58 protein-coding genes, 4 tRNA genes and 1 pseudogene (2 of these 63 only partly in view) are annotated in these 55,440 nt (G+C 47.1%); 34 read left to right on the top strand and 29 right to left on the bottom strand.

Annotated features, from left to right (window positions below; translation table 11 throughout):
* The 3 genes from GZ78_RS01745 to pth form a co-directional block, all read left to right on the top strand.
* A protein-coding gene (locus GZ78_RS01745) for a ribose-phosphate pyrophosphokinase (protein WP_034832278.1) crosses the window boundary here: on the top strand, positions 1–260 show its end. It extends 682 nt beyond the left edge of the window; the window shows 260 of its 942 coding nt (coding positions 683–942); the start codon falls outside the window, past its left edge; its stop codon occupies positions 258–260.
* 210 nt (positions 261–470) lie between these two features.
* Positions 471–1,100: a 50S ribosomal protein L25/general stress protein Ctc gene (locus tag GZ78_RS01740; RefSeq protein WP_034832275.1), complete on the top strand. Its 630-nt coding sequence runs from the start codon at positions 471–473 to the stop codon at positions 1,098–1,100.
* A 37-nt stretch (positions 1,101–1,137) separates the two neighbouring features.
* Positions 1,138–1,731, top strand: coding sequence for an aminoacyl-tRNA hydrolase (gene pth, locus GZ78_RS01735; RefSeq protein WP_034833978.1), 594 nt, complete (start codon positions 1,138–1,140; stop codon positions 1,729–1,731).
* 537 nt (positions 1,732–2,268) lie between these two features.
* Here the strand turns inward: pth and GZ78_RS01730 are convergent.
* The 7 genes from GZ78_RS01730 to GZ78_RS01700 all read right to left on the bottom strand — a co-directional run bounded on the left by GZ78_RS01730 (position 2,269) and on the right by GZ78_RS01700 (position 8,111).
* The gene (locus GZ78_RS01730) at positions 2,269–3,273 is read right to left on the bottom strand and encodes a D-alanine--D-alanine ligase family protein (protein WP_051785721.1); all 1,005 of its coding nucleotides are present in this window, start codon (positions 3,271–3,273) and stop codon (positions 2,269–2,271) included.
* 84 nt (positions 3,274–3,357) lie between these two features.
* Entirely contained in the window at positions 3,358–4,086 is a 729-nt protein-coding gene (locus tag GZ78_RS01725; protein WP_051785720.1) for a glycosyltransferase, read from the bottom strand.
* Between the two features lie 2 nt (positions 4,087–4,088).
* A complete protein-coding gene (locus GZ78_RS01720) occupies positions 4,089–4,949 on the bottom strand; it encodes an MTAP family purine nucleoside phosphorylase (RefSeq protein ID WP_034832272.1) in 861 nt (286 codons plus the stop codon).
* A 27-nt stretch (positions 4,950–4,976) separates the two neighbouring features.
* Positions 4,977–5,414 carry an arsenate reductase ArsC gene (locus GZ78_RS01715; protein WP_034832269.1) on the bottom strand — a complete coding sequence of 146 codons (438 nt, stop codon included), beginning with the start codon at positions 5,412–5,414 and terminating at the stop codon, positions 4,977–4,979.
* 27 nt (positions 5,415–5,441) lie between these two features.
* A complete protein-coding gene (locus GZ78_RS01710; RefSeq protein WP_034832266.1) occupies positions 5,442–6,371 on the bottom strand; it encodes a radical SAM protein in 930 nt (309 codons plus the stop codon).
* The gene (locus tag GZ78_RS01705) at positions 6,362–7,414 is read right to left on the bottom strand and encodes a methyltransferase domain-containing protein (protein WP_034832264.1); all 1,053 of its coding nucleotides are present in this window, start codon (positions 7,412–7,414) and stop codon (positions 6,362–6,364) included. Before GZ78_RS01705 ends, GZ78_RS01710 begins: the two co-directional genes overlap by 10 nt.
* Positions 7,407–8,111: a TIGR04282 family arsenosugar biosynthesis glycosyltransferase gene (locus GZ78_RS01700; protein ID WP_051785719.1), complete on the bottom strand. Its 705-nt coding sequence runs from the start codon at positions 8,109–8,111 to the stop codon at positions 7,407–7,409. The genes GZ78_RS01705 and GZ78_RS01700 overlap by 8 nt, the downstream gene beginning before the upstream one ends.
* A 315-nt stretch (positions 8,112–8,426) precedes the next feature.
* Here GZ78_RS01700 and ychF point away from each other — a divergent pair, with 315 nt between their 5' ends.
* A complete protein-coding gene (gene ychF, locus GZ78_RS01695; RefSeq protein ID WP_034832261.1) occupies positions 8,427–9,518 on the top strand; it encodes a redox-regulated ATPase YchF in 1,092 nt (363 codons plus the stop codon).
* Positions 9,519–9,558: 40 nt separating this feature from the next.
* Here ychF and GZ78_RS01690 read toward each other — a convergent pair whose 3' ends face one another.
* Positions 9,559–9,819 (bottom strand): hypothetical protein, encoded by a 261-nt coding sequence (locus tag GZ78_RS01690; RefSeq protein ID WP_034832258.1) that lies wholly within the window; start codon positions 9,817–9,819, stop codon positions 9,559–9,561.
* Positions 9,820–10,407: 588 nt separating this feature from the next.
* On the opposite strand from GZ78_RS01690, the gene GZ78_RS01685 reads away from it, so the two are divergent.
* The 8 genes from GZ78_RS01685 (at position 10,408) to GZ78_RS01650 (ending at position 14,950) form a co-directional block, all read left to right on the top strand.
* A tRNA-Met gene (locus GZ78_RS01685) sits at positions 10,408–10,484 on the top strand.
* 75 nt (positions 10,485–10,559) lie between these two features.
* Positions 10,560–10,634: transfer RNA gene (locus tag GZ78_RS01680), tRNA-Gln, on the top strand.
* Positions 10,635–10,710: 76 nt separating this feature from the next.
* Positions 10,711–10,787, top strand: a tRNA-Met gene (locus GZ78_RS01675).
* 22 nt (positions 10,788–10,809) lie between these two features.
* Positions 10,810–10,884: transfer RNA gene (locus GZ78_RS01670), tRNA-Gln, on the top strand.
* Between the two features lie 487 nt (positions 10,885–11,371).
* Positions 11,372–12,142, top strand: coding sequence for a TSUP family transporter (locus GZ78_RS01665; RefSeq protein WP_034833974.1), 771 nt, complete (start codon positions 11,372–11,374; stop codon positions 12,140–12,142).
* 117 nt (positions 12,143–12,259) lie between these two features.
* Complete coding sequence (gene cls / locus GZ78_RS01660; RefSeq protein ID WP_034832257.1) at positions 12,260–13,726, top strand: cardiolipin synthase; 1,467 nt, start codon at positions 12,260–12,262, stop codon at positions 13,724–13,726.
* A gap of 135 nt (positions 13,727–13,861) precedes the next feature.
* Positions 13,862–14,548 carry a spondin domain-containing protein gene (locus GZ78_RS01655; protein WP_034832255.1) on the top strand — a complete coding sequence of 229 codons (687 nt, stop codon included), beginning with the start codon at positions 13,862–13,864 and terminating at the stop codon, positions 14,546–14,548.
* A gap of 108 nt (positions 14,549–14,656) precedes the next feature.
* Positions 14,657–14,950, top strand: coding sequence for a hypothetical protein (locus tag GZ78_RS01650; RefSeq protein ID WP_152558491.1), 294 nt, complete (start codon positions 14,657–14,659; stop codon positions 14,948–14,950).
* Between the two features lie 51 nt (positions 14,951–15,001).
* On the opposite strand, the gene GZ78_RS01645 is transcribed toward GZ78_RS01650, so the two are convergent.
* The 4 genes from GZ78_RS01645 to GZ78_RS01630 are packed head-to-tail and all read right to left on the bottom strand — an operon-like array spanning position 15,002 to position 18,161.
* Positions 15,002–15,538 (bottom strand): DUF3299 domain-containing protein, encoded by a 537-nt coding sequence (locus tag GZ78_RS01645; protein ID WP_051785718.1) that lies wholly within the window; start codon positions 15,536–15,538, stop codon positions 15,002–15,004.
* A gap of 13 nt (positions 15,539–15,551) precedes the next feature.
* On the bottom strand, positions 15,552–16,814 hold the full coding sequence (locus GZ78_RS01640; RefSeq protein ID WP_034832252.1) for an ABC transporter permease: 1,263 nt from the start codon (positions 16,812–16,814) through the stop codon (positions 15,552–15,554).
* On the bottom strand, positions 16,814–17,563 hold the full coding sequence (locus GZ78_RS01635) for an ABC transporter ATP-binding protein (RefSeq protein WP_034832249.1): 750 nt from the start codon (positions 17,561–17,563) through the stop codon (positions 16,814–16,816). The genes GZ78_RS01640 and GZ78_RS01635 overlap by 1 nt, the downstream gene beginning before the upstream one ends.
* 1 nt (position 17,564) lies before the next feature.
* Positions 17,565–18,161 (bottom strand): DUF2796 domain-containing protein, encoded by a 597-nt coding sequence (locus GZ78_RS01630; RefSeq protein ID WP_034832246.1) that lies wholly within the window; start codon positions 18,159–18,161, stop codon positions 17,565–17,567.
* A 213-nt stretch (positions 18,162–18,374) separates the two neighbouring features.
* On the opposite strand from GZ78_RS01630, the gene GZ78_RS30565 reads away from it, so the two are divergent.
* The 3 genes from GZ78_RS30565 (at position 18,375) to GZ78_RS01615 (ending at position 20,108) form a co-directional block, all read left to right on the top strand.
* Positions 18,375–18,506, top strand: coding sequence for a hypothetical protein (locus tag GZ78_RS30565; RefSeq protein ID WP_269078728.1), 132 nt, complete (start codon positions 18,375–18,377; stop codon positions 18,504–18,506).
* Positions 18,507–18,820: 314 nt separating this feature from the next.
* Entirely contained in the window at positions 18,821–19,300 is a 480-nt protein-coding gene (locus tag GZ78_RS01620) for a cupin domain-containing protein (RefSeq protein ID WP_051785717.1), read from the top strand.
* A 10-nt stretch (positions 19,301–19,310) separates the two neighbouring features.
* Positions 19,311–20,108: an alpha/beta fold hydrolase gene (locus tag GZ78_RS01615; RefSeq protein WP_034832242.1), complete on the top strand. Its 798-nt coding sequence runs from the start codon at positions 19,311–19,313 to the stop codon at positions 20,106–20,108.
* 157 nt (positions 20,109–20,265) lie between these two features.
* Here the strand turns inward: GZ78_RS01615 and GZ78_RS01610 are convergent, their stop codons facing one another.
* The 4 genes from GZ78_RS01610 to GZ78_RS01595 form a co-directional block, all read right to left on the bottom strand.
* On the bottom strand, positions 20,266–21,162 hold the full coding sequence (locus GZ78_RS01610) for a hypothetical protein (RefSeq protein ID WP_034832240.1): 897 nt from the start codon (positions 21,160–21,162) through the stop codon (positions 20,266–20,268).
* Complete coding sequence (locus GZ78_RS01605) at positions 21,159–21,932, bottom strand: glycoside hydrolase family 25 protein (RefSeq protein WP_051785716.1); 774 nt, start codon at positions 21,930–21,932, stop codon at positions 21,159–21,161. The genes GZ78_RS01610 and GZ78_RS01605 overlap by 4 nt, the downstream gene beginning before the upstream one ends.
* Positions 21,933–22,035: 103 nt before the next feature.
* Complete coding sequence (locus GZ78_RS01600; protein WP_034832239.1) at positions 22,036–22,539, bottom strand: cytochrome b/b6 domain-containing protein; 504 nt, start codon at positions 22,537–22,539, stop codon at positions 22,036–22,038.
* The gene (locus GZ78_RS01595) at positions 22,523–22,918 is read right to left on the bottom strand and encodes a cytochrome b562 (protein ID WP_034832237.1); all 396 of its coding nucleotides are present in this window, start codon (positions 22,916–22,918) and stop codon (positions 22,523–22,525) included. Before GZ78_RS01595 ends, GZ78_RS01600 begins: the two co-directional genes overlap by 17 nt.
* A gap of 289 nt (positions 22,919–23,207) precedes the next feature.
* Between GZ78_RS01595 and GZ78_RS01590 the strand changes: the two genes are divergently transcribed.
* The 4 genes from GZ78_RS01590 to GZ78_RS01575 all read left to right on the top strand — a co-directional run bounded on the left by GZ78_RS01590 (position 23,208) and on the right by GZ78_RS01575 (position 26,516).
* The gene (locus tag GZ78_RS01590; RefSeq protein ID WP_034832236.1) at positions 23,208–23,786 is read left to right on the top strand and encodes a hypothetical protein; all 579 of its coding nucleotides are present in this window, start codon (positions 23,208–23,210) and stop codon (positions 23,784–23,786) included.
* Positions 23,787–24,140: 354 nt separating this feature from the next.
* On the top strand, positions 24,141–24,764 hold the full coding sequence (locus GZ78_RS01585) for a hypothetical protein (protein ID WP_034832234.1): 624 nt from the start codon (positions 24,141–24,143) through the stop codon (positions 24,762–24,764).
* A 60-nt stretch (positions 24,765–24,824) separates the two neighbouring features.
* Complete coding sequence (locus GZ78_RS01580; RefSeq protein ID WP_034832233.1) at positions 24,825–25,937, top strand: hypothetical protein; 1,113 nt, start codon at positions 24,825–24,827, stop codon at positions 25,935–25,937.
* Between the two features lie 210 nt (positions 25,938–26,147).
* Positions 26,148–26,516, top strand: coding sequence for an MmcQ/YjbR family DNA-binding protein (locus tag GZ78_RS01575; protein ID WP_034832231.1), 369 nt, complete (start codon positions 26,148–26,150; stop codon positions 26,514–26,516).
* Here GZ78_RS01575 and GZ78_RS28045 read toward each other — a convergent pair.
* Together GZ78_RS28045 and GZ78_RS30860 are read right to left on the bottom strand one after the other, a co-directional pair.
* Positions 26,504–26,953 (bottom strand): LysR substrate-binding domain-containing protein, encoded by a 450-nt coding sequence (locus GZ78_RS28045; protein WP_269078747.1) that lies wholly within the window; start codon positions 26,951–26,953, stop codon positions 26,504–26,506. The two genes, GZ78_RS01575 and GZ78_RS28045, sit on opposite strands and share 13 nt — an antisense overlap.
* Positions 26,943–27,167, bottom strand: a complete 225-nt coding sequence (locus GZ78_RS30860; RefSeq protein WP_407919757.1) for a LysR family transcriptional regulator — start codon at positions 27,165–27,167, stop codon at positions 26,943–26,945. Before GZ78_RS30860 ends, GZ78_RS28045 begins: the two co-directional genes overlap by 11 nt.
* A 97-nt stretch (positions 27,168–27,264) precedes the next feature.
* Here GZ78_RS30860 and GZ78_RS01560 point away from each other — a divergent pair, with 97 nt between their 5' ends.
* The gene (locus tag GZ78_RS01560) at positions 27,265–28,338 is read left to right on the top strand and encodes an alkene reductase (protein WP_034832225.1); all 1,074 of its coding nucleotides are present in this window, start codon (positions 27,265–27,267) and stop codon (positions 28,336–28,338) included.
* Here GZ78_RS01560 and GZ78_RS29285 read toward each other — a convergent pair.
* Positions 28,327–28,485 carry a hypothetical protein gene (locus GZ78_RS29285; protein WP_161787284.1) on the bottom strand — a complete coding sequence of 53 codons (159 nt, stop codon included), beginning with the start codon at positions 28,483–28,485 and terminating at the stop codon, positions 28,327–28,329. The two genes, GZ78_RS01560 and GZ78_RS29285, sit on opposite strands and share 12 nt — an antisense overlap.
* Before the next feature lie 12 nt (positions 28,486–28,497).
* Between GZ78_RS29285 and GZ78_RS01555 the strand changes: the two genes are divergently transcribed.
* A complete protein-coding gene (locus GZ78_RS01555) occupies positions 28,498–28,860 on the top strand; it encodes a DUF523 domain-containing protein (RefSeq protein WP_051785715.1) in 363 nt (120 codons plus the stop codon).
* Positions 28,861–28,868: 8 nt separating this feature from the next.
* Here the strand turns inward: GZ78_RS01555 and fabV are convergent, their stop codons facing one another.
* From fabV to GZ78_RS01535, 4 genes are all read right to left on the bottom strand, one after another.
* Positions 28,869–30,020 carry an enoyl-ACP reductase FabV gene (gene fabV / locus GZ78_RS01550; RefSeq protein WP_034832222.1) on the bottom strand — a complete coding sequence of 384 codons (1,152 nt, stop codon included), beginning with the start codon at positions 30,018–30,020 and terminating at the stop codon, positions 28,869–28,871.
* Between the two features lie 297 nt (positions 30,021–30,317).
* Complete coding sequence (locus GZ78_RS01545) at positions 30,318–31,853, bottom strand: alkaline phosphatase (RefSeq protein ID WP_034832220.1); 1,536 nt, start codon at positions 31,851–31,853, stop codon at positions 30,318–30,320.
* Between the two features lie 204 nt (positions 31,854–32,057).
* Positions 32,058–32,504, bottom strand: a complete 447-nt coding sequence (locus GZ78_RS01540; protein ID WP_034832218.1) for a rhodanese-like domain-containing protein — start codon at positions 32,502–32,504, stop codon at positions 32,058–32,060.
* 59 nt (positions 32,505–32,563) lie between these two features.
* Positions 32,564–32,854 (bottom strand): PA4642 family protein, encoded by a 291-nt coding sequence (locus GZ78_RS01535; RefSeq protein WP_034832216.1) that lies wholly within the window; start codon positions 32,852–32,854, stop codon positions 32,564–32,566.
* A gap of 170 nt (positions 32,855–33,024) precedes the next feature.
* Between GZ78_RS01535 and GZ78_RS01530 the strand changes: the two genes are divergently transcribed.
* A complete protein-coding gene (locus GZ78_RS01530; RefSeq protein WP_034832215.1) occupies positions 33,025–34,326 on the top strand; it encodes an amino acid permease in 1,302 nt (433 codons plus the stop codon).
* Between the two features lie 102 nt (positions 34,327–34,428).
* The gene (locus tag GZ78_RS01525) at positions 34,429–35,874 is read left to right on the top strand and encodes a hypothetical protein (protein WP_034832213.1); all 1,446 of its coding nucleotides are present in this window, start codon (positions 34,429–34,431) and stop codon (positions 35,872–35,874) included.
* A 42-nt stretch (positions 35,875–35,916) separates the two neighbouring features.
* On the opposite strand, the gene GZ78_RS01520 is transcribed toward GZ78_RS01525, so the two are convergent.
* The gene (locus GZ78_RS01520) at positions 35,917–36,474 is read right to left on the bottom strand and encodes a hypoxanthine-guanine phosphoribosyltransferase (protein WP_034833968.1); all 558 of its coding nucleotides are present in this window, start codon (positions 36,472–36,474) and stop codon (positions 35,917–35,919) included.
* Between the two features lie 301 nt (positions 36,475–36,775).
* On the opposite strand from GZ78_RS01520, the gene upp reads away from it, so the two are divergent.
* The 3 genes from upp to GZ78_RS01510 all read left to right on the top strand — a co-directional run bounded on the left by upp (position 36,776) and on the right by GZ78_RS01510 (position 39,003).
* Positions 36,776–37,402: a uracil phosphoribosyltransferase gene (gene upp / locus GZ78_RS01515; protein WP_034832211.1), complete on the top strand. Its 627-nt coding sequence runs from the start codon at positions 36,776–36,778 to the stop codon at positions 37,400–37,402.
* Positions 37,403–37,556: 154 nt separating this feature from the next.
* Positions 37,557–37,733: a hypothetical protein gene (locus tag GZ78_RS29280; protein ID WP_161787283.1), complete on the top strand. Its 177-nt coding sequence runs from the start codon at positions 37,557–37,559 to the stop codon at positions 37,731–37,733.
* Positions 37,734–37,743: 10 nt separating this feature from the next.
* Complete coding sequence (locus GZ78_RS01510; protein WP_034832209.1) at positions 37,744–39,003, top strand: uracil-xanthine permease family protein; 1,260 nt, start codon at positions 37,744–37,746, stop codon at positions 39,001–39,003.
* Positions 39,004–39,318: 315 nt separating this feature from the next.
* Here the strand turns inward: GZ78_RS01510 and GZ78_RS01505 are convergent, their stop codons facing one another.
* On the bottom strand, positions 39,319–39,693 hold the full coding sequence (locus tag GZ78_RS01505) for an STAS domain-containing protein (RefSeq protein WP_034832208.1): 375 nt from the start codon (positions 39,691–39,693) through the stop codon (positions 39,319–39,321).
* A 183-nt stretch (positions 39,694–39,876) separates the two neighbouring features.
* Here GZ78_RS01505 and GZ78_RS01500 point away from each other — a divergent pair.
* Positions 39,877–41,373: pseudogene (locus tag GZ78_RS01500) on the top strand (aldehyde dehydrogenase).
* Positions 41,374–41,590: 217 nt separating this feature from the next.
* The gene (locus GZ78_RS01495) at positions 41,591–42,277 is read left to right on the top strand and encodes a Crp/Fnr family transcriptional regulator (RefSeq protein WP_034832205.1); all 687 of its coding nucleotides are present in this window, start codon (positions 41,591–41,593) and stop codon (positions 42,275–42,277) included.
* A gap of 239 nt (positions 42,278–42,516) precedes the next feature.
* Here GZ78_RS01495 and GZ78_RS01490 read toward each other — a convergent pair whose 3' ends face one another.
* Both GZ78_RS01490 and GZ78_RS01485 read right to left on the bottom strand, forming a co-directional pair.
* Positions 42,517–43,770: an ISL3 family transposase gene (locus GZ78_RS01490; protein WP_034832203.1), complete on the bottom strand. Its 1,254-nt coding sequence runs from the start codon at positions 43,768–43,770 to the stop codon at positions 42,517–42,519.
* Positions 43,771–44,166: 396 nt separating this feature from the next.
* The gene (locus GZ78_RS01485; protein ID WP_034832201.1) at positions 44,167–45,777 is read right to left on the bottom strand and encodes an AbgT family transporter; all 1,611 of its coding nucleotides are present in this window, start codon (positions 45,775–45,777) and stop codon (positions 44,167–44,169) included.
* Between the two features lie 662 nt (positions 45,778–46,439).
* On the opposite strand from GZ78_RS01485, the gene eno reads away from it, so the two are divergent.
* From eno to GZ78_RS01465, 6 genes are all read left to right on the top strand, one after another.
* Positions 46,440–47,735, top strand: coding sequence for a phosphopyruvate hydratase (gene eno / locus GZ78_RS01480; protein ID WP_034832199.1), 1,296 nt, complete (start codon positions 46,440–46,442; stop codon positions 47,733–47,735).
* A 182-nt stretch (positions 47,736–47,917) separates the two neighbouring features.
* Positions 47,918–49,309: a hypothetical protein gene (locus GZ78_RS01475; protein WP_034832197.1), complete on the top strand. Its 1,392-nt coding sequence runs from the start codon at positions 47,918–47,920 to the stop codon at positions 49,307–49,309.
* 165 nt (positions 49,310–49,474) lie between these two features.
* A complete protein-coding gene (locus tag GZ78_RS01470) occupies positions 49,475–50,527 on the top strand; it encodes an endonuclease/exonuclease/phosphatase family protein (protein ID WP_034832195.1) in 1,053 nt (350 codons plus the stop codon).
* Between the two features lie 270 nt (positions 50,528–50,797).
* Entirely contained in the window at positions 50,798–50,980 is a 183-nt protein-coding gene (locus GZ78_RS28685) for a hypothetical protein (RefSeq protein ID WP_152558490.1), read from the top strand.
* Between the two features lie 422 nt (positions 50,981–51,402).
* A complete protein-coding gene (locus tag GZ78_RS29275) occupies positions 51,403–51,543 on the top strand; it encodes a hypothetical protein (protein WP_161787282.1) in 141 nt (46 codons plus the stop codon).
* A gap of 63 nt (positions 51,544–51,606) precedes the next feature.
* On the top strand, positions 51,607–53,121 hold the full coding sequence (locus tag GZ78_RS01465; RefSeq protein WP_034832194.1) for an IS1182 family transposase: 1,515 nt from the start codon (positions 51,607–51,609) through the stop codon (positions 53,119–53,121).
* A gap of 208 nt (positions 53,122–53,329) precedes the next feature.
* Here the strand turns inward: GZ78_RS01465 and gatB are convergent, their stop codons facing one another.
* Both gatB and gatA read right to left on the bottom strand, forming a co-directional pair.
* Positions 53,330–54,793, bottom strand: a complete 1,464-nt coding sequence (gene gatB, locus GZ78_RS01460; protein ID WP_269078746.1) for an Asp-tRNA(Asn)/Glu-tRNA(Gln) amidotransferase subunit GatB — start codon at positions 54,791–54,793, stop codon at positions 53,330–53,332.
* Between the two features lies 1 nt (position 54,794).
* Positions 54,795–55,440: the 3' end of an Asp-tRNA(Asn)/Glu-tRNA(Gln) amidotransferase subunit GatA gene (gene gatA, locus GZ78_RS01455; RefSeq protein WP_034832190.1), read on the bottom strand. Its footprint extends 803 nt past the window's final position; the window shows 646 of its 1,449 coding nt (coding positions 804–1,449); its start codon lies beyond the right edge, outside the window — the gene reads right to left on this strand; its stop codon occupies positions 54,795–54,797.

The raw sequence follows: 55,440 nt of genomic DNA, 5'->3' as shown, positions 1-55,440 counted from the left end.
TTTGCGCTGCAGCTGCTGCACTGAAGGCCAAGGGCGCTACCAAAGTGATTGCTTATTGTACTCACCCCATTCTTTCTGGCCGTGCTCTGGAGAATGTGTCTAACTCCGAGCTGGATGAGCTGGTAGTTACCAATACTATTCCGCTGAGCCCTGCGGCTCAGGCTCTGGGCCGTATTCGTCAGCTGGATATGTCTCCTCTGCTGGCTGAGTCAGTACGCAGAATCAGTAACGCTGAATCCATCAGCGCTATGTTTCAGTAAACAGTTCGCCTGATCTATCAAAGGGCGTAGCCATAGCGGCTGCGCCCTTTCTGTTCCTGCCGTTTCTGGTTGTTTGTTAAGCGCAGTATTTGCCGTAAAAATGAAGCTTTTGTTTTGCAATTGACTTCATTGCCGGTATGATATGGCGCCTTTATTAAAGCCCCGGTATCTGGTCGCAAGATACCGGGGATATTCCTTTGGAGAAAGAAAATGTCTGAAGCTATCGCTCTGAGCGCTGTTGCACGTAAAGACGTAGGGAAAGGTGCGAGCCGCCGCCTGCGTCGTGCAGAACTGATCCCTGCCGTAATCTACGGTGGTGAGCAGGAGCCTGCTCAAATCACTCTGGAATCTCGTGCTATTCGTAAAGCACTGGAATCCGAGTCTTTTTACTCCCAGATCATTACTCTGGACGTAGAAGGTGCTGCCCAGCAGGTTATCCTGAAGGATATTCAGCGTCATCCGGCAAAAGAGTTTGCTATGCACCTGGATTTCCTGCGTGTTGACGCTACTCATGCTGTAACTACTCACATCCCACTGCACTTCCTGAACGAAGAAAGCTGTGTGGGTGTGAAAGCAGGTGGCGCAATCACTCATGCTCGTGTAGAAGTAGAAGTTAAGTGTCTGCCTGCTGACCTGCCTGAGTTCATCGAAGTAGACATGGCTAATGTTGATCTGGGTGGTCACATCCACCTGACCGACCTGACTATGCCTAAGGGTGTTGAACTGGTTGCTCTGCTTCAGGGCGAAGGTCACGACCTGGACGTAGCGTCTGTACAGACTGTACGTGGTGCTAAGGAAGACGAAGCTGAAGAAGCTTCTGAAGAAGGCGGCGAAGAGTAATAAGCTCTTAGCGCAGCTTATAGCTGTGGAGGATATTATGGCGAAGGATCACTCGATTAAGCTGGTTGTCGGACTCGGTAACCCTGGAGCTCAATACGATGATACTCGCCATAATGCCGGCTTCTGGTATGTGGAGCAGCTCGCCCGGGCTTATGGCGCAAGCCTTCAGCCTGAGAAGAAATTCTTTGGTCTGGCTGCTCGCATTACCATCGATGGACAGGATGTCCGTCTGCTAAACCCGACTACATTCATGAATCGAAGTGGTCAGGCAGTAGGTGCTATCAGTACCTTCTTCAAAATTCCCCCCCAATCCATTTTGGTTGTTCACGATGAGCTGGACCTGCCTGCAGGTGTTGGTCGCCTGAAGCAAGGCGGTGGTCACGGTGGGCATAACGGTCTTCGGGATATTATTTCAGCATTAGGCAATAATAAGGACTTTCTGCGTTTGCGACTGGGTATTGGTCACCCGGGCGACAGCAAGGAAGTGGTCAATTATGTGCTGAACAAGCCTTCTGTAGCGGATCGTCAGAAGATTGATTCAGTGATCGACGAAGCTATTCGTATCTCTCCAGAAGCCTTTAATGGCGCTCGTGCCAAGGCGGTTCAGGAGCTCCACACCTTTAAACCCTGAATCATGCCGGAACTTTCGTGAGTCCTGAAGAACGGTCAAGGAAGCTTTCATAAGGAAAAATATGGATTACGTCTCGACGCCTTATAATACAAATACAGGCTCGATTTCACTCTTCTTAAATGATGAAAGTTTGAAACGCGTAGTTTCATCCAGATCAAGCGCCAGCTACGCTATTTAGCCGTCATTGCAGCGAAGATCCTTCTGATATAGATAAGATTCCCCCCCTTTCGTTATTCAATAGATGATTTTATCCGAGGCTATTCAATTGCTTGAGCCCTACCTGCAATCATTAAGTGATGTTTGGCTGCTTTTTCTAAATATGAAATTCAGATCATTGACGATAGAGCAAAACGCCTTTATTACACTCCTCCACTAATAAGTGGAGAGAGAGTGTATTTTTATCGCAAAAAATCGCGCTAGTGCAGTCATGTATTAATTACAGTACACACCTCGTTCATCCTGAGCCTGTCGAAGGATGCGGTTGATGCACTTCAACAGGCTCAGCACGAACGGCACGTATAGCAATGCTTGACTGTGCTAGAGCGGTTGGTGGATATCCAGCTTGGGGATCGGCCAGTATTCCCTGCCATTACGCATATTCTCTCCCCGTTTTAAAGCTTGATCCACCAGTTTGCAAATCAGGGCATCAAAGGGGATTCCTGCGTGTCTCGCTCCGTCTGGAAATAAACTGGTTGGAGTCATTCCGGGTAAGTTATTGAGTTCTGCGAAAACAGGCTCACCTGTTTCAGGCACAATAAAGTCAGAACGGCTGAGGTCTTGACAGCCCAGGGTCTGGTGAGCTTTAAGTGCTATTTCCTGCACTTTTCGATACTGTTCGTCAGAGATTCTGGCAGGAATAACGTGGTCGCTCAGACCCGGTGTATAACGGTGGACATAGTCATACCAGGCGCCATCTGGCGTGGTGATTTCGGTGACGGGCAAAACCTGATAATCATCCATGTGTAAAACGCCGGCGGTGATTTCCCTACCAGTAATGAACTCTTCAACCAACAGTTTATCGTCCATTTGCAGGCCGGTTTTCAGTTTGCCCATCAGGTCTTCGTAACCCATGGCAAACTGTACGCCAATGCCGGAACCTTGTCCCGAGGGCTTAATGATGACTTTATGTCCCAGGGTTTCTATGCAGTCGAGGGCGGCGTCTTCATGGCTTTCGTTACGATAGACGACCCTGTCTTTTGCCATGGTTATCCCTGAGGGCTGCAGCAAACGCTTGGTCACCACTTTATCCAGAGAGCAGGCGCTGGCCAGAGCGCCAGAGCCTACGTAGGGGACGCCCATAATATCGAGTAATCCCTGCAGGCGGCCATCTTCGCCATAGGGGCCGTGGGCTACAGGAAAGGCAACATCAACCTGGTGAGCTATGAGTTGTTCTCCAAGCGTTGCGTCCAGTTCCAGATGGACAACATTTCCATAATGCTCTTCCAGGCAGGGGGTAATGCGGCTTGCAGAAAGTCTGGAGACATCGGCTTCAGGGGACAGGCCGCCGCAAATAACGGCAATGGTTTTACTTTTGTCGGGCATTCGGCTACTGGCTTCAGTTTGCACTATGATCAGACAAGCCTAGTACATAGGCAGGATCTGACCAGTGGAGGTAATAGGAGCTGTTTAGACCCTGTTTCTATTCAGTTTTATCCTGAGCCATTTAAAAAATTCTGGTGCTGCCTGCTTGAGCCAGAGGTGCTGGTATTTCAGGGTCAGATTTAGCCAGCCTGCATCATGGTACTTTCTTGCGCTGGTGCCCAGCCTGGTGCCACAGGTGTGCAGGTGGATTTTGTTTTGCCGGGCTTTCCAGACGAATACGTGGTCCTCACCGTATAGCGATTGGGTGGGATAACCTTTCAAGTCGAGAAACTGTGTTCTGCTGATGCAAAATCCTTGATCTCCGTATGGGCATCCGAGAACATCGGAGCGGAATCGGGCTCCCCACTCGTTAATGGATAGCCAAAGAGTTTCTTTGTCATGAAACCAGAGATTGAAATAGAACAATCGTTCTGGATATTGATCAATGGCATTCAGTAAGCTCTGAACATTTTCTCTGTTCAGTATTGTGTCTGCATGCAGAAACCAGACGTAATCTCCTGTGGCTCTCTCTGCTCCTGTATTGAGCTGATAGGCGCGTCCTTGTTCAGTGGTACACCAAGTCCACTCGAGGTGAATCAAAGAAGCTGGAAGTTCATCCAGTTTGGCTGGGCGCTGCTCGTCCTGATAGCCAACAAGGATAACTTCGCTGCCGGCAGGAAGAGGGTTCAATTGGTCAAGAAGGAGTGGCCACTCGGGTTCACTGGGGCCGAGTGGCACAACGATTGACAGGAGAGGGTCACATAAGCTGGACATGGTTAATTTTGAAGGACTTCCAGCAATGCTTTCTGCTCTTGACTCAGGTTGTTCTCAGAAGAGAGTACCGCTGATTTCAAGGCATTCCTGCAGTTGCATTGAGTGTTGTCGTGAGGTGTCTCTTCCTGCTGTTTCAGATACTGCCCTAAAAGCGCTTTGGACAATGCCAGGCTTCTGTCGTATCTGGCAATGATCTGCTCAACGGTGGCATGAGCTGAAGGATCTTCCTTCCAGCAGTCGTAGTCAGTAGCAATCGCGATGGTTGTATAACAAAGCTGAGCTTCTCGGGCGAGAAAGGCTTCAGGTACATTGGTCATGCCCACAACATCGCACTGAGCAGCATTTTTCAGGAACAGGCTTTCTGCCCGACTGCCTAGCCTGGGTCCATCGACACAGGCATAGGTTTTCTCCTGATGTAAGCTAATGTCAGCAGAATTGGCGGCATTAATAAGTTGTTTTGCCTGATGATCACAGCTTGGCAGAGCGGTGGAAACATGAGCGACCAGACCCTGACCAAAAAAGCTTTTTTCTCGATGTCCTTTTACGAAATCGAAGTACTGACTGACCAGAGATAACTCTCCTGGCGCAATTTCCTCTTGCAGGCTGCCTACCGCAGAAAGGCCTATCATCCGGGTAGCGCCCAGACTTTTTAACGCCCAGATATTGGCTCGGTAATTGATTTCATGGGGCAGAAGTTCATGGCCGCTCCCGTGTCGGGGTAAAAACAACAGCTTCTGTTGATTGAAGAGACCTGTCGTTATTGGACCTGAGTGAGGGCCAAAGGGCGTTTCAATCGTCTGCTCATCTAATACTTCAAGTCCATCCAGGCTATAAATGCCTGTTCCACCAATCACTGCCAGCATTGGATTTCCTTATAATTGTTCTTCTGATTAATTAGACATCTGTTGGATCTGACTGGGAAGCTGATTCACCCAGACTCTGATCTCGTCCCTTACACGACGATAGATTGCTAATGATTCTTCTTCTGTTTTTACCGACTCAGCCAGTCGGGGAGGGTCATCAAAACGTTTGAGGATGATCTGCCCCTGTTCGGGTGTTGGACAGGTTTTATGGGCGTGATCACACACGGTAATAATAAAATCGAACTGTTTCTGATCCAGGTCATTTAGAGTTTGTGACTGCTGCCGGCTGATATCGATACCGGCTTCCTGCATCACCTTGACCGCTGAAGGATTCAGTCCATGGGCTTCAATACCGGCTGAGAAGGTTTCATAGTCTGAAGGCAATATGTGTCTGGCCCAGCCTTCCGCCATCTGGCTGCGACAGGAGTTGCCCGTGCAAAGAAACAGTATCCGGGTGGTATCCATCAAAAATTCCTTTTATCAAACGGATGATTACAGCTCGCTGCATGAAGAGCCAAAAGCAAAACAGCTGTAGCAGCGGTGGTGTTTCATGCTGATGCTTTTATTCAGGCTCGTTCGTAAATTACTGCCCAGGTTGTACTCGGTATCGTCATCCACCAGTGTGCAGGCATAAACCTGCATTTCCCCATTCTGTTTGACCATCATTTTGGAAAAAGCACACATGAATTGACGACGACTCTCTTCTGTCTGGTAGCGGGTCATGCAATCTGTGCTGACATGGGGAACATCCGGTAAAGAACCGGGTGGCAGAAAGTCGGGAAAGGCCACCTGTTTTAAATTGACGGGCAAACCATTCAGTTCAAACAGATCCCTGAAGGCCTGTTCAATCATTGCCGTGTTTTCGTCCTTCTCCATATGTCTTGCAACGGAGATGTTAAAGCCCTTTTCATGCAGTAGTTTCAGTCCGGAAAGTGCGGTAGCAAAACTGTCCTCACCACGTCCTGCATCATGCTGTTCAGCGTTTGGATGATCCAGGCTGACTCTCAGGGAAATGGGGTATGGGTTATTGCTCAACTGAGCCAGCTCATCCAGCCTTTTGATCATGGGCGTTGTGCCATTGGTCAAAACCAGGCAGGGACGATGTTGGGAGGCGTAATCCAGAATCCGGATAATGTCTTTAATGACAAAAGGTTCGCCACCTGTAAACGAGAACTGTTCTACATCGAGTTCAAGGGCTTCATCAATGTAGGGTTTTATTTCGTTAAGACTGGGGGCGTCCAGCCTTTTGCTGGCCGGACTCGAACCTTCCAGGCAAAAGCTGCAGGAAAGATTGCAGCGGGTTCCAGTGTGAAACCAGAGCTCTTTTAGTTGGTGGGGCTTGATGTAGCCTCTGGGGCTGCCATCTGGCGTTAAGTGCCAGTCCTGGCTTTTGTTACTCTCAGGCGCTCCTGTCAGCAGCATGATCCATCACTTCCTGTGTTTTTATCGGTGGAAGAAGAGAAGGGGAGTGCGGTTCCGCAGCCATCAAAAATGCCGTAATGGGTGCTGAAATCCCCAATAAACTCAAAATGTTCCCGGAATCTCGTATCGTGCAGCATTCTCCAGGTGTTACCGCAAACCGGGAAAACCTTGCCTTTGGTGATGGGATGGTGCCCATCCAGATTGAATGTGCTGGGATGGTGATCAATCGTGCCTTTATAGATGACAGCCTGCCCATAATCTTCGCAATGACTTTCCAGCTCTGGCAGTTTAAACAGTCGATAAGTGGCAGAGAAAAACTGAATGTCGCCGACTTTGGCTTCTATCTCACTGTTGTTGATAGTGATGGGTTTGTCTTCTACCAGTCTGGGGTCGGTGAAACCGGCTTTTTTAGCCAGATTTAAAAAATCATTCCAGTAAAGGGCTCCACTCAGACATTCCCCGTACAGTACAGGGTCATCGACCAGTTCGGCGGGAATACGGCGATCGGAATAGACGTCAGAGAAATAAAATTCGCCACCTGGTTTCAGCAGGCGCCAGGCTTCTCTCAATACCGCTTCTTTGTCCGGAGAAAGGTTGATCACGCAGTTAGAAATGATCATGTCAAAGCTGTTTTCTTCAAGATCCAGTTGATCCAGCTTTTCGATATAGCCTTTATGGAATTCGGTATTGGCGTTTGAATAGCCGAACTTTTCCCGGTGATATTCTACATGTCGGTTGGCTATGGCGAGCTGTTCGTCCGTCATATCGACGCCTACAACATAACCTTCTTCTCCTACCATTTGTGCCAGGGCATAGCAGTCTCGACCCGACCCCGAACCAAGGTCGAGTATTCTGGCGCCTTGCAGTTGTTCGGGGTAGACCAGCCCGCAGCCGTAGTAATGGCTCAGAACCTCATCATGAATGTTGGAGAGGGTACTTTTCAGGTAGCGTGGCATGGCTGTATCTGTGCAGCAGGCATTGGTCTGGAGATCATCGCTGCCCTGAAGAGTCTTGCCGTAGTAATCCTGTACCGCTTCATGCATGAGAGGTTATTCCTTGTTTGAAAACAGTTTTAATATGTTTTGTCAGTGCTATACGGGCAGGTCTGTCGTCACTGTTCAGTTCTGGAAGCGCCCCAAGCAAATCTTTCAGGTGATCAACATCCTGACCAGAAGGGGCATATCCAACGGATAAATGGGATTGACGACAGAGGTCAGTCAGTGACGCTCCCAGAGAATCAGTGCTCCATGGCAGTTTTGAAAGGTCAGGCCAGGGAGTTCGGTTAGCCATGACGGTGACGCCGCCATCACGGGCCTTGCTAAATACTGTGTCGTATGTCTGGAGTTTTTGTGCTGTGTCTGAGAGCTGTTTGAAACTGAGGGTGGGGGAGTCACTGCCTATATAGATGAGGTTTTCTTTTCCCCGAAGTCTCAGTTCATTGTCGATGTGGTTCAGACGCTCACCGAGGTTGCCTGAGCCCTGGGGGACTACCAGGCAGTTTCTGTGTTTCAGAAGCTGACTCGCCCATTGATCGTCTTCTGGGTGGGCGGGCGCGATGGCAATCTTGCCTGGCCAATCTGAAAGGTCTTCCAGAGCACAAGACAGCAGTAATTGAGCCACAGCTAATGCTTGCTCGGCGCCTATGTCGGCAGCAAGGCGCTGTTTGCCTTGATGTAAGGCGGGTTTTTTGCAAACTAACACCAGAGTTGTGTTGGTCGTGTGGCTAAGTCCTTGGCCCATGGTTTTTCTTTTTTTTATTTGACTGATATAAGTGGGTGAAAGAGATTCAGGCCCACTATTGCATACTTATACTGCTGAAATCGTTATTTGGATTCATACGCTGGTTATTTTTTCATCTTTTCCGTTCTGGCAAAATCTTTTTCTCAAACTTATGTGTCTGATTGTCTAGGAGGCAACATGTGGTCTGTTATCCTGATGTTGTGGTTAGGGTCGGTATAAACCCGGGGAGAGCAGTCGGGCATAATGCTGGTGTCAACACAGGTCGGGCTTTATAATCCCCCCCAAATTTTCTTGAATTTCCCCTGGTAACTTTTTATGGGCTTTAAATGTGGCATCGTTGGTTTGCCCAACGTCGGTAAGTCAACACTGTTCAATGCTTTGACCAAGGCAGGGATTGATGCAGAAAACTTCCCTTTCTGTACTATCGAACCAAATTCGGGTGTGGTGGCGATGCCTGATCCCCGTCTGAACAAGCTGGCTGATATCGTCAAGCCTGAGCGTGTATTGCCCACTACTATGGAATTTGTCGATATTGCAGGTCTGGTAGAAGGTGCTTCCAAGGGTGAAGGGCTGGGTAACAAGTTCCTGGCCAATATTCGTGAAACGGATGCCATCGCCCACGTGGTGCGTTGCTTTGAAAACGACAATGTGATCCATGTCGCTAACAAGATTGATCCTGAAGCAGATATCGGCATTATCAATATTGAGCTGGCATTGGCTGATCTGGAAAGCTGTGAAAAACAGTTACAGCGTGTTGCCCGGGTGGCTAAAAGTGGTGATAAGGAAGCCAAAGCTCAAAAAGCGTTGTTGGAGAAAATTGTTCCTCATCTGGAAGAAGGTCATCCGGTTCGTTCTCTGGAACTGAATGATGAAGAGCAGAAGCTGGCTAAAACACTTCATCTGTTGACGACCAAGCCGACTATGTACATCGCTAATGTCGATGAAGATGGTTTTGAAGATAACCCCTATCTGGACGTTGTCCGTGGCATTGCCGAAAGTGAAGGCTCTATCGTCGTTACTGTCTGCAATAAGCTGGAAGCTGAAATCGCTGAGCTGGAAGATGAAGAGCGCGATGAGTTTCTGGCAGACCTGGGTATGGAAGAGCCGGGCCTGGATCGTGTTATTCGTGGTGGTTATGAACTTCTGGGGCTGCAGACTTACTTCACTGCTGGCGTCAAAGAGGTTCGTGCCTGGACCGTGAAAATCGGTGCAACGGCTCCTCAGGCTGCAGGCGTGATTCACACTGACTTTGAACGTGGCTTTATTCGTGCAGAAGTAACCGCTTACGACGAGTTTGTTCAGTACAACGGTGAGCAGGGTGCCAAGGAAGCGGGTCGTCTGAGAGTGGAAGGTAAAGAATACATCGTTAAAGATGGCGATGTTATGCACTTCCGTTTCAACGTCTGATTCCAGAAGGCTGCCTGAATCCATCAGGCAGCCACTTCATTTACCGGGCTGCGACTTCAGCCTGTTGATATCTGTTAAGCAGTTGCATAACTTTAAACTCTTCTGCCACTCTGAGTTGTTCTCCCTTGGTACTGATTAATTCTTCTGCAGATTCTCGGATGCTGCGTTTTGCTGCCGCGTAACCTTTAAGAGCGCGTCCCTGTCTGCCATAAGTCCATTCAAATGTGAACTTTTCAGTGCTGATCTGAGTTTCTTTCAGATTAATACTTGTATCACTGTCGGTTATCTGTCCGGTTAACAAGCGGACAATGGGCTCTACAGTGTCATACGCCGCTGATGGTGCTTCAGCGATTGCTGTACCAGCGTCATAGGGCGGTGGTGGATCAATGACTGCAGCAACCTCAGAAGAGCTGTGAGGGTAGGGGGCCTTCAGGCTATATACCCATCGCCTTTCAAGATGCTACGTTGTTGCCAGCGTTCGCTCACCCTGATCACCTACTACTAACCCATTCATGCTGATCTGCAGAAGCGCTCGATGCTGATAGAAGCATGAGCGGCAATAAAGAGGCGCTCTTTTTTAAGGGGTGATGTTCAAACGTCATTTTTTTCTCCGTGAAATTCTTGAATCTGGACATTGGATTAATGCCGGGCCATTAAGTTCTGGAGAAGGTCATTGAATCATTGTAGACATTGGTCTTATCTATCAGGGGTTGATGAATGAAGTAACAACCAGCGGTGTGAAAGCGAAAAGACTTTTAATCCGTAGTTTGATGTCTGTCTCTGCAGAAATACGAAACAGGGCCAGGGGTTTTCTGAAAGTTCCTAAAAAAGCCGCCTAAACAGTTGACAGAGCAGCGTTAAATCCTGAAAATGCGCACCATCTTTCGGCGGCTAGGTAGCTCAGTTGGTTAGAGCACAGCACTCATAATGCTGGGGTCGGCAGTTCGAATCTGCCCCTAGCTACCATGTTTAATGTCAATCAGCCAATTGACACAATGCAGTAACATGGTAATGTCGAAAACGTCTCAAAGAGACAGCAGCTGGGGTGTCGCCAAGCGGTAAGGCATCAGGTTTTGATCCTGACATGCGGGGGTTCGAATCCCTCCACCCCAGCCATTTTCTGTCACTTCTTAATGATTTAAACCGGTTGACAATGACTGGATAAATCAACAGAATGACGAACCAAATTGATGGCTAGGTAGCTCAGTTGGTTAGAGCACAGCACTCATAATGCTGGGGTCGGCAGTTCGAATCTGCCCCTAGCTACCATCATATATCGTAAAAAAGAGTTTGGGGTGTCGCCAAGCGGTAAGGCATCAGGTTTTGATCCTGACATGCGGGGGTTCGAATCCCTCCACCCCAGCCATTATTAAAAAGCCCGACTGATTTCAGTTGGGCTTTTTTTTATTTCAATACTATTGAAAATAACAATCCTTTCTTTTTCCGGATGATGCCTGACTTGTTTTGATCAAGAAGGTTTGATTTATCCAGGTCCACTGATATCCACCGAAGAGATAATTTAATCTAAAGTTTCGTCTGTTGAAATTGCGGATGGTCAACGACCCGAAACATTAAGATAATTCCCTCGTTGTGCAGAGGCGAACCCAAAAAATACCGTTCAGTTATCAAAGAGATTCATAGTGATCACTTTCTAAAAGTGATTGTTGTGACTTTGAGGGTTTAACGTGACAATGATTTTATGAGGGCTTATTGCTGCTGATTATTTCATTGGAGAAAGTGGATCAGGGTTACTTATTTGTCTTCAAACCTGCGCATATATGGATAGATGAGTTGGGGTAACCCATAGTCTACTGACCTGAAACTCCAGTTATCTGAGGTTTGTTTTGGATTTTGTGCTCACCCTTGATTGGGCTATTTTGCTGTTTTTTGTGGCGGCTTTGGCTGGCTTTGTCGACTCTATTGCCGGAGGCGGTGGCTTAATAACAGTGCCTGCCCTTTTGGCGGTGGGGCTTTCGCCGGCACAGGCTTTGGCGACCAATAAGCTACAGGGGACAGGGGGTACTTTCTCTGCCAGTGTTTATTTTGTCCGCAGGGGCCTGGTAAATCTCAAGGAAATGCGCTTTGCCATCATAATGACCTTTTTTGGGAGTGCCGTCGGTACTGTTCTGGTTCAAATGATGGATGCTTCGGTATTGAAGCAAATCATTCCTTTTCTGTTATTGGGTATTGCCGCTTATTTTATTCTTTCTCCCAGTGCCCGAAATGAGAAGGCTACGACTGCCCGAATGAGTCTGGCGGCTTTTGCTGGCACAGCCGCTTTGGGCGTGGGCTTTTATGATGGTTTCTTTGGCCCTGGCACAGGGTCCTTCTTCGCCATTGCTTTTGTCAGCCTCCTCGGTTACTCCCTGACTAAGGCAACGGCGCACACCAAAGTTCTGAACTGTACCAGCAATGTAGCTTCTCTGTTGTTCTTCATACTGGGTGGGCAGGTCGTATGGGCTGTAGGTGGGATCATGCTGATTGGTCAGTTTTTAGGTGCCCGGCTCGGTTCCAGAATGGTCGTAAAGCGTGGGCAACAGATCATTCGTCCCATGATTGTCGTTATTTCTCTGGTTATGACCGGCAAGCTCATGTGGGATGAGTACTCTTACCTGTTGTTTTAATCGTTTTTCTGCGCTTTCCCCTGTTTAGCGTTATTATTCATTATCCGTAGCCATGGGTGGTCAGTCTTACTGCCCCATGGCTGATTTAATCAAGAATAACGTCACTCAAGTGTTTGAATGGACAGCAGTTGGCTCAGTGCATTGTTCGGGGGGGTCTATCTTGCCCTGATCATCGCCTTTGGAATACACGTCATTATGCAGCGCAGGCCGGTAGGGGTGACTCTGGCCTGGATTTTATTGCTGTTTATTCTACCGGTAGCTGGTTTCTTCTTTTATCTTCTTTTTGGTTCCAGGCGGTTGGGGTCCAGAAGGCTCAAGCGTTTGGAGCATCTATACCCTGATTACGAAGAGTGGTCGAGTCATCTATCCAGAGTGATCACCCAGAGGCAGGTTGAGTGTCCCTCCAACACCCCTCACACCGGTATCTATAAACTGGCTGAGCAGACTCTGGGTATTCCAGTTCTGCCCTGCAGCAAGCTTCAATTGTTTCATGAAACCGATACGATTCTCCATGGACTGCTACAGGATATAGAGAGAGCCAAACACAGTATTGTACTTGAGTTCTATATCTGTGAGCCTCAAGGGCGAATAAAGGTCCTGACAGAAGCCCTGATTCGAGCCGCCCGACGTGGTGTCGATTGTATGGTGATACTCGATGCAGTGGGCAGTCGTCAATTTCTTCGGGGCGAGTGGGCAAGACGATTTCGTCTGGAAGGCATCAGTGTCACAGAGTCTATGCCGGTGGGTCTGATAAGGATGTTATTTGAGCGGGTAGATATTCGCAACCATCGCAAGATTCTGGTGATTGATGATGAGATTGCCTGGAGTGGCAGTTTTAACCTGGTTGATCCCGTTCACTTTCGTCAGGGAGCAAATGTCGGACAATGGGTGGATGCCATGGTCAGGGTTGAGGGAATACCTGCTCATGTCATGGCAGTGATTGCTCATTGGGATAAAGCTCTTGAAACGGGTGAAAAGCATTCGTCGTTTAATGCCACCTACGAATTCACTCCTTCTTATCTGAGCTGTTATATCGGAGCGGATGTTCACGTGTTGCCATCCGGTCCGGGGGTAGACAGGGAAAGGCTTCATCAGGTTCTGCTCACAGCTATCTATGAAAGTAACGACGAGCTGTTGATCTCTACGCCCTATTTTGTTCCCGATGACGCATTGCTGACCGCTTTAAAGTCGGCTGCCATGAGAGGCGTCGATGTTCAGCTATTGGTGCCACACAGGAATGACTCCAGAATGGTGCACTATGCCAGTCGTTCCTACTATGAAGACCTGTTGAATGCCGGTGTTAAAATACTGCAATTCAAAGGTGGACTATTACATACCAAGTGCGTGCTGGTGGATCGTTCAACCATTCTTTTTGGTACGGTAAATCTGGATATGCGTAGTGTCTGGCTTAATTATGAAGTGACCATGATTATCTATGACAGAGCATTTGGTCAGATCATGGCAACGTTGCTGGATCAATACATGCAAAGCTCAGAACGCGTTCGTTTATCTGAGTGGAGTCGAAGATCTGTGACTAAGCGATTCATGGAAAGTCTTTTTCAATTATTAAGTCCTCTACTGTAATCAGCTTTACAGTCTGCAAACTGACACTCTGTTAAGTTTTTATGACAGCGAAACTTTTTTGGTGTTCTTCTCGTATTTATAGATGAAGGCCATTGCTTTCACCAAAAACTTTAGGGAAGACGAGAATAAAACATCATGAAAAAAACAATTCTGGCTGTTACTGCAGGTGTGCTTCTGAGTTCTCAGCCGGTTCTGGCGGAAGAGGATCACTTTAAAGGTTACTACCCTCATGCTGCAGCAACTTATGAAGTGACAGTGACTAATATTACCAGAGGTCAGTCGTTTACTCCGGTGCTTGCAGCGACTCACAGAAACAGTTTTCGTCTGTTCCAGCTGGGGCAGCCCGCGTCCGATGAATTATCGCAACTGGCTGAAGGGGGAGATATTAACCCACTGAAAGCATTGCTGGATTCTTCTTATAGAAGTGTCAGCAGCACCGCTTCTACAGCGGGCTTATTGAATCCGGGGCAGTCTACGACCTTCGAAATTCAGGCGGGCCATGGGGTTAAGCGTCTCAGTTTTGCTGCCATGCTGATTCCTACCAACGATACTTTTGTGTCTCTGTCTGGCGTGAAGTTGCCGAAATATGGCTCAAAGACTTACCGTGCTTCGGCCTATGATGCAGGCTCAGAGCCCAACGATGAGCTGTGTGCCAATATTCCAGGACCTGTCTGTGGAGGCAGTGGTGTCTCAGCGGGTGAATCTGGCGAAGGTTTTGTTCACATCAGTGCCGGTATTCATGGCGAAGCTGACCTTGCTCGTTCTGCATACGACTGGAGAGAGTCTGTTGCGAATGTGACTGTTCGTCGGGTTTACAAGTAAGCTGACAAAACACCAGGAAATAGCAGTACCTGGTGATTTCTGAATTCGCTATACAGGCCGTGATGGTTGAAATAAGATCGGAGTACATATCAGCGGATAATAAATACAATGATGGGAATACTCGCAGATATATTGGTCACAATTTTGCTTTTGGGATGGCCAATAATTTTAATGATGTCTCCTGTAGCTTTTGATAACCCCTATGGAGATGATAAAAAACAAGTCCTGTTGCTTTTGATTATGGTGGGTTATCCAGTGCCCCTGTTTGGTCTTTATTGGCTTTTTGGATCTGACTATTTTGGCATATCCGGTTTGGTCTGTTTACTGGCTTCAATTCTTTTGGTGCTTTCTGCCATGCACTTTTTGGGTTATTTGAAATGGGTTTTTTCCTTTGAGAAGTGAATTCTGGTTAAGAGCCCTTGAAATCCGGGCTCTTAACCAAAGCTATCCGTCTTATTTGTAAACTTCCAAAGAATCAACGGTCATGGCGTACAGGGTTTCTGTGTACTCTGACTGATTGGTCTCAACATGCAACGTGCCGACCAGCCAATAAGGGGTGTAACCTGCTTCTTCTACTTTTATGCCTTCCTCACCTTTTTTGAATTTCACATAAATCGTCTGGTTAGGCGGCGGTGGCGGTACGTGTACACAAGCACCCATAGTCGGAACCAGCAGTAATTCGGTTGCCTTCTGGTCTTTATTCAGGTTCAGAGGAACCAGGTATCCGGGAATTTTTACGGTGATCTTATCCAGTTTTTCAACTGGGGTTTGGCCCAGTTTGTCCAGATAGGTGATTACGTCAGCTCGTTCCATTTTGCCTGCCTGGTAGCGATCAATGACTTTCTGATCTGGAGCTGGCATCAGCTCGTCCCAGGTGATTTCTTTGGCTTCTGCTTTGGCCGCCGGCTTTTCAACGGGTTTGGCCTGGACGCTTACCGCTGGCAACAAGGCCAGTAGTGTCGTCAATATCAGCGATTTTCCTATTTTCATAAGTATTTCCTTCTTAGACTCTTATGGTCAGACCATCGGCGAGTGAGTTCTTATAAGCGCGCCAGGCTGGAATCATGCCCAGAACAATGGCGCAAACAATGATCATTCCAGCCAGAGACGCTTCAAAAGTGCCCGGAGCACTGATGGCCAGATGAAGCCCCAGCATTTGTTGCACTACGGGCTGAACAGCAAACAGCAATCCATAAAGTATGAGGAAGCCCAGCAGGGTTCCGGCTATTGCATAGACGACGGATTCAGTGATCATAAGTGTGAAAATATGCACAGGCCTCGCTCCGGCGGAGCGGAGAATTGCCATTTCACGTCGTCTTTCGTTCAGAGAGGTGAGAATAGTGGTAAGCATTCCCATCAAACCAGCCAGTACAACCATGACTGAAACAACCAGTAATGCCTTCTCGGCAGTGCCTACCAGTTGCCAGAGTTCCTGCAGTGCAACACCGGGGAGAATGGCGGTCATGGCTTCCTGACGGTACTCATTGACCTTGCGCTGGTAACGAAAAGCAGCAATTCGTGATTTCAAACCCACAAAATAGGCAGTGACACTGGTGGGGCTCAGGTTCATAGCTTCAGCTTGTTCGGCTGAAACCGAGAAAGCAGAAATAGGCGGAGCACCATTAGCCCAGTCAATGTGCAGAGCTTCAATACCCTGCAGGGAAATCATGATGACCCTGTCCATAGGGGTCCCGGTAGGTTTGAGAATCCCTGTTACTGTGAATGGCTTATCATCGTGAGATTGCAGACTTTTCCTTTCTACACCATGACTCAGAGCGATTTTCTCACCGATTTCGTAACCCAGGCTGGCAGCTACTTCAGATCCAAGTACGGCGTCGTACAAGGCATTGAGGGGTTTGCCTTCAGTGAGATTCAGTGATTCGTTATCACCGTATCTGAAATGACTGAACATGCCATGGGTAGTGCCAACAACTCGATAGCCATGATGAGAATCACCCAGAGCAATAGGTACTGACCAGGCAACAGCAGGATCTGACGTCAGGTCCTGATAAGTCTTCCAGGTAACATTGTTAGTGGCATTACCAATATGGAAAACAGAGTACAGGAGCAGGTTTAAAGAGCTGCTTCTGGCTCCAACGATCAGGTCTGTACCGGACACTGTATTGGTAAAGCTGTTTTTAGCCTCAACCCGTATACGCTCAACCCCCAGCAGCAGAGCAACGCTGACAGCAATAGAGAATATCGTCAGCAGAGCGGTGGTTTTACGATTCTTGAGACTCTTCAGGGCCAGGCTTAAGATTGACATCAGGCCACCTCCATTGCTTTGCTGACAGGAGTAGCCGTGGTTCTACACTGACTGGCCCGATTGATCTCATTCAGTGCAATACTGCGATCAAACAGTGTTTCAAGTCCCTGGTCATGGCTGACAAACAACAGGGTATTACCCGCTGCCTGACATTCTGCAAACAACAGATTAATGAACGCTTCCCGGGTATCGGTGTCCAGAGCTGAAGTGGGTTCATCGGCAATGATAAGGTCAGGCTTGCCGATTAATGCTCTGGCAGCGGCCACCCGCTGCTGCTGACCAATACTCAGTTCTGTGACAGGTCGGTGCAGTAAGGAATCGTCCAGCTCCAGATGTTTTAACAATCGTCTGGCTTCATCCTGCTCGCTGCGGGCGCTGCCAGCAAGGTTGCTTTTACGTTCCTTGGCAAAACTCAAGGGCAGGGTGACATTCTCTATTACTGAAAGATAAGGAATCAGATTAAACATCTGAAAAATAAAACCAATATGGTCAGCGCGGAAGCGGTCGCGCTGCACCGGGGAAAAGCGACTAATGTCGCTTCCCAGTACCTTGACCTGTCCCCGCTGCGGTGTAATCACGCCGCCAAGCAGTCCCAATAGAGTGGTTTTGCCTGAGCCTGATGGCCCCCGAACAAAGACCTTTTCGCCTCTGGAAACAGTCAGTTCAGGAATATCCAGAACAGGTAATCCTGCTTTCCAGCTGAACTCAATGGCACTGAGCTCAATAATATGAGAGCGGGAATCAGTCATCTTAGAAGCGAACCTCTGGCTTACTCTTGGTCATTTCGGCGGCTGCCTGACCTTTCTGGGTAAAGCCTTGTACGCTCAGAGATTGACTGCGCTCAAATACCTCAAAGATTGAGGTGCTGATGGTATCCAGCTCACTGGTCTTTCCACATTCAAAGACATAAGTAGCGGAAATATCCATATGCCCGCCTTCATCCTTATGTCCTTCATGGCCATGTTCATCGTGATCGTTATGATGATTTTTTTCATGGCCGTGATCGTGATCTTCTGAGCCTGATGTGGCCTTGGCACTGATCAGCTTGCAGGAGGCTGCCGGTGACATACTCCAGAGGCTGGATGCTTCAAGCTTTTCCAGGGCTTCATGGAGCTGATGGCGCTGGTTATCATTCGTGATGCTCTCAAAGCCCAGTACATCATTGGCTGGCATCTTCAATTCCAGATGAACTTCTGAGCCTTCGACGGCAAAATTCAGTTCGCCATGACCGTGCACATGGGCGTCCACATGGCGTGGCGTATCATGTGCTGCGGTTTCCTGGGCAGAAACAGTCAGGGACAGGGCACCCCAGGCAATACCGACGGCCAGTTTGGTAAAAGGACTCATAATTTCACTCGTCTGATTATGTAAAAGATTTTCTTGTTTTAATGGAAAACATCAGACGAAGGCAGGTGGGGCGCGAGTCAGTCTTTTGGTCGGTGTTTCTGAAGTGGAGCTCCTGATGTGCTGAACCCCATTGTAGGGTGAACAGAATGCATGCTCAGAAGCAAAAAAATTCAGTGAAGGTGGTGCCTGTGATGTCAGCTGACAGGCTGCTGAATGATGTTGGTCAGAGTGCCAGTGTTCGGCATGATCATTCAGAGACAGCTCAGAAAAGAAGCTGGAAGCTTTGGCGCTGAAATCTTTGTGGACGTCGTGAGTGTGGCTGACAGAATACTGGATAACCCATAAATAAACGACAGCCTGCAGGCAGAACCAGAGAGGGTTCTGTCTGTTTTTTCGGGCAGTTTTTATTAGGCTTATAGTTAGCATTCAGTCGTGTAATTGCACGTATGTTTGACTTGCCCGAATTATTCTCCAAAGCACTGGTAAAAAGCAATGCTATAACATGAAATCATTTGCGTTTAGTCGAACCGCTATCTACTTCAGTGGGGGGGGAGCGAAGTGATCATTCGTAATTCATGAAGCTGACAGGTTTATAACGGTAAAACCAGGGCACTGCCTATACTGTGGCTCTGTGTAGAACGTCTTCTGGAGTTGGTTGTATGAGTGAGAGTACGCAGTCCCGTGTTTTTTCAGCGGGCGAGGCAATAGCTTTCTGGCAACCGGAACCCGCTAATGGCTATGTAGAACTCAGGGTTTCTGAGCACAGTGCCGTTGCTTCCAGTCGATTCGAAACCGGAATTCAGGTCGTTGCTCCCGGAGGGTTTGTCAGAGAGCACCAGCACAATGATCAAGAGGAGCTCATTCTGGTCTTCGAAGGAGAGGGCGTTGCCTTGTTGGAGGGAAAAGAGTACCCCATGTGCAATGGCACAACTGTTTATTTGGTTCCTCATAGTCGACATAAGTTCACTAACACGGGTGAAGGGCCGTTAAAGTTTTTCTGGGTCTTTATGCCGAAAGGGTTGGCCGAGTTTTTTGCACGTATTGGTCGTAGCAAACAGCCGGGAGATTCAGCGCCTGATCATTTCCCTCGGCCTGCAAGCGTAAAGGCGGTTGAGCGGGAAACGGTCTTTGGAGACTGAGGGAGCAACGATGCCTTTTGCCTCTATCAATAATGAGCCCCCACTTTATTATGAGCTATCCGGGAAAGGGAGGCCGCTGATTATGGTGAGCGGACTCAATGGCAATGCTTCTTTTTGGAGGGCTCAAAGCCAGACTTTTTCCGGTACTCAGCAAGTGATTGTTTATGATCAGCGGGGGGCAGGACAAAGCCTTATGGGGCGGGGAGGGGCTTCCATAAAGCGAATGACGATGGATTTACTGGGCTTGATGGACTCATTGGACATTGAGGTTGCTGATATTTTGGGCCATTCATTAGGTGGGGCCATTGCTCAAACTCTGGCTCTTGCCAATCCCGATCGTGTTAAACGGTTGGTTCTGAGTTCAACCTGGTCAAGACCTGATCTCAGGTTTCTTCGGCTCTATGAACTACGCTCGGCTTATTTGCAGGCGTTTGGAGCGTTTGCTTATCTGAAAACAAATCCCCTTTTTCTTTATCCTGCCTGGTGGTTGCGCCAGCATCCTGAGTTACTGGATATTACTGAGCAGGATGTCTCCAGGCTCATGCCGGATCAGGCAGCAACTCTGGCCAGAATGAAAGTGTTGTCTGAGTTTGAGATTTTTGAGTCATTGTCGTCTATTCAGTCGCAAACTCTGGTTATGGGGGCTGACGACGATATGGTTACTCCCATTTCTATGCAGGAAGAACTGGTTGAGTACATTCCTGATGCCCGAATCAAACTGTTTTCCAAAGGTGGACATTTTCATCCGCAGGTTAGAGCAGAGGCATTTAATCAGGCTGTTCTGCAGTTTTTGAACAGTTCAGGATGATTTTTTTAGTGATTGGAGCACTTAATTGTTAAGAGCAAGGCGTTCAGTGATACCTCCGGACAAGGTGACTTTCAAGAAGTGTGCAGTCTGATTGACCGTGGTAGTACAAGTGAAATCGCTTACGTTTTCATCTGAGGAGATAGATCACTTTATAGCCTCAATGATTCCAGTGTGTATGCCTTCTGATAATAGAACGGGTCAGCCAGAGCAGAAACAGGGTGAACAGCATGGGTAGAAGAAAGACTTCCATCATGGTCACTGCCACGTAGCGCGTCAGATTGCTGGCCAGGTAACTGGACTTTTCGGAGAGTTTAACCCGGGCATTTTTGAACAGTGCTAACGTTTCACTGGCATCATCTTTGATCGATGCAGCGTTCGAACTGCTCAGAATGTGTTCTTGGGTATTCAGAAGAGCCTGATAGCTTTCATGATAAAGGGATTCGGTGACAGCTTCACTGGATTGCCTGACCAGGTTGATTGAGAAGGGAAAAATAATTACCAGCAGCAACACGGTAATCACGGCACCTTCACCAAAGCGAATCAGTGACATATGCCAGCGGTTTTTGGCTGAAAGCCAGGTATCGGCAATCAGAATTGACAGAAGGCCTGCTTCGGCAACAAGAATCAGCCAGGGGGTTAGCCACTGAACCAGCTTCAGGGTATTGTCGATCACATGAAGCGCCACCAGATTGAACAGGGCAAAGTTTCTGCCGTAAGCCACCAGATCGGTTGCCTGGGCAACGATATTGCCCAGCTGGATGTTGGCGTCAACAATAAAGCTGATGCCAAATTCACTGCTCTGTAAAACCAGAAGCCCGGCATGGAGTTCAGACAGGGTGAGCGTCATGGATTCAGCGCGATCTTCAGCACTGTCAATAAAAGCATCGTTTGAATGAAAAAGGTTACCCAGAAGCCGTTCATCCAGGGAAGTGAGCTGACCAGTACTGGCCAGCCAGGAAGTGAAAATAGAAAGTACCAGCATTAACAGCAGTAAAAAGTATTTGAACAACACAGAGCATTTGTTGGCAGTCAGTGTATGAGTCGGGCTGGTCATATCTGGCAGTCTCCCAGTGCATATAATGATTGCTCACTGCCTTTGAATCGGCTTTGATCGACAAAACCGGAAACACCTTCGGCTTTTCCTTGATCAGTAAACTGCCAGAAGGCCCAATTGATATTGGCTACGTCTGTTGTATGGGTTGTGTAGTCACTGATCCAGACGGTGTAATGACTGAAAGTCTCTTTCAGGTATTCATCCCAGAAGCTTTTGTCGGAATAAATAATGGGGCGGCAGCCCATGGTGTTCTCAACATAAACCAGCCAGCTTTTTACGGATTGTTGGAAATTGGCAATATCACTGTCACTGTCAGGAGCCACCTCTACATCCAGAACCGGGGGCAGAGAGAAATTCAGGTTATGGATCGTTGAAACAAAATGCTTGGCCTGTTTCAAGCCATCTTCATCGGGTGAGTAGAAGTGATAAGCGCCATAAGCCAGGTCGGTGTCATCCACCCGGCTGATGTTCTGGGTGAAATCCGGGTCAATATAATCGGTGCCTTCTGTGGCCTTCACAAAAGCAAAATGGAAGGATTCGGAGACCTCTTTCCAATCTACGTTGCCCTGATAATGAGAGACATCGATACCCAGTAAATGGGTAGCAACAGTCTGTTTTTCAGCGGGCGTGTCAGCGCTGGCTTGTAGTGTTGAGTTGTTTGACGATTGATCAAGAAGATGAATGGCACTGCTGTGAAGCCAGTGAATAATGGCTAGCAACAACAGGGCATCCAAAAAATAGAAGCCGTAGCGTCTGGCTGTTTGGGGCATCAGGGTTCCATCCTTTGAACCGTTGATACTGCATGATCCGATAAATGTAATCAGGGCGACAATGACTGAGAAAGTTTTCTACAGCTTAAGCTAATGTCGGCCGTTAGATCATGGTTTTAATCAGATTGCGGCGTGTCAGCCAGGAGGTAATGAATACTGCCAGCAGGTGCAGGCCGACAAAATAATAGAGGCCATTAACCAGTTGGGCATGCCACTCATAGACACCATGTTCAAAGCCAAAGTCGGTATCCTGCAACCAGCCGGTAAACGCTGCCAGAGCCAAGGTGATCCACATCAGCCAGACAGCCATTGCTCCAAGAGGGTTGTGACCCTCTTCTCCATGTTGCCGTGTTTTCAGCTCATGAAGATGCTGCTTGATACCCGAGAAAGAAGGTCGAATGTCCTTCAGGCGGGCAGGCTTGGGTGCCAGAGTTAATCCATAGAGCAACCTAAGGCCTACCAGAGCAAGAATGCTCCAGCCAAAATATTCATGGTACTGATCGCCGCCTTCAACCAGAAAATGGTTACTGAGAAAGAGGGCGGCAACCGTCCAGTGAATCAACTGGACGATACGTGGCCATCGAAATTGCTTAGACGTCGAACTCACTGTGGTATTTCTTCCTGATGTCGTTCAGTTTTTTCATTCTCTGCTTGGCCAGGTCCAGGTCTTGTTGATCCAGTGCCGCCTGTACACCAGCCAGACCGGTCAGCAGTTGGTCAATACCTTTCTGGAATGCTTCAGGGGCGTCAGCGTAACCGGTTTTTTTGGCATTTTCTGCATGAGTACGGAATTCAGTCACGTAGTTTTGCAGATCTTCAATGGTTTTAGCTGAGCCAGAACGCTTGAAGTTGAAGCCCATTTTTTTCATTTCGGTATTCAGCTCATCGGAATGACCTGGTTGATGATGAGCAGATGCAGGCATAGACGCCATAACAGTGGCGGAAAAGGCCAGAGGAATAAAGAGGGCTTTGGCGAGCGATTTCATAGAACTACCTGAATAAATTATTTCGCTTGCGCATCTTAAACACATAAGAATGAAATAAGAAGACTGGTTGCATAAAACTTTTTGATCCAAAGGCTTAGTCTGGCTGAGGTCTGAAATGTAACCCCCGCCTCAGGCAATTCAATGCTTTGTGACGGCTATCTTGGGAAAGGTATACGGCTATGGATAGGCGTTTACACTTATCTATAGCTGATGGCACAATAGAACAAAAATTAGGCAGCAAAGCACTGTCGGAGGCCGAGTGAGTGATCATGAGTAGTGGAAAGAGTGGATGATTAAAGGAAAAAATATAGATATCAGGCCTATAGCAGAGCGCGGCAAGCTGGTGAGGTTGCACGGGGTAGAGTGTTTTAAGGTAATGCTTTTCGCGACAGTAGTCGCGACCGGAGTTAACACCGTGTTGTTGAAGACAGCGCCATTGATGGACATAGAGGTTGGGGCCGGAGGATTATTCGGGCTCTTGCAAATGTACTTTGGCGGAATCTTTCATGACCTGGGGTTTTCTGCAGTCTGGAGCGCGACAGTATTACCTCAGCCAGGGTCGCTTGGGTTCTATGTGTTTTTCCACTCTCTCATCGGTCTCTTAATGGCTGGACTGTATGTCTATTCTGTCGAGAAATACCTGGCAGGTTCCGGGATAAAAAAGGGGGCTGTGTTTGCTCTGTTGTCCTGGTTGATTAACAGCATTTTAGTATTGCCTTTGCTGGGTAAAGGGTTTGCAGGATCTGAAGTACTTGACAGTGTAGGGCTGATCTATTTCTTCGTTGCTAATGGTGTATATGGAGTGCTGTTAGGATTCTTGTATGAGAAACTCTCTGATAAGCAACTCGTTAATGATGGAGGAGAGTAACCTGACTGAAGCTTAGTTTAGAGCCTTTAAGTTTATTGATTTTCAGGTTTTATTTTTTAGCTCTAATTTTCTCTTCTTTATTCTCAGGTCTTTCAACTTAAGGGTTTTTATGAATAACTTAAGTATTGAAAGTCTTGAGAACGGTCTCTGCTATGTTTCTATAGAACCTGCCTTATTGTTATAAGGAAGTAACTTTAATTGATATAGGGATTGTTTAAAGTAATACGACTGTTTATAGATAATATCTTTTTTTTTGAAACCGTTCTCTGATAACTTACAGCTATGCATTTCAAGCTCTTAGGTTGAAGTGCATTCATACGAGCTAACAGTTTATTAATACAAGGAAAGAATACATTGAATAATAAAAACCAACTGTTTGCAGGAAGTTGCCTTGCTATTGCTGTACTGGTATCACAAGTATCTGCTGATGTTGTCGTTGTTGATGATCATATTATTAACGGATCAGAGTGTGTTGGTGCCAGTTGTGTCGATGGAGAAATCTTTGATTTTGATACGCTTAAATTGAAATCAGAAAACCCTGCCATTCTGTTTCAGGATACCAGTGTCTCTGCAGCATTTCCTACGAATGACTGGCGAATGGGAATGTCTGGACAGGTGCAAACCAGTGACAGTATTTTTTATATAGAAGATGCTGATAATCAGAACAAAGTATTGCAGTTATCTTCTACACCTGAAGGTGGTGTAGCTATAGGTGCAGGTGCTGAGCTGGTTGAAAGTGCTGTTTCAGTAGGGGCGGTTGGTAATGAAAAGCGAGTAGCTCATGTTGCCCAGGGTATTAACGAAACAGATGCCGTGAATTTAGAGCAGTTCAAAGCGTTTGAAGCGACAGCGCAAGCCCAGAACCAGTCTGGTATTGATGCATTGAATGGAGAGCTGAGTAGTTTACAAAGTCGTCTGGATAATCTTGGTAGTCGTCTCGAGAGTATTGCTGAAAGGCTGGATGCTCTGGGTCAGTAAAGTTTAACGATCGTTATCCTGACTTGGAATGAATAACAGCTATAACCATTCGAGAATTTTATGTTACCAAAAAAGATTGCGTATTTGGGTTTATTGATACCTCTTGGGATATCCGCTGATATTATCAAGAATGATGATCTTATCATTCAGGGCAGCAAGTGTGTTGGTCTTGATTGCGTTAATGGTGAGAACTTTGGTTCTGATACCGTTAAACTCAAAGAAAACAACATTCGTATCCGATTTCATGATACAGCTCTTGTCGATGGATTCGGTCAGAGCTGGAATCTTGAAGCCAATGCTTCGAACAATGGCGGGCAAAACTATTTTGATTTTATGGTCAAATCAATCACCAAAGATTCAGTCTCTTTGAGTGATGGTTCAGCCAAAGCTTATGACTGTTCTGCGCCCTTTGATCCTACCAAGGCTGATTTTGGCTTTATACCCTTGGGTGAACCTGTCATAAGAATTGATCCTGTTCCCGGAACATGTGCGCCCTTTCCAGATTATCAGTTTTGTGAATATACCTGTTCTGAAACTCCGGATTATTCCACTGCTTCTGTACTGAAAATGGCTAAAGAAGGTCAACCCAATTTTTCAGCAGGCAGTGCTATAGGTTATCGGTCTACGATTGCTGAAGGGGCTGTTTCTGTCGGAACTGAAACACTTCTACGACGGGTTGTTAATATAGCCGGTTCTTTGAAAAATTCAGACTTGTTGACTCTTCAAACCCTGAATAGTTATGACCTGTTAAATTCAGAGAATCAGCTCTCCGGTGAACTGTCTCAACAGTTGGATGAGTTTGAAGCGCAAGTTGCACAGCTTGAACAGCAGCTTGAGCAGTTGGAAACCAGGAATATTCCCAAAGAGCTGGTAACCGGTCTAACAGATCAGCCACCCCGTTTACCTGATGGTACTGTGATCGATACTGCCAGGGGAGGGGATATGACCTCGCGTTCTCCCTGGGTAAATAATATGAGACTGAGATGGTTCAGTCACACCTTGCAGCTGGCTATCAGATTACAGTCTGTGAACAGCAACCTCTCATGTTCAGTACTGGGGTATGCTGAGAGAAAGCTGAGTGGCAGGCATGCCTGGTTTGATCAGGAAAGCAGTGTGACTGTCAGTTTGAAAGAATCATTGGGACAAATATCAACCCTGTATCAGTGCAGTTAGTACCGATGACAGTTTGAGAAAAAAACTACCTTCAAGGTGTGCTGCGATGATCCGGTTTATAGCTCATGCAAGAGCGAATGGCCAAAATGCAGTTCCAGCAACACCTCTGAAGCACCATCTATAACCTGTCGATGTCCTCTCTACTCAGCTGCCAATCCATAACAGTTATATGGTATAGATAAGGTTATTTCGTCTCTTACGAGATACCTTATGACTTACGAAGAATTCAATGATTTTTGCGGCAGCTTCAAGGTTACTTCTCATGTGGTTCAATGGGGTGACTCTCACGTATGGAAAGTGGGAGGCAAGGTATTTGCAATAGGAGGTTGGGGAAAAGCAGAAAAGCCAGCCTTTACCTTCAAGACATCCGAATCCAACTATCATTTCCTTTCAGAAAAATCGGGCTATCAACCGGCTCCTTATCTTGCATCACGGGGGATGAAGTGGATACAGCAGTTTGATGTCCCTGGTGATGAGGATGAAGAGCTGAAATACTACATTACTGAGTCTTATCGTCTGGTTTCGCTGGGGCTGACCAAGAAAAAGCAAAAAGAGCTGGGTTTGAATCAAGACGGATAGCAGAGAGTCGGCCAGTGTGATCTTTTCTTTCTTTCCTGATTCGATGTCATTTCGCTTCTATCAAAAGCAGCAGGCTGACAAAGATGAAGATCTGGAGTGAACTCGAATTGTTCCTGAATGCTGAGCAAATATTCGAGGATAGCTTCTACACGTTTTAGCTTGTTCACTCCAGGGCGGTAGACCAGATAAATAGGCATGGGGGCGCCGTGCCAGTCTGGCAACACCCGAATCAATTCATGTTTCTTTAATTCGCAAACCATATTGTTGACTGGAATCTGGCCAATGCCTAAACCGGCTGCAACAGCTTGTTTAACGGCTTCTATGTTTGAGCAGATAAAGTTGCCTGAAACATCGATAGCTTCTGTTTTTACTTCACTGACAAGCGTCCAGGGCATGGTTTCGGAAGTGTATTGAAACTTGAGACAGTTATGATTTATGAGCTCTTCCGAGAATAACTTGTCCGGCTTCAGTCATTTGAATGCTTCGGGTAGAGCGCTCCAGTAATCTGGTCTGGAGATGTTCTTCAAGCTTTGAAATTGCCTTACTCACAGTGGACTTTGGGAGGCTCATCTCATCTGCGCAGCGTGTCAGGCTCATCAGCCGGCAAGTTGTGACAAAAATAGACAGTGTTCTGAAGTCTATGGTTTCCAAATCGCGAACAATCAATTTCAAAAACTCCAATTGTTTCTTTGTTGTAAGAATCTTAATCTCTATACCATGAAGAAACAAAACTATTTGAGGGATTGAAATGTCTTCGACTCATGATCTGTTTTCAGAGATTCGGCTGGGTGAAGTTGAACTGTCTAATCGAATCATCATGGCGCCACTGACCCGAACCCGTGCAGAAGACCATGTGCCTACCGAGATAATGTCAGAGTATTATGCACAGCGTGCCGGAGCCGGTTTGATCATTGCCGAGGCGACAATGGTCGCAGAAGGAACCTCTGCTTTTGTTAATGAACCGGGCATCTACTCACAAGAACAAATTGAGGGTTGGAAAAAGGTCACAGACGCGGTCCACGAGAAAGGAGGCAAGATCTTTTTGCAGCTATGGCACGGAGGGCGTGCCAATCATCCTGTTCTCAATGATGGAGAAACACCGGTTGCAGCCAGCCCCATTGCTATTGATGATGTTGTTCATACACCGGAAGGCAAGCTGCCCTATACCACGCCCCGTTCTCTGGAACTGAATGAGATTCCTTCTATTGTATCTGCCTTCAGGCAAGGCGCTTTGAATGCGAAAGAAGCCGGTTTTGATGGGGTAGAGGTACATGGGGCGAACGGTTATTTGCTGGATAACTTCCTCCGGGATGGCAGTAACCAGCGGACAGACGCCTACGGAGGCTCGCTTGAAAACCGTTCACGTTTAATGTTTGAAGTTCTGGATGCTGTCGTAGATGTGTGGGGCGGCGGTAAAGTGGGACTGAGAACTTCGCCTCTGAACGGTTTCAACAGTATGAAGGACAGTGATCCTGTTGGTCTGACTGAGTGGCTAGCTGAAGAACTGAATGATTATCAGCTTGCTTACTGGCATCTGATGCGCAGTGATTTTGCCGGAGAGCAGCAGGCCGATATCATGTCCCCTGCGAGAGCACTCTACAAAGGGAATCTGATCGGCAATATGGGTTATAGCAAAGAAGAAGCATCGGGTGCTATTGACTCACAACAGCTGGATGCCGTGGCCTTTGGTGTTCCGTTTATTTCCAATCCGGATCTGGTGGCGCGTTTCAAAGTGAATGCCAGTCTGAATGAAGCGAAGCCGGAGTATTTTTATATGGGCGGCGCTGAAGGTTATACCGACTACCCTGAGTTACAGCATTAATATACGCCAGTCTGTTTCTGCAGATAACTTCCAGACCTGTTCTGACGACAAGTGATGTTTGATCAGGTCTGGAGTGAATGCTTCACAGGCGCCATCCTCTACAGGAATTTTACTATAATCGAGCCACCTGATTTTTGTTGAAGTCACGGGTGATTATTCATGCCGAAGACCAGAGCTGTTGTAATCAGTGCTTGCCTTCTGGGTAAAAAATGCAGATTTGATGGTGGTGCCTGTACACATTCCAAAGTCATAAAAGCCTTTGAAGAATGGGAAATAATTCCGCTATGTCCTGAGGAAATTGGCGACTTGGCCACTCCAAGGCCAAGAGCAAGAATTGTTGGAGAGGGTTGCAGTGCCGATGGCAATGATGTCTTAAACCACCAGGCAAAAGTCGTCACAGAAAAAGGAGAGGATGTCACCGCTGCCATGCTAAAAAAGGCCGGAGTTAAAGTGGTGTCAGATGTTCTATTTATGGCTCTTTGCTGCCAGAAAAACAGAGGACTGACTACTTTCAATTTTTGAATCCAAACTTATTCAGTCGCTGACATCAGATCGAAGCCATTCAGATTCAAGAAGTCCTGTCTGACCCCATCATAATCCAGTAATGTTCTGAAGTTTTCAGGGGTTGCCTGCTGCAATAGTTCAGAGACCTCTCCCTGCACTGAGCCTCTCAGTTCCCAATCATCCAGTCTGATCATACGTTGATCGTCTGTTGTCGGGTTTGCCAGAGCATTTTTCTCTGAAAAAAGCCTGATCATCTGTTCTATGCAGCCTTCATGCACTCCCTGCTGTTTCATGACTTTGTACAGAGCCATGAGGTAAGGGCCAAAACCGGGAATGAACACGCTTGCTTTGGTTACCAAGGCTTTACACACTACCAGCCAGGCTCCTCCGCCCTGTATTGCCAACAGTTCATTCAATCGATCGGTGTACTGCTGAAGATCCTGTTTGGCCCTTCCGAGAGTTCCATGATGATAGATGGCATGGGTGATTTCCGGGCCTATGTAGGAATAGGCCATGGTTCTAAATCCATTAGAAAGCAGGTGTTCTTCCTGCAGCTCCTGAACCCAGTTGTACCAGTCCTCGCCACCCATTACTTTAACAGTGTCGGTTATTTCTGCAGGAGTTGCCGGTTGCAGTGTGACTGATTGAAGGGCTTCGTGCTCAAGGTCCAGCGTATATCCCTGATAAGGCTCGTCAATGGGTTTGATGGCAGAGCGAATCAATTCTCCAGATTCAGGGTCGGGACGACCCCCTGTGGCCAAACTGTAGATCAGTAGGTCGATGTGTCCATCGAAGTGCTCCTTGATGATCTCTCTGACTTCTTTCCTGAATTCTGCTGAGAAGGCATCACCCACCTTGTTTATTGAGGTGAGTCCCTGCTCTTCGGCAAATGCCTGACAGGCCTGATTGTTGTGCCAGCCGGCAGAGCCTGTTCCTTTTTCGGAAGGAGGCTTTTCAAACGATAGGTTCAGAGTATTAGCCAGGAGGCCAAAATTGGCCACGATTCGTGTTGCCAGCCCAAAACCGGAAGAGGCGCCAAGGATCAGTATGTTTTTTGCCGGTGCGTTTGCAAACGACGAACGCTGAACAGCATTGATTTGCTGTCTGACGGCTTCCCGGCAACCCTCTGGCTGACAGTTTTTGGCAATGACACCTTGAATAACAGGTTGGTTTTCCATGGCTCTTATTCTCTACAGCATAAATGAGGGAGCACTTTAGATGCTCCCACTCACCCTAAACATTGTCAATGGGGTTCATATGTCTGCATCAGAGCGAAGTGGTGAAGGGAAATAACGACATTTATCTGGCCGAAAAACGAAGCGCCAACAGAATATGGCAAAGCCATTAACCGTTACTGTCTATGTCAATACAGGTGGACTATTAGCTTGACTGGATTAGGAGGTGTGGCTGCTCGATATGGGAATTGGCTGAAAGGCCAGAGGTGTCAATCTTGACGCCTCTGGCTTTTCAGAGGCTTATTGGCCCCAGTTCCACCATTTACGCTTGTTGATACGTGATGCATGATTCATAACGTAGAACACGTAACTCTGTTCCTGAGTCTTGTTGAACAGGTGAGCCCATGGTCCGCCAGCATAAACCGCAACATCTTCACCGGCATGGGTTTCAGAGTAGAGAGGAATCAGTGATTCCTGACGGAAATCTCTGGCTTCGGTATCCATATTATTCAGGTCGACCCTGCGTTCAGAGCTTTCACGACCATTGGTGCCAGGACCATTGGCGTATCCCAGAGTGGTATAGGGCAAGCCATCAGCCGCCAACAATACATTGTCAGATGGATTGCCTTGAGAATCAGTTGTGACAACTTTGCCCAGAATCGAGTTACCGCGCTGTGGATAACCGGCAATGGTCATAACATGGCTATGGTCTGCGGTAACAATAATCAGGGTTTCACGAGGATCGGTTTTTTCCATAGCTGTTTTTACTGCATTGGAAAAAGCTATGGTGTCATGGAGGGCTCGGTAAGCATTGCCACTGTGATGACCATGATCAATACGACCGGCTTCGACCATCAGGAAATAGCCTTTGCGGTTTTTAGAGAGGATATCAATGGCCTTATCGGTCATGTCAGCAATGGAAGGTTCGCCAGCCGTGTCTTCTTCACGGTCTGCTTCGTATTCCATATGAGAGCGATTGAACAGTCCCAGCAGGTGATCCGTTTCCTGAGGATTAATGTTGTCGAACTGTTCCTTGTTCCAGACATAAGCTGAGTTCGAGTAGTTATTCATCCACTCTTCAGTCAGGTTCCTATTATCCTGGCGCTCACCGGTTCTGTCAGTATCTTCAGGATCGTTCATGGTGGCAGGAATAAAGCTGCGACGACCTCCCCCCATGGCGACTTCAATACCGTTGCCATACTCAAAATCAATCAGCTGGCTGGCGATATCAACACAGCCTGCATTCTTTGCCTCCTGAGGCATATCCTTATCATCTTCCCAACCGCGATCAGGGCTGACAGAGTAAGTTGCTGCCGGAGTGGCATGGGTCAGTCGGGCTGTAGAGACAACGCCTGTCGATTGGCCTGCATCTTCTGCTGTTTGCAGGAAAGTGGTCAGAACATTACTCTCTGAAAAATCACAGGCGCCACGATCGACACTCTGATCCAGATTAATGACACCGCTACGGGTTTTTACACCGGTCATCATAGCGGTCATCGTGCCTGCCGAGTCAGGAACCTGAAAATTAGTCGTATAGGTTTTTGATAAAGACATGTGGGGGAGCTGCTCGAAAGACAGTTCGTTTTCTTCACCGTTTTGCCCACGCTGCTGTCCTTCAAGAATTCTGGCCGCTGTCACCGTAGACATACCCATGCCGTCGCCTACAAACAGAATAATGTTTTTGGCTGAGCGCATATTGGGGTAACTTCTCAACTCGTCGGCAAGAGCCTTTTTGCCCTGATACACCCAATGTTCCGGTGACTCGCTATTGGCAGAGGTGGCCCCGGCCAGAGTCAGACCCAGACTGGCTGCCAGAAGCAGACTTCCTTTTTCCATGAAGGTTTCCTTTCTATTGGCTTTTTATTGTTTTGCTTCAGGGGTTCTATCAGATCCATCAACCCCTGAGAGTGTTTTGCAAACGGCTTGCGTTTATGTCGTATATAGAATGACAGTGACGAATGACGAATCAGTGACACTTTTGTGAAGAGTCTGTTGTGCAGACTGATGTTGGGAAGTCGTTTCGCTTCAGTTGAAATACGATCAGTTTTTGCCCGATGCCAGGGTGTCCCCCTGTTCTTTCCAGTCTTTCAGGCCGCCTTTGTAATGCATGATATTGGTGTAACCCTGTGCCACAGCAAAATCAGCACCGGCAAACCAGGATGGGCATTGTGGGCCACCACAATAAACAACAATGGGATAGTTCTTAAGGGTAGGAAGTTTGTTCTTCAGGTTATCTCTGTCTACTAATGAGTAAGCGCCTGGCAGGTGGCCATTGCTGAAGGTTTCTGCCTTATTACTGTCGATAATAAAAACTTCGCCCGCATCCATTGCTTTTCTGAGAGCAGGGTAAGAAATGGCCGGGTAATGCTGATTGTAGGCTGCCAGCCTGTCTCCCATTGAAGCGTCGTCACAGGCTAGCGCAGTAGCGCTAAACATAATCAGCGCGCAGGCCATCATACGGGGGTCTTTGAACCATGTGCCAAACATGGTGACTCTCCTGAGTAAGCTAAAGACCAGAAGTATAGATGGCAAATAAAGAAACGGTGTTAGTTGGCACCACAGTTCTTTAAAGCTTGGATATAAGGTGACGCATGTTGATGTTGTTCCAGAGTGGACAAAAATGAGCCACCCTCTGGAGTAGCCGGATTAATAGCCAGACCCGTTTCTGTATAGAAACGTAGAAAACGTTCAAAGTCGTCTGCCCTGAGGGCCCGGTATGCACGGGTCAGAATGTGTAAGGCCCGGTCTTCGCCCATAGGTGGTTGAAGGGTAAGCAGTTCTTTGATTCGCTCGTCATTCAGTACTTCACCAATGACTTTCTGCTTGTCTTTCTTCATTGTTATTCCTGATCGATCATGGCAGTTTAGCGGCATTGTACACGATGTGTTTCAAACTGTAAGTCTACGGCTTGCTCACGTTTTCGGTGTCTATACTGCTCTCTGGATTTCAATTTATGCTTTGCTGAACTCTGAATTTCCTATTCATACACACATTCTGCGGGGGTAGTATGTCTGACAGCACCGTGGAAACGGAACTAGAAGACGTTACGCGGCATAAATTCAGGCAGGGAAAGACTTGGAGCGCCAGAGACAGTGGCTGGATGATGAATCTGTTCGGCACTGCGATTGGTGCCGGCATATTGTACCTGCCTATCAATGCAGGAGCCGGTGGTATATGGCCTCTGGTCGTGATGGCTTTCCTGGCGGGTCCAATGGTTTGGCTCGCCCATAGAAATCTGGTTCGATTCTGTCTCTCTTCCTCTGATCCTGCCTCAAATATTACCAGCACCGTCAATGAGCACTTTGGAACAACCGCCGGTAGAGTGCTGACTTTGGCGTATTTTCTTTCAATCTATCCGATATTTCTGCTGTATGGCATTGGGGTGACCAATGTCGTCATCAGTTTTATGGAGTATCAACTGCAGATGGAGCCTCCCCCCAGAATTCTCTTAAGTCTCGGGCTTGTATCCTGTCTTGTTGCCATCATGCATATTGGCGAAAAATGGATGCTAAGATCTGTCAAATTTCTTTGTTATCCGCTGGTGGTTATCTTACTGGGCATCTCAATTTATTTGATTCCCCATTGGAATTTGGCAGCATTTGATCAGCCCTTTAATATTCATGACATGCTGTTGACTCTGTTTCTTTCGACCCCGTTGCTGGTCTTTTCTTTCAATCATTCTCCGGCCTGTTCAGCCTTTGCACAGGCCTATCGTCTGACCATACCTGATAGAGAGGCCTGCGCGCAGAAAACCAGTCTTATTCTGAAGCGAAATACCCAGCTGTTACTGGTCGTTATTCTACTATTTGTATTTTCTTGTGTACTGAGTCTGACTCCGGAAGATCTTTTGCAGGCCAAAGAAGCCAACCTTCCTGTTCTCTCTGTGTTAGCCAATCGTTCCGGGAATCCGGTCTTTGCGGTGATTGCTTCAGCCATCGCGTTTTTGGCCATCGCCAGTTCCTTTTTCGGAGTTTATCTGGGCACTTTAGAGGGGATGCAGGGGCTGGTGATTCAGCAATGGCATAAATACAATGGTCACAAGCCATTAAATCCGATTGCGCTGCGTAGGGGCACGCTTGCTTTTGCTCTCATTACTTGTTGGCTGGCAGGTAATGCTAACTGGAATGTGATCGGAATGGTTGAGATTGTGGTGGTGCCTATTCTGGCAACCATTTTATACCTTATGCCTGTTTATGCTCTGTATAGAGTGCCTGATCTTAGACGCTTCAGGAACATATATCTGGATACTTTTACGACGATTGTCGGAATTGTGGCGATTACAGCATTCATAGTGGATCAGGTGCTCTGAATTATTCCGAAATGATATAAATTCTTTGAATAAGCCTCCCTGCTATAGATGATACTTAAATATATAACGGAATAGACTGAAAAGATCGCAGAGGAAGCAGGGATGTCGACAGGAGCGGGGTCAGTAGGGGGGCAAAGTCCGATACAGACGGATCAGCTGGGCTCTCATGGTATTGTAGAGAAACCCAGACCGAAAGCTCAGGGTCTGAATCGCAGTATCGAAGCGCGCAATCATCCCAATTATTTGCCTCCACCTCCCCCTTCGCATGGCAGGTCGCAGCAGTCCGTCCCTCCAGACACATCCGTTCATGATCGAAAGAGTGAAGTGGTCGAAGGCAAAAAGCAGGTAGGTACCGAGTCCTCCGGTTCCACCAGTCCAGCTAAAGAAACAACAGAACGAACTCTTAAGCAAAAAGTAGCTCACGTCTTTGGCGAGTTAAAGCGCTTTTTTAAGCATGAAAACTGGAAGCCTGTTCCCCGGGAACTGATTGATGGTGTTCACAGTACAAGTCTGAAAAGAGATCTCACTGCCAGAAATGAGAAAGTAGAAGCGCTGGCAGAACTGAAAGAAAAAGGCAATGGACTTGAGAAAAAACTGGTGGATTTTGATAAAAAATTCAGCAAGTCGCTTGAACTCTATGAAACGGTGGGCGCTCCCCCAAAAAGAGGTAAGTTCCCCGCTCCTGATGGAAAAACCTATGATTTTTCAAAGGCGGAACTGTTTGGCGATAGAAAAGAGATGATGGCGAAGTTCAGAGCCGCTTTTGACAAAGATGCAGGTTTCCAAAGTTATGATGCAGATCGAAGAGAGTTAAGAAGAATTCGTGGAACTGAAGATGAGCCCGGCAAGCGAGCTGAACTTAAGCAAGAGATCAGAGCGCTCAGCCAGACTCTGAAGCCAAGAATAGATGCTGCAGTAGCAAAAGAAGCTGAGTTCCGTCATACAAAAGTCGATCGTGAAGTAGAGAGTGTGCAGCGTAAGGCTGATGCTGAAGTTCGACAAAAATGGACAGAGTATCGGACGGAGTTAAAAGCACTCGGAGAAGCGGTAGGTGCCAAAAAGGAAGCGTTGGCTGTCCAGAAAATGGAGCATGAGCAAAGAAAAGATTATGAGATCCCGGCTTTGAAAGCCAAGTTGAAAGGGATTAAGAAAATGAGACGACAGCGGTTGGCTGAAATTAATGACAACAAACGCCTGAGTCCTGAACATAAGCAACAGGCTAAAGCCAGGGTAGAGGTGTCATTCAAAAAGCTGAGAGCGAACCTGGAGGGGCAGTTGGAGCGCATGGAAAGCAAGGTGGAGGCTCATTCCAGTGACAGAAAGGCACTCAAGAAAGAATATCATCAAGCCGTTGATGCTCAGGCCAAGGCCAGCAAGGGAAAGGATTTCAGAAAAGGAGTAGAAGAAGTTCGCGAGCAACAGGTAAAAGAAGAAAAGAGTGCGCTTAAAAAGCACAAGGCTGTTCCCAAGGAGGTTGAGCAGGAGCGTGCTGCTATAAGGAAGGGGCTGCAGGGAAGAATGAACTCTACCGGAATTAAAGGTCATTGAACCAGACTGTTTGAAGCAGTCTGGTTCAATTGACGGTTTGGCTCAGTGGCCTTTCAAGGCGAAAATGCCGTTGGCATTTCTCCAGTAGCCCTGATAGTCCAGTCCATAACCAAAGATATAACGATCTTCAATTTCAAGACCATAGAAGTCAGCTTTAAGATCTGGGCGGGCTTTTCTGTTGTGCAGTTTGTCAACAAGCACTGCCGTCATAACCTGCTCGGCACCTTGTTCCTTGCAGAAATCAACGATGGCATCCAGGGTATGGCCTTCGTCCAGAATATCATCAACGATCAGAACTGTTCTGCCTTTCATGTCCTGTGAAGGGCGCACTCTCCAGTCCAGACGACCACCGGTCAACTGATCACGATAGCGAGTGGCGTGCACGTAAGAGGCTTCTAGAGGAAACTGCAAGTGAGTGAGCAGCTTACCAGTAATGACCATTCCACCATTCATTACACAGTAAACCAGTGGGTTACTGTTAGAGAGCTGTTCAGTAATGGCACTGCCCATGCTCTTGATGGCTTCTTCTATCTGCTGTTCATTATACAGGCAGTCAGCTTCGTCGAGGACTTGCTGGATATGGTCGAGATCAACAGACATGGGTTTGGAACCTCGTTGTAATAACAGGTAACGGGTCATTGGCTAACGTCTGGCGTCTTTTGACTCTGCTTAACATCCAAGCAGAACCACAGGGTACCAGGCAGTGTAGGCAAAAGTTGAACCGTAGCAAAAAAAGAGAGCAAAAATACCTTTATTAGAGGTTAACAGCAAGTTGTAGCTTCACGGCGGTTTGATGTGAGAAAAACTTATAGGTGAATAGTAAGGGGTGTGTAAAAATAAAAAGGTTTACGCCCGTGAAATGGGCTGGCTTAGTAATACGCGGAAGGCATCGGGATCTGACATGAGTGTACAGGAAATCAAACACCCTCTGGTACAGCACAAGCTGGGCATTATGCGCACCAAGGATATCAGTACGAAAGGGTTTCGGACACTGGCTAATGAAGTTGGCTCGCTGCTGACCTATGAAGCGACCAAAGATTTTGAATTGGAAGATCATGTTATTGATGGATGGGCAGGAGATGTCACCGTCAAGCAAATTAAAGGTAAAAAAATTACGATTGTACCTATCCTCAGAGCCGGTCTGGGTATGATGGATGGTGTACTTGACCTGGTACCGAGTGCCCGTGTCAGTGTGGTTGGCTTGTATCGGGATGAAGTAACCCTGGAGCCTGTTCCTTACTTTGAAAAGCTGGTTAAGGATATCGATGAGCGAATTGCTCTGGTACTGGATCCTATGCTGGCAACCGGTGGCTCTATGATTGCAACCATCGATATGCTTAAAAAAGCCGGTTGCAAGGAAATTCGCTGCCTGGTTTTGGTAGCGGCTCCGGAAGGTATTGAGAAGGTGCTTGAGGCTCATCCTGATGTCACTATTTTCACAGCATCCGTGGATGACTGCCTGAATGAGCACGGTTATATCATGCCAGGCCTGGGCGATGCCGGAGATAAAATCTTCGGAACTAAATAACGCAGGGAAAGCTTCCAGGAACCTTGTAAGTTTTCAGTTACCTGAGTACCGACTTCAAGATGAAACTATCTGAAAAAGTCTGGTCTACAGTATCAATACTACCACGACCGGCCGTTATCTGTCTGGTTGTGGTTTATGTAGCATTTCTGCTGGAATGGTACTGGCTCTGGGGGGCATTCTGTTGCTCTGGGGGCTGTTTGATCTGGCAAGGGGAACTACCTGGCTAGCCATACCTGTAGCAAAAAAAGATTACCCTGTCGTTTACTTTTTCATAGTGTTTACCTGGATATTACTGGGTGGCTACTGGTTATTTGTGGGCGTCTATCTATAAGGGACTGATTATGACTGATGCAAATCTGAACGGTGAAGACATGCCGGTTTGGCGTCAGATGCTGATGGGGGGACAGATGCTGTTTGTCGCCTTTGGAGCTCTGGTGCTGGTACCTTTGTTGACCGGGCTGGACCCTAATGTGGCCTTTTTTACAGCGGGCATTGGCACACTGATCTTTCAGCTATGTACCCGACGTCAAGTGCCCATCTTTCTGGCGTCTTCCTTCGCATTTATTGCTCCCATTACTTTTAGTGTTGAAAGCTGGGGTATCCCTGCAACATTAGGAGGGATGATGGCTGCAGGTATTTTTTATGTACTGCTGAGTTTTATCATCCGCCTGAGGGGAAGCGGGATTTTGTATCGCCTCTTTCCGCCAGTGGTGGTAGGGCCTGTCATCATGGTTATTGGACTGGGTCTGGCTCCCGTTGCGGTAAACATGGCCAGTGGTGGAGCCAACCCGGCAATAGATCCGGATACTTCATTGTTGTTGGCGGGAATCGCGCTGATGACTACTTTGGTGGTGGCTACTCTGGCCGGGGGGATTCTTAAATTGATCCCCATTATTTGTGGTATCACTACCGGGTATCTGGCAGCTTTGTTCATGGGTGTGGTTGATTTTCAGCCGATAGCCGAGCGTCCATGGCTGGCTATTCCTTCGTTCACTGCTCCAGAATTTAACTGGAATGCCATTCTTTTCATGATGCCTGTCGCCATTGCACCTGCTATTGAGCATATTGGTGATATGCTGGCGATTAGTTCGGTGACGGGTAAAAAGTATCTGGAAAAGCCAGGTCTGAAAAACACCCTGATGGGAGACGGTCTGGCCACTTCTGCTGCAGCTATGTTGGGTGGTCCACCTAATACTACCTATTCAGAAGTGACGGGTGCGGTCATGCTGACCAAGGCCTTTAACCCAAAGATTATGACCTGGGCTGCGATCATTGCCATTGTGGTGGCTTTTATCGGTAAAGTAGGCGGTTTTCTGGCAACCATTCCGACCCCTGTGATGGGGGGGATTATGATGCTGTTGTTCGGCTCTATTGCCGTAGTGGGTCTCAGTACCATGATCAAGGCTCAAGTGGATCTGGCTAAGCCGCGCAACCTGGTAATAGTGTCGGTTGTTCTGGTGTTTGGTATTGGTAACCTGGCTTTGTCGTTTGGTGAGTTTACCCTTAAAGGGATCAGCCTTTGTGCCATCACTGCGGTACTGCTTAATGCCATCCTTCCCCATGCGGATCAGGAAGATAAATATCAGTCAACGGATGTTTAGTGTTACCTGACTTACTGTGTCCAGTGATAAGTGTGACGCGGCTGGTTGGTTTTCCACCAGTTGTCTTCAATTGAGGGTCGGAGAATGAAATATTGGCTTGCTTGAAGAGCTTTGCTGCTTCCAAAACGCTTGTTTTCTTAGGGTGATGAATCTGGTATGAAGACAGAGCTCTGTTTGATCGACAGGATAGAAGTAATCGTTGTCTTACATCTGCCGGGGAGAAATATTGAACTCTCTCAGTCTCCCTGACTGACAGAAGCTGCAGGGATTGAGGGTACGTTAGGTGATACTGGATTCATCGTTGTTAGAGCAGGCTTAGTTCATGTTGATTCTACCCAACTGGGCATCTGATTCAAACAGCATGGATTCGGCTTCTTCCAGGTCGCTGGCAATGCTTACGTAGCGTGAAATACCGCTCAGTTCCAATAATGCACGAATAGATCTGGACACATTACACAACGTCAGGCTATGAAGCAGAGTCAATGTATTTCGGGTGTTGAGCAATACTCTCAAACCTTCACTGCTTATGCTAAACAGCTGTGAGCAATCGAGAATTAGATGTCGGTTGCCTTCAAAAGTAGCGGCTTCGATAGCATGATCCAGTATTGGAGAGGTGACAGCGTCTACTTTGCCCTGGACTTCCAGCAGTGTGTAGTTGTAGTGATCTTCCAGATTGATGGATAAAGCCATGGTATTACTCCTTTAAATGGCTGTTTTGTTGTCAGCACATCCTAGAGCGCCTATAGAGTCAGTTGCATAACAAGGTTGATAGTAATGCTGACATTTGACTTGGCTCTGGCAGAAAAACTCTCAATAATGAGTGCTCCCCGAGCAGTAGTGTTTCATTAACCGATACTGAAAAGTGGAGTCACCATGTCCAGCCAGAATAAAGCTTACTGGGAGACCAAGGCTGAAGAGCTAATCATCAATGGTAAAGCTTGGATTAACGGCGAGTATTGTGATGCCGCCTCCGGAGAGACGTTTGATTGCATCTCTCCTGTTGACGGACGGACTCTTGGTAAAATAGCCAGCTGCTCTCAGGAAGATGCTGACAAAGCGGTGGCCTGTGCACGCTCAGTCTTTGAGTCAGGAGATTGGTCCAGAGCGGCTCCAGCCGATCGAAAGGCTGTTTTATTCAAGTTGTCTGACTTGATACTGGAGCATATCGAAGAACTGGCTTTGCTGGAAACTATGGATATGGGCAAAGCTATCCGTTTTTCTCTGAATGATGATATTCCTGGCAGTGCTCATTCATTGCGCTGGTGTGCAGAAGCTATCGATAAAATTTATGGTGAGATCGCTCCTGTAGATCCTGCTCGCCTGGCATTGATTACTCGTGAGCCCGTTGGTGTGGTGGCTGCCATCGTTCCCTGGAACTTTCCTATGAGTATGGCCAGTCTGAAATTGGGTCCTGCTCTGGCAACGGGAAACAGTGTCATTCTCAAACCCTCTGAAAAATCATCGCTAACAGCGATTCGCCTGGCGCAATTGGCAGAAGAAGCCGGTTTGCCCAAGGGGGTACTACAGGTATTACCAGGATATGGTCATACCGTTGGCAAGGCTCTGGCATTACATAATGATGTTGATTGTTTGGCATTCACGGGCTCAACTCGCACTGCATGACAGTTAATGGTTTATGCCGGTGAGTCAAATATGAAGCGCATCTGGCTCGAAGCTGGAGGCAAGAGTCCACACATTATTTTTGGTGATTGTCAGGACCTTGAAGCTGCAGCTAAAGGGGCAGCAATGGGCATTGGCTATAACCAGGGCGAAGTATGTGTTGCCGGCTCAAGGTTGTTGGTAGATGAAGCCGTTTACGATGAATTCATGCCACTACTGCAAAAGCATATACAGACCTGGCAGCCAGGGCATCCTCTCGATCCGGAAAGCCGGGCAGGTGCTATTGTCGATGAGGTTCAGGTTCGTACCATCCTTGATTATATTTCCACAGGTCAGGAAGAAGGGGCCAGGCTGAGCTCGGGTGGGCAGAGAGTGATGGAGGATACTGGAGGTTTTTATATTGAACCGACTCTGTTTGAAGGAGTGAGTAATACCATGACGATTGCTCGTGAAGAGATCTTTGGTCCGGTCGTTTCTGTCATTCGGTTCAGTCATGAAGACGAAGCGATACGAATTGCCAACGACACCCACTATGGTTTGGCTGCAGGTCTCTGGACCGATAATCTAAAAAGGGCACACCGCGTTGCCGGAAAAATCAGGGCAGGTACTGTTTATGTGAATGGTTATCTGGGGGGTGACATGTCGGTGCCGTTTGGCGGGTTTAAACAGTCAGGAAATGGCCGTGATAAATCGCTGTATGCCTTTGATAAGTTTATTGAGATAAAATCAACCATTATGTATCTTCAATAAATGAGTGGAGGCGAAAAAAACGTGAACGATCACCGTTTTCTTTCGCCTGTTTCTTTAATAATCAATCACGATATAAGTCTTATAGTTAACAAAAATAGCTTCACTGTGCTAAGTTGTGCTAGCAAATAATTTTTAAAATAAATTGTCGTATATTGGTTACTTGAAAATAAGAGTCGTATATAAAAATACAAAATAACAATTTTGTTGTAGGTCTTAGATGAGTGATATTAACCTTTGGTATTTAAGGTCTCTGGACTTTTTTAAACGTTTTTCTAAAGAAGACGTTGAGTCACTGACTCGTGAAGCTCACCAGGTAAAAATTGATCACCGGTCTCCATTGGCGATTCGTCAGCAGGGGGTTTATCTGGTTTTAACCGGGCGTATCAAACTGTATCGGCAGGTTAATGACTCGGTCAGAATGTTGGATTCTGTGCTTGAGGTGGGTGACTTGTTCGGTGGTATACACGGTGGTGAGGTATCTTATGAACTGGTTCCTATTCAGGCTGCGACCATTCTGTTGATTGAGAAGGAGAAGTTTCTTGATGATATGACCAATCCCAGGCTGTATCTGGAGGTAATGCAGAAGCTCGAAGAGCGGCAGGGAATCTTGCAGGCAAGGCTCGACAGCCTGATTTTTAAAGATGCCAGAACCCGCATAATTGAAACCATGGTTAACCTCTGCCGTGAGCACGCTGTAGCTTGCACGCATGGTTTTGGGCTTGATCTCAGTATTACACAGGAAGACATTGCGCAGCTGGTTTGTGTTTCAAGACAGGTTGTTAATAAAGTCTTTAGAGAGCTTGTGAAAGAAGATGTTATGCATAAGAACAAAGGCTTTTATTGTATTCGTTCAAAAGAGTCGCTGTTAAAGTTGATAACGATCAAGCAGGCAATGCATGAATAGAAGTGAGTGTAAAATAGGTGACAATCACTCTATAAAAAAGACGATTGCTTTTAAGTGAGTTGATTAATTTAAATTGAGGTGCTCATAACGCTTGTTTTGATTGAAATAAATAAGATTAATTAATAGACAAGATAAGTACCGGCTTTCAGGTATGAGTCGATCGTCTTGTTTTTTGTCATTCAGGTGACATTTGTCAATGTTTTCTTCTGACTGCACCACTGACTGAAGAATATGCCTCGTCAGTAAAATCTGTGGGTCATTTCCGGTTCAGGCAGCTTGCCGAGTGCATGATATAAAGCGATTTCTGCGCATTTATAAGTTCTGAATCCGTATGATTTTCTCGTAGTGAGTTTTATCTTGGTATTCAGACCCTCAACAATACCGCTGGAATACGCCTTTTTTGCCCGGAACCAGTTCAGGATGAGAGGCTTGTGTCGTCGAACAGTTTTAGCAACTTTTTTCATCGGCTCTATCTTTGATCGCATGACTCTTGTACACCAACGATCCAGATATTTTTCCGCCCAATGTGGTGAAATGTACTCCCAGAATGCCTGAAATTCTTCTATGAGCAGGTAGGCTCTGACGCTTTTCAGGTTGTACTGAAGCACGGTGTTCAGCTTTATCTCTTCTTTCTCTGTGAGGTTTTCTTTGCGCTTGAGTAGGCACCAGCGTGTTTTTTTCAAAACAGGCTCATAACCATCGGCCTGTAGCTGCTTATGTTCAGATGCCCGGACTTCATCAATAGCCTTGTTCAACATGGCCACGATGTGGAAGCTATCCAGGATGTGCAGTGCCTGACTGGCACATTCCGCGATGGCTTTTACGTAGGGCTTCCACATATCAGAGCAGACATACTCCAATCGCTGACTACGCTCCGTACCAAAGAAAGCGAAGAAGCTTCGAATCGTAGCCTCTGTACGCTCCTGACTAACCCACAATAATCGTGTGCAACCGCGATCAATCTGGTAAACGACAGTCAGGTATTTATGGCCTGTCTGGTAGGCAACCTCATCAACGCCAATAGCCCTGACGTTATCGAGTGTACGGTGGGCCTTTCCCCATTCAACAACGTACTCAACAGCATGAAAGACTTTCTCCCATGAAGTACTGAAACTACTGGCAACCTCTTTCCACGATAACTTTTTTGCCCAATGTGCGAGGAACTGCATGTAAACTTTGGTCAGCTCCTTCTTGCCATCAGCCCATGGAACCTGTTCAACCTTTACACCACATGAATTGTATTCCACCCGTCGCATTATGTAGAGCAGGAAAACCCTGATGCCCCAGAGAGGGATAAACTCGAAGCGACGTTCAGCAAGATGATCATAGCCAGGAGCAGGCTTCTGGCATCCTGAGCAGATAGCGTGACTGTTCTTTCGTGGAACAACGGTTACATTGAATACTTCAGAACCTTGATAGAAGCCGAGCTTTACATCTTGATAAACAAATGACTTGAGTTTATGAACTTTATTGAGGATAGTTTTAATCAGCATCAGTGGTCACTTTTGTTGTTTTTTTGTCCATCAACAAAAAACTATCAAAAGTTTGCTACTGATGCTTTTATCTCAAAATCTGTTCATTTTTACCCACAGTTATCCCTGAAGAGCCAAGAATATAAATAATTAATGGGGCAGATCTGCTTTCAGAAACTGGGCCCTCAATAAAAAAAAACCATAGTCAAAGGAGTCAATGGTTATGATCAGCTCTCTTATTGTTCTTCTCTTTTTTCTTTCCGTCATTTTGCTAGCCGATCTTTTTGTGGATACGGCTTCTCCAATGGCGCAAGAAGTTGTTAACACCCGATGACTTTCCTTAGATGCTCCTGAATAGGGTAATGCTATAAAAAAAAGGGTGAATTCTCACCCCTTTTTAATCGTTAAGCGGCGCTGTTAGCCAGCACTGTAGAAGGTGGCAGAGCCAGGTCCAACGGGCAGACCCAGTACAAAGACCCATACGAAGAACAGAACGCTCCAGCCAATGACGAAGAACATAGAGTAAGGCAGCATCATGGAGATCAGTGTGCCAATACCCAGGTCTTTCTTGTATCGAGAAGCAAAGGCAACGATCAGGCCAAAATAGCTCATCATAGGTGTGATGATGTTTGTTACAGAGTCGCCGATACGGTAGGCAGCCTGAATGACTTCAGGAGCGTAGCCAACCAGCATCAGCATGGGTACAAAGATGGGAGCAGTGACAGCCCATTGTGCAGACGCTGAGCCAATCATCAGGTTCACAAAGCCACACATCATGATGAAAACGATGAACAGCAGTGGACCGGTCAGGCCGATGTTCTGAAGGAATTCAGCACCGAGTACCGCAAAGATAGTGCCCAGATTGGTCATGCCAAAGAAAGCTACAAATTGGGCAGCAAAGAATACCAGAACAATATACATGCCCATGGTACTCATGCTCTTGGACATGCAGTCAATGACATCTTTGTCGTTCTTGACCGTGCCTACCGTTTTACCGTAGACGAAGCCTGGAATCGCAAAGAAAATCAGAATCATGGCAACAATGCCTTTCAGGAATGGAGAGCCTGAAACAGCACCTGTCTCGGGATGTCTGAGTACGCCCCACTCAGGAACAATGGTCAGAGCCATAACTCCAACTACTGCCAGCAAAGCCAATCCTGCCAGTTTCAGACCACGTTTCTCAAGAGCAGTGACTTCTTCCATTTTATCTTCAGAAAGATCGACAGCTGCTTCAGATTCATTGTATTTACCCAGGCGAGGTTCAATGATCTTGTTGGTGACCCAGGTGCCTACAAAGGTAATCAGGAAGACGCTGACTGACATGAAGTACCAGTTGGCTTCAGGGCCTACGACATAAGCCGGGTCAATCATTCGTGCTGCTGTTTCTGTAATGCCGGACAGCAGAGGGTCAACAGTACCCAGTAACAGGTTGGCGCTATAACCACCGGATACACCGGCAAAGGCTGCTGCCAGTCCGGCCAGAGGGTGTCTGCCCAAAGAGTGGAAGATCATTGCAGCCAGAGGGATAACCACCACGTAGCCCAGTTCAGAGGCTGTGTTGGAAAGAATACCGGCAAACACGACGATCAGGGTCACAGTGTTGCGTGACGCCTTCATGACCAGTGAACGAACCAGAGCGCTCAGCAGGCCAGAGTGCTCAGCAATGCTGACACCCATAAGGGCGACGAGAACGGTTCCCAGAGGAGCAAACCCGGTGAAGTTACTGACCAGGTTGGTCACAATCATTCTAAGGCCTTCACCTGTGAACAGGTTGACGACATGAATCATGCCATCAGCTGCCCGGCCTGCAGTACCTTCCGGACGTGGGTCGATCACGCTCAGTCCGGCCCATGAGGCGATACCACTGATGACAACAATACCAACAGCAAACAGGGCAAACAGGGTAATAGGGTGGGGTAACAGGTTACCCAGCCACTCTACGGTAGCAAGGAAACGATCAAAGGCGGTGCGATTTTTATTGGTGTTATGTGCATCACCTGTTGGGAGAACTTCGGACTGGTACGACATACTTCCGCTCCAAACAGTTTTAGCTGGTTTTTAGCCGACGTCTTTACTTTTGGTTTTGACAGTCTGGCCACAGGTCATGAGTAACACTTATTCATTAAAAGATCGTGGTCGTTTAGCGAATAAGTGTGACGGATAAGTCAGGCAAATGACCCTGACAAAAAGATACGCTGGAGTACATTCCCAGCAAATCGGGCGGAATAATACCCTGAAACAGAATTTTTTTACAAATTTAGCTATAAAAATTTAATTTTTATTCGATTTAGATTTCCTCCTAAAAGACATTTGTCGAATAAATAAAAAGGGTGGTGCCCTTGTGTAAAAAGGTGAGAAGGATGGTTAAAGGATTAAGCTTTGCTTGGGAAAGAGCACTTAAAAAAAGTCTTTTAACGCTCGTTTTTAGCTCATTTGTAAACTTGGATTCAAAAAAATTGATGTGAGTGAAAGGATGAATAAATAATTCTTTACAATAGAAGGGTTAGTGATTGCCCGTTAATTGAAGGGCTGGGTGTGTTCTTTAAGTAAAAGTTCCGGATAAGCAGGTGCTTCTATAGAAGTCTTCTGTCTTTCAGGTTATTTAAACCGAATTGGAGATAACCTTTCTGACAGGTTTGTCTTGAGGATTGCCTCTATATTTAATCCAGTTTAACCGGAGGTCATATCCTATGGATTTCGCTATCACCAGCCTTCTTGCGCACGAAATTCTGGACTCCCGGGGTCATCCTACCCTTGAAGTCGAGTGCTCATTGTCCTGTGGTATCGTTGCTCGTGCCTCGGTGCCTTCGGGGGCCAGTAAAGGGACGAGGGAGGCGATGGAGCTGAGAGATGGCGAAACAGGGCGATACTCAGGGCTGGGAGTCGAAAAAGCCATTGATTCAGTCAACGGTGAATTGGCTATTCTGTTGTTCGAAGCGGATGTCAGGGATCAGGCTGGCATCGATAACAGAATGATTGAATTGGATGGTACCCCAGATAAGTCCAGGCTTGGGGCTAATGCAATGCTGGGTGTTTCTATGGCAGTCTGCAGAGCTGCTGCCATGTCGGTAAAGTTACCACTCTACCAGTATATCGGTGGCATCAGTGCCAACCGTTTGCCCGTGCCCTGTATGAACATTATCAATGGCGGTGTTCATGCTCGCTGGCAGGGCGCTGATTTTCAGGAGTTCATGATTGCTCCCTATGGAGCCGATACCTTCCGGGATGCTGTGCGCTGGGGGAGTGAGATCTATCAGGCCCTCAAATCTATTTTGTTGGAGAAGCATTACCATTGCGCTGTCGGCGATGAGGGAGGTTTTGCACCGTCAGTGTCTTCTAATCAGGAACCACTGGATCTTATTCTTGCAGCTATTGAGAAGGTAGGACTCTCACCCGGAAAAGATGTAGGCATATGCATGGATCCGGCTTCCAGTGAATTCTTTAAGGATGAGAAATATCACTTAAGAACAGAAAAAAAAGTACTGTCTTCCGCTGAAATGGTGAGTTATTACGCACAACTGGTTAAGAATTATCCGATTTGTCTACTGGAAGATGGTCTTTCTGAATCAGACTGGGGAGGCTGGGCTGCCCTGAATAATGAGCTGGGTGATGCTATCGAGATAGTAGGCGACGATATTTTTGTCACCAATGTGGAATACATTGCCCGTGGAATCGAAGAGAATCTGGCCAATTCAGCACTGATTAAATTGAATCAGATTGGCACTCTGACAGAGACTGTCGATGCTGTGCACTTGTGTCAAAGTTGTGGCTGGGGTGCTTTTGTTTCACATCGTAGTGGCGAGACCATAGACAGCTTTATTGCGGATATGACCGTAGCTCTGGGAACCGGTCATCTGAAAGCAGGGGCCCCTTGTCGAGGAGAGCGAGTAGAAAAGTACAACCAGCTGATGCGTATTGAAGATGAGCTGGGAGATATGGCTGAATTTGCTGGAAGGGACGCGTTTGTAAGGCCCATAGAATGGTAAGACTTTTTAAATCCCTCTTGTGAAAAGTGGGAATGTTGTGAAAAGTGGGAATGTTGTGAAAAGTGGGGATGCTCACATAGCACTGTTAATCGTGGGGAGATGCACTTGGTCGATGAATGGCCGGTAACTATAAGCCTTTAATTATACTTAGAATGTGATTTTTGTAGATAAGGAGTGCTGGCATGGACGCCGGGCGTAGTAAACCTCAGACACAAACTCAACCTCAACCTCCCAGACCGATGGATGCAGGTAGTACAACTCAATCCAGGATTGCGGTAGCCGGTCGTGCAGAATTCAATACTCGAAATGTTACAAGAGAAGATAACGCTCCCTGTAAATTGACGGTTTACCTTGATTATGGTCACAGTTTTGTCCGGCTGGAAAACAAAGAGAGAAATGTAGATATTGCCCGGGGGCTCTATCCAGACGGATATCATCCTGCCCTGGGGCAGGAAATGCCATCAATAGATACGGAAGGCTGTCATCATCCAGAGGTTGAACTGGATGCAATCTTTCAATCTGACACCTGCCCTGCCAACCCCTTGTTGCCACAACCCAAAGTACCGGATCCTATGTGCGAAGTACCTTTAAGAACACCTTGGTCGGGTGCAACTAGTGATCAGTGTGCTGTTCCTGAAGTTGAGTGCGAAGAACCGGAAGGTGGTTCTTTTGTAACATCGATTGGCGCTGATTCTGAGCGTTATTTGGGTTCGGTTGTGGCCGCTGGAGGGGTGAAGTCATCGGTTGGTAAACCACTGGGGATCGTTTCATCAACTATTGGCGTGAGCAAACTTTTTCGTGAGGAATTTGGGGTTGAACTGGGCGATGTAATGGACGAAGTCAGCAGCTATGAAGATTACAATGGCATTGATCATATCCCTAAAGTGACGTTTTTTATTTCCCAGCAAGAGGCCATGGCAGTAGAGCAGTACATAACTGAATATTCAGATGCCTGTCATAAAAAGGAAGCCAGTTGCGTCTACAGTGGCTTGGGCTTCAACTGTGTTGATTTTGCCCAGGAAGCTTTCTCTAAAACCGGCTATCCCGGACATTATATTGAATATTTTACCCCCAAGCTCCTTGAGCCCAGTATGGGGTATGCGACAGCCTATGCAGCCCTCTATCATCCTATGGCCAAGCCTACAATAGGTGGAACGTTGATGTTGGCGGCGGTTGCGGGTAAGTATGCGGTGCCTAAGCTTGCGGGAGCTGTCAAAACTGTAGGCAGCTGGATGAGCGGCTGGGTGTGGCCTGAACAAAAAGCCGTTGAAGAAGAAAAAGTGGATGTGAGTGAGACGAAGCGACTTTTTAACAGTGTTAAGTATACCAATCTAACCTGTGAGAGATTCTGGGAAAATTATAAGAAAAGAAATGATACAACTACAAAGCTGATCAGTGAGAGTGTAGATCTTCAGGCTCGTTTTGATGATTTAGAGCGACTGATTGCTTCAGAAGGTTTCAGTGGCAGGCATCAAGCATTCATTCATAAAGAGCTAAAAAGCATTCAGGAAGGTTTCGATGAGTTCTTCGAGCAAGCGAATGATATGAAGAAGGCTCAAAACAGCAATGGTTGAGTTTATTCCACTCTCTATTTTTAATGATTCCATTTTGATACTACTGCATTTTGATACTACTGTCTGAAGGCTTGTCTTTCGGGCGGTATTTTCTGATTCTATCCTCTGTTTTTTCTGAAAGCTTCTATCCTGTAAGTTTGATTTTTTAGTCCATGAGCAGGCTTGATGAAAGAGTGTCGTTCCCTTCTGGCTTTACTGTTTTTTATGAATATGTCCTTAGCTGCCGATTCAGGTATACAGAGTGTTTCTGTTCATCGACAAAGTATGGAAGCCATTCCTGTTAACACTAGCCCACTAATGACCTGCCCTTTAAAGGCTTGTGATCAGTGTTTGCCTCTGAAGTTGTTAACCTGGAATGTGAACCTGATGACTTCTAATGACTTCTTCGAGCTTTTGATCTGGTTGTTTGGTAATCAGGATATGAATGATCCGGAATTGAGGGCAAGAGAGATTGCTCAGTATATTATCAAGAAGGATTATCATATTGTGGCACTTCAGGAAATTGCTGATGAGTATCTGAGAAGTGTCGTTAATGAGGAGATGAAAAGAGCGGGCTATTATATGACGCCTGTTTTGGGACAGGATTGGAAGTGGTTGTTATCTGGCAGGCTTTTTAATGGCGGGGTCGTGTTGTATAGCAAGGCTCCGATTGTTGAGATGCAAGAGTTTGTATTTCCGGCTCCGGTTGGGCAACAGGGATGGTGCGCGATAGGTACCTGGTACATAAAGGTGCGAAGTCATAGTGGTAATCTCCATGTTTTTGGTCTCCATTTGCAAACGGTTCAAAGTGACTCTGAGGCAGAGTACAAGAGCCTGATCAGACATTATGACTACCTTAATAAAGTTAAGAGTGCACTGAATATTCCCAAGCGCGAAGCCGTCATCTATCTTGGGGATTTTAATTCTGATGCGGGTCGGCAGGACGGAATGGCTCAGGGGGATGAATATTTTCAGCTCATGCTGGAAACCCTTGACAGTCAGCAAGCTGCCGATTTTGCCAATACTTCTCTGCCCTATTCCTTTGACATTTATGGCAATGAAATGGCAAAAGGAAAAACCCCGTTGGGTACATTGGACAATATTCTTTGTGATAGGAGAAATGTCTGCCCGATTACGGGCTACATGAAAATCCTCCACGCCAACCAAACCCGCTCACGCTTAGGTGTTCTTTCTGATCATTATCCCATTGAAGGCATCTTGTATTTCACTAAAGATTAAATCTTCGTCACGGTCGGCTTGATATTGAAAAGAATGAATGCTGGTATCAGCCTTTAATACCAATCGCACTTTCAAAATCCCCTAAATCCCCTAAATCCCCTATTGTGCAGCCATTTGAGTCCAATATTCTGCGTTGGGGATCGTCGCCATAGCTACGGCTATGACTCCTCACCCCGCCTTTATGCCCTGTGGGTATTGCCTATTGGACTCAAATGGCTTGCTCATAACGGGGTTTGAAAGTTTGATTGGTATAAATTCATGGATAGGTTTATGAAAAGGACTTTGATTGCATTGCTGTTTATTTTCTGGAGTAGTTCAGTCATTGCAGCGTGGAATATTACTCATGCCAATATGACCGACGAAGCCAGAAACTCTGGTAGCAGGAAAAAGGTATCGAGCGGTATTGACCCGTGGTGTCAAGGATTACTGGTGAAATGCAGTCTTTACCGATGAGTTTCAGTGGGAGGTACAAGTATCAGAAGCCGAAAATTAGAGACTGGTTGGTGAGATTAACGACCTGTTATGCCTTTTTTCCTGTTCAGGATACGTTCGGCAGTACAGCTTGTATTGGTTTGAGTATTTATGGCGTGGCTTCGACTACCGGGGGGGACTATCCATATCCGCTTTGATTCCTACTGTTGTGGCGGGCTCATCTGCAGTGCCTGTAGGCTTTTTTGCCAGAAGCTCTGGGCGGTATTTTGGTTGGAGTGATTTACGGAGCAGGCTCTGGCATTGTCAAAACAATGAAGTTTCTCTATAGGACGCCCGAACAAAGATTTCTTCAGGGGGATAAAACAGCGGCTCAGGAATTGATGAATCTTGAGTGAAATGAGTCTGAGAATCAAGGGCTCTTGTCTGACTCTGAGTCCATTCGAATGCAAACACTAAGAGAAGATATTCATGCTCGCAGTGATGAGTGTTCACCTATCCTCAAAGACCACAATGCTGACGGCTATCGCTGGCAGCGATACGGTTTTCAGCCGGGCAGTAGACAAGCCCATGTGATCAGTGTCTAGGAGGCTGACCGAGAATAGGCTTATCCGCTATGATAAGCCTTAAATCAACCTTGATGATGCCTGATGTCACCACCAAAATTCAAAGATAGCCCTGTTGAGTTCGATCAGCACCTACTGTTTCCAACCAATATTTTCGATCTGCTTTCCAAAGATCATGACTGTTTTGTCTACGAAGGCATCTTTCAGAGCATTGATACATCTGAAGTCGAAAAAAAATACCACCACCTTGGCCAGCACGCTTATCCCCCGAAGCTCATTGTCGCCATCCTGATCTACGCCTATAGCCATGGCGTTTTCAGCTCCCGTGAGATTGAACGTCGCTGTCGGCAAGATCTGGCGTTTATGTACATCTCGCAAATGAATTGCCCGAACTTCAGAGTCCTGGGTGACTTTCGTAAAGATAACCTGTCCTTCTTCCATGACTGCTTCAAACAATCCGTCAAGCTGGCAATGGAGCTGGAACTGGCATCGCTCGGGCATATCAGTCTGGACGGTTCAAAGTTCAAAGCCAACAGCTCAAAGCACAAGGCCATGAGTTACGGGCGACTCAAGCTCAAAGAAGCAGAACTCAGTGCAGAAATTGATGACCTGATCGAGAAAGCCAGTCAATGCGACCAGGAGGAAAATGACACCTACAAAGAAGCCAGTGGTTACAGCATTCCTGAAGACCTCCAGTTCAAAGAAGAGCGGTTAAAGAAAATCAGGGTAGCCAAAAAAGCCCTCGAAGAACGAGAGAAAGCCCTGAACCCGGACGAACCAATAGACGACAAAAAGCAGATTAGTTTTGCAGATCATGATGCCCGGATGATGACCAAGAAAGGTTACTGTGATTACAGCTACAACGCTCAGATTAATGTTGATGCCGATCACCAGATCATTGTTGGCCAGCATATCAGTCAGCACGCCAACGATGTGCAGGAAGTTGAACCTGCGCTTCAGGCGCTGACAGAAGCCGTTGGTGATGCAGTTGTAGGTATGTGGAGCATGGATAATGGTTACTTTTCAGGGCCAAACCTGCATGCTGTGGATGAGCACGGAATAGACAGTTATATCGCTACCGACAGAGAAGAAAAGCCGGCTACGAATGACCTTGAAGACAGCGATCGAAAATTTGTCAAAGCAGATTTTACATACGAGATAGAATCAGATGTGTTTATCTGTCCGGCGGGCGAACAGATGGTTACCGACCCTGCCAGTAAAGCCAAGAGAAAGAGTTACAGAGCAAATAAGGATGTATGCAAGAAGTGCCCTTATCGCTTCAGATGTAGCGGTTCGAAGAAAAGTGCGGGGCGTGTCATTCGTACAGACAAATTTGAAGTTGCACGTCAGGCCATGACTAAAAAAATGGAGACAACCGAGGCGAAAAGCATCTATGAGCGTCGCAAGGTGATAGCAGAGCCGCCGTTTGGTCAGATAAAGAACTCTGGATTCAGGGGCTTCAACCTGCGAGGGAAGGAGAAAGTTGAGGCCGAGTTCTCATTGGTATGCACAGCTCATAATTTCAAAAAATTTGTGAAGGCGGTCTCAACGGGATCAGTCCGCCTTGAAGATTTGGAAAAGGTTAAAAAAGCGGCATAAAGGCCAGGAAAAGGTGTAAATCTGCCAAAATGGGAAAAATCCTGCATAAAGGCGGTTATTTTTTGCCCATGTTTGAATTATAAAAGCTCATTGCCGCTCTCGTTGACCTATTCTCGGTCAGCCTCCTAGTGAAGACACACTCCGTTCATCCTGAGCTTGTCGAAGGATGCGGGTAATGCTCTTCGACAGGCTCAGTGAGGGCGGTGCTTTAGCCGTCCAGTTTCTTCTTGAGAATCTGGTTAACCATGCCTGGGTTGGCCTTGCCTTTCGAAGCTTTCATAGCCTGTCCAACAAAGAATCCAATCATCTTGCCACGCTTCTCAGGAGGAGCAGAACGATAGTTTTCAACCTGCTGGGCATTGGCAGCCAGAACTTCATCGATCATGGTTTCAATGGCGCCGGTATCAGTGACCTGTTTGAGGCCTTTCTTTTCAATGACTGCATCGGCATCTTTGCCTTCACCATTCCACAGAGCTTCAAAGACCTGCTTGGCGATCTTGCCGGAAATAGTGTTGTCTTTAATACGAGCAATCAGGCCTGCCAGCATTTCAGCAGAAACGGGGCTCTCTGAAATAGCAGTGCCGTTAGCGTTCAGGGACTTCAATACCTCGCCGAGAACCCAATTCGAAGCCAGTTTGGCATCACCGCTGCTTTTTGCCGTTGTTTCAAAGAAACGAGCTGTCGCCTGATCGCCAGAAAGGATTTCAGCGTCTACTTCGTTCAAGCCAAATTCGCTGACAAACCGGGCTTTCTTGGCGTCTGGCATTTCTGGCATTTCTGCGCGCAGTTTTTTCAGTCGGCTGTCTTCGATGACTATAGGCAACAGATCCGGGCAGGGGAAGTAACGGTAATCGTTGGCTTCTTCCTTGCTCCGCATGGATCGGGCTTCGCCGGTGTCACCGTTGTACAGACGGGTTTCCTGAATGATTTTTCCGCCATCTTCGATCACGTCAATCTGACGCTCAACTTCTTTCAGGATGGCTGCTTCCATGAACTTGAAAGAGTTCAGGTTCTTGGTTTCTGTTCGGATACCTAATGCTTCCTGGCCTTTTGGGCGAACAGAAACGTTGACGTCAAAGCGCATGGAACCCTGAGACATTTCGCCATCGCAGATACCCAGAGTGGTCACGATAGAATGCAGTTTCTTGGCGAAGACCACTGCTTCTTCTGCGTTGCGCATGTCAGGTTCGGTCACAATCTCGATCAGAGGTGTGCCTGCACGGTTCAGGTCGATGCCAGACATGCCGTGGTAATCTTCGTGCAGACTTTTGCCGGCATCTTCTTCCAGGTGCGCATGATGAATACGAACGGTTTTGCTGGAGCCATCCTTTAGTGTGATCTCTACGTTACCCGCCCCAACAATTGGCTTCTCTAACTGAGTCGTCTGATAGCCTTTTGGCAGATCCGGGTAGAAGTAGTTTTTGCGTTCGAAAACATTAACTTTGTTGATCTCGGCATCAATACCCAGACCAAACATGATGGCCTTGTTGATGGCCTCTTCATTCACAACGGGCAGAACACCAGGCAGGCCAAGATCAACGGCACAGGCCTGGGTATTGGGTTCGGCGCCGAAAGCGGTAGAAGCTCCGGAGAAAATCTTGGTTTTGGTTGCAAGCTGAACGTGAATTTCCAGCCCGATAACGGTTTCCCATGTCATATCTGTTACCTCAATCTCAGGCTGTAGGGCGGTTCAGGTGAAAGTCGGTTTCCTGCTGGAAACGATGTGCAGCATTCAGCAGTCGGGACTCATCAAAGTGACGTCCAATCATCTGCAGTCCTACCGGACGACCGTTGGCCATACCAGCAGGAACAGACATACCGGGCAGGCCCGCAAGGTTAACAGACAGGGTATAAATATCAGACAGATACATGGCAACCGGGTCGTCGCTCTTCTCACCAATATTAAAGGCAGAGGTGGGAGCGTTAGGCCCCATGATAATGTCGCATTGTTCAAAAGCGTTCATAAAGTCGTCGCGGATCAGGCGGCGAATCTTCTGGGCTTTCTTGTAATAGGCATCGTAGTATCCTGCAGATAGCGCATAGGTGCCTACCAAAATACGACGTTTGACTTCTTCACCGAAACCTTCGCTGCGGCTGCGTTTGTACATATCCATCAGGTCTTCAGGGTTTTCACAGCGGTGACCGAAGCGAGCTCCATCAAAGCGAGAGAGGTTGGACGAAGCTTCTGCTGGTGCAATCACGTAATAAGAAGGAATAGACAACTCGAGGTTAGGCAGGCTGACTTCCTTGATCTTGGCTCCCAGCTTTTCGTATTCAGCAACAGCGTCACGTACACGTTGTTCAACTTCAGAATCCAGA

Source organism: Endozoicomonas numazuensis (genome assembly GCF_000722635.1).
In the GTDB taxonomy this organism is placed as follows: Bacteria; Pseudomonadota; Gammaproteobacteria; order Pseudomonadales; family Endozoicomonadaceae; genus Endozoicomonas_A; species Endozoicomonas_A numazuensis.
This window is presented reverse-complemented; position numbering and strand designations above follow the sequence as displayed.

What these genes read in the sequence shown, in the direction of transcription:
- GZ78_RS01730 (WP_051785721.1), bottom strand. Translation starts at nt 3,273, where the DNA reads ATGCCCGACAAAAGTAAAACCATTGCCGTTATTTGCGGCGGCCTGTCC.
- GZ78_RS01560 (WP_034832225.1), top strand. Translation starts at nt 27,265, where the DNA reads ATGTCTTCGACTCATGATCTGTTTTCAGAGATTCGGCTGGGTGAAGTT.
- GZ78_RS01545 (WP_034832220.1), bottom strand. Translation starts at nt 31,853, where the DNA reads ATGGAAAAAGGAAGTCTGCTTCTGGCAGCCAGTCTGGGTCTGACTCTG.
- GZ78_RS01655 (WP_034832255.1), top strand. Translation starts at nt 13,862, where the DNA reads ATGAAAAAAACAATTCTGGCTGTTACTGCAGGTGTGCTTCTGAGTTCT.
- GZ78_RS01475 (WP_034832197.1), top strand. Translation starts at nt 47,918, where the DNA reads ATGGACGCCGGGCGTAGTAAACCTCAGACACAAACTCAACCTCAACCT.
- GZ78_RS01605 (WP_051785716.1), bottom strand. Translation starts at nt 21,932, where the DNA reads ATGCCCCAAACAGCCAGACGCTACGGCTTCTATTTTTTGGATGCCCTG.
- GZ78_RS30565 (WP_269078728.1), top strand. Translation starts at nt 18,375, where the DNA reads ATGATGTTGGTCAGAGTGCCAGTGTTCGGCATGATCATTCAGAGACAG.
- GZ78_RS01525 (WP_034832213.1), top strand. Translation starts at nt 34,429, where the DNA reads ATGTCGACAGGAGCGGGGTCAGTAGGGGGGCAAAGTCCGATACAGACG.
- GZ78_RS01510 (WP_034832209.1), top strand. Translation starts at nt 37,744, where the DNA reads ATGACTGATGCAAATCTGAACGGTGAAGACATGCCGGTTTGGCGTCAG.
- GZ78_RS01505 (WP_034832208.1), bottom strand. Translation starts at nt 39,693, where the DNA reads ATGGCTTTATCCATCAATCTGGAAGATCACTACAACTACACACTGCTG.
- GZ78_RS01540 (WP_034832218.1), bottom strand. Translation starts at nt 32,504, where the DNA reads ATGTTTGGCACATGGTTCAAAGACCCCCGTATGATGGCCTGCGCGCTG.
- GZ78_RS01705 (WP_034832264.1), bottom strand. Translation starts at nt 7,414, where the DNA reads ATGCATGAAGCGGTACAGGATTACTACGGCAAGACTCTTCAGGGCAGC.
- GZ78_RS01465 (WP_034832194.1), top strand. Translation starts at nt 51,607, where the DNA reads ATGTCACCACCAAAATTCAAAGATAGCCCTGTTGAGTTCGATCAGCAC.
- pth (WP_034833978.1), top strand. Translation starts at nt 1,138, where the DNA reads ATGGCGAAGGATCACTCGATTAAGCTGGTTGTCGGACTCGGTAACCCT.
- GZ78_RS01520 (WP_034833968.1), bottom strand. Translation starts at nt 36,474, where the DNA reads ATGTCTGTTGATCTCGACCATATCCAGCAAGTCCTCGACGAAGCTGAC.
- GZ78_RS01615 (WP_034832242.1), top strand. Translation starts at nt 19,311, where the DNA reads ATGCCTTTTGCCTCTATCAATAATGAGCCCCCACTTTATTATGAGCTA.
- GZ78_RS01725 (WP_051785720.1), bottom strand. Translation starts at nt 4,086, where the DNA reads ATGTCCAGCTTATGTGACCCTCTCCTGTCAATCGTTGTGCCACTCGGC.
- GZ78_RS01720 (WP_034832272.1), bottom strand. Translation starts at nt 4,949, where the DNA reads ATGCTGGCAGTGATTGGTGGAACAGGCATTTATAGCCTGGATGGACTT.
- ychF (WP_034832261.1), top strand. Translation starts at nt 8,427, where the DNA reads ATGGGCTTTAAATGTGGCATCGTTGGTTTGCCCAACGTCGGTAAGTCA.
- GZ78_RS01740 (WP_034832275.1), top strand. Translation starts at nt 471, where the DNA reads ATGTCTGAAGCTATCGCTCTGAGCGCTGTTGCACGTAAAGACGTAGGG.
- GZ78_RS01710 (WP_034832266.1), bottom strand. Translation starts at nt 6,371, where the DNA reads ATGCTGCTGACAGGAGCGCCTGAGAGTAACAAAAGCCAGGACTGGCAC.
- upp (WP_034832211.1), top strand. Translation starts at nt 36,776, where the DNA reads ATGAGTGTACAGGAAATCAAACACCCTCTGGTACAGCACAAGCTGGGC.
- GZ78_RS01630 (WP_034832246.1), bottom strand. Translation starts at nt 18,161, where the DNA reads ATGAGTCCTTTTACCAAACTGGCCGTCGGTATTGCCTGGGGTGCCCTG.
- GZ78_RS01645 (WP_051785718.1), bottom strand. Translation starts at nt 15,538, where the DNA reads ATGAAAATAGGAAAATCGCTGATATTGACGACACTACTGGCCTTGTTG.
- GZ78_RS01590 (WP_034832236.1), top strand. Translation starts at nt 23,208, where the DNA reads ATGATTAAAGGAAAAAATATAGATATCAGGCCTATAGCAGAGCGCGGC.
- GZ78_RS01490 (WP_034832203.1), bottom strand. Translation starts at nt 43,770, where the DNA reads ATGCTGATTAAAACTATCCTCAATAAAGTTCATAAACTCAAGTCATTT.
- GZ78_RS01575 (WP_034832231.1), top strand. Translation starts at nt 26,148, where the DNA reads ATGACTTACGAAGAATTCAATGATTTTTGCGGCAGCTTCAAGGTTACT.
- fabV (WP_034832222.1), bottom strand. Translation starts at nt 30,020, where the DNA reads ATGGAAAACCAACCTGTTATTCAAGGTGTCATTGCCAAAAACTGTCAG.
- GZ78_RS01470 (WP_034832195.1), top strand. Translation starts at nt 49,475, where the DNA reads ATGAAAGAGTGTCGTTCCCTTCTGGCTTTACTGTTTTTTATGAATATG.
- GZ78_RS01595 (WP_034832237.1), bottom strand. Translation starts at nt 22,918, where the DNA reads ATGAAATCGCTCGCCAAAGCCCTCTTTATTCCTCTGGCCTTTTCCGCC.
- eno (WP_034832199.1), top strand. Translation starts at nt 46,440, where the DNA reads ATGGATTTCGCTATCACCAGCCTTCTTGCGCACGAAATTCTGGACTCC.
- GZ78_RS01610 (WP_034832240.1), bottom strand. Translation starts at nt 21,162, where the DNA reads ATGACCAGCCCGACTCATACACTGACTGCCAACAAATGCTCTGTGTTG.
- GZ78_RS01535 (WP_034832216.1), bottom strand. Translation starts at nt 32,854, where the DNA reads ATGAAGAAAGACAAGCAGAAAGTCATTGGTGAAGTACTGAATGACGAG.
- GZ78_RS01700 (WP_051785719.1), bottom strand. Translation starts at nt 8,111, where the DNA reads ATGGGCCAAGGACTTAGCCACACGACCAACACAACTCTGGTGTTAGTT.
- GZ78_RS01555 (WP_051785715.1), top strand. Translation starts at nt 28,498, where the DNA reads ATGCCGAAGACCAGAGCTGTTGTAATCAGTGCTTGCCTTCTGGGTAAA.
- GZ78_RS01485 (WP_034832201.1), bottom strand. Translation starts at nt 45,777, where the DNA reads ATGTCGTACCAGTCCGAAGTTCTCCCAACAGGTGATGCACATAACACC.
- GZ78_RS01620 (WP_051785717.1), top strand. Translation starts at nt 18,821, where the DNA reads ATGAGTGAGAGTACGCAGTCCCGTGTTTTTTCAGCGGGCGAGGCAATA.
- GZ78_RS01635 (WP_034832249.1), bottom strand. Translation starts at nt 17,563, where the DNA reads ATGACTGATTCCCGCTCTCATATTATTGAGCTCAGTGCCATTGAGTTC.
- GZ78_RS01715 (WP_034832269.1), bottom strand. Translation starts at nt 5,414, where the DNA reads ATGGATACCACCCGGATACTGTTTCTTTGCACGGGCAACTCCTGTCGC.
- GZ78_RS01530 (WP_034832215.1), top strand. Translation starts at nt 33,025, where the DNA reads ATGTCTGACAGCACCGTGGAAACGGAACTAGAAGACGTTACGCGGCAT.
- GZ78_RS01495 (WP_034832205.1), top strand. Translation starts at nt 41,591, where the DNA reads ATGAGTGATATTAACCTTTGGTATTTAAGGTCTCTGGACTTTTTTAAA.
- GZ78_RS01650 (WP_152558491.1), top strand. Translation starts at nt 14,657, where the DNA reads ATGATGGGAATACTCGCAGATATATTGGTCACAATTTTGCTTTTGGGA.
- GZ78_RS01580 (WP_034832233.1), top strand. Translation starts at nt 24,825, where the DNA reads ATGTTACCAAAAAAGATTGCGTATTTGGGTTTATTGATACCTCTTGGG.
- cls (WP_034832257.1), top strand. Translation starts at nt 12,260, where the DNA reads ATGGACAGCAGTTGGCTCAGTGCATTGTTCGGGGGGGTCTATCTTGCC.
- GZ78_RS29280 (WP_161787283.1), top strand. Translation starts at nt 37,557, where the DNA reads ATGGTACTGGCTCTGGGGGGCATTCTGTTGCTCTGGGGGCTGTTTGAT.
- GZ78_RS29275 (WP_161787282.1), top strand. Translation starts at nt 51,403, where the DNA reads ATGCAAACACTAAGAGAAGATATTCATGCTCGCAGTGATGAGTGTTCA.
- GZ78_RS01640 (WP_034832252.1), bottom strand. Translation starts at nt 16,814, where the DNA reads ATGTCAATCTTAAGCCTGGCCCTGAAGAGTCTCAAGAATCGTAAAACC.
- GZ78_RS28685 (WP_152558490.1), top strand. Translation starts at nt 50,798, where the DNA reads ATGAAAAGGACTTTGATTGCATTGCTGTTTATTTTCTGGAGTAGTTCA.